Annotated in this window: 53 protein-coding genes (1 of these 53 running past the window's edge); 27 read left to right on the plus strand and 26 right to left on the minus strand. The window is 73.4% G+C overall.

What is annotated here, in order from left to right:
* The 4 genes from CUD01_RS05440 to CUD01_RS05455 all read right to left on the minus strand — a co-directional run.
* Positions 1–96 (minus strand): biotin/lipoyl-containing protein (locus tag CUD01_RS05440; protein ID WP_141319361.1); only part of this gene is annotated, 96 nt, incomplete at its 3' end.
* A gap of 27 nt (positions 97–123) precedes the next feature.
* Positions 124–1,509: a dihydrolipoyl dehydrogenase gene (gene lpdA, locus CUD01_RS05445; RefSeq protein ID WP_141319363.1), complete on the minus strand. Its 1,386-nt coding sequence runs from the start codon at positions 1,507–1,509 to the stop codon at positions 124–126.
* A 171-nt stretch (positions 1,510–1,680) separates the two neighbouring features.
* The gene (locus CUD01_RS05450) at positions 1,681–2,049 is read right to left on the minus strand and encodes an oxidoreductase (RefSeq protein ID WP_094180251.1); all 369 of its coding nucleotides are present in this window, start codon (positions 2,047–2,049) and stop codon (positions 1,681–1,683) included.
* 40 nt (positions 2,050–2,089) lie between these two features.
* Complete coding sequence (locus tag CUD01_RS05455) at positions 2,090–3,562, minus strand: leucyl aminopeptidase (protein ID WP_141319365.1); 1,473 nt, start codon at positions 3,560–3,562, stop codon at positions 2,090–2,092.
* Between the two features lie 95 nt (positions 3,563–3,657).
* Here CUD01_RS05455 and CUD01_RS05460 point away from each other — a divergent pair, with 95 nt between their 5' ends.
* From CUD01_RS05460 to CUD01_RS05475, 4 genes are read left to right on the plus strand one after another with little or no spacing between them, the layout of a single operon-like run.
* Positions 3,658–4,017 carry a hypothetical protein gene (locus CUD01_RS05460; protein WP_141319367.1) on the plus strand — a complete coding sequence of 120 codons (360 nt, stop codon included), beginning with the start codon at positions 3,658–3,660 and terminating at the stop codon, positions 4,015–4,017.
* Positions 4,014–4,490 carry a hypothetical protein gene (locus tag CUD01_RS05465; protein ID WP_141319369.1) on the plus strand — a complete coding sequence of 159 codons (477 nt, stop codon included), beginning with the start codon at positions 4,014–4,016 and terminating at the stop codon, positions 4,488–4,490. Before CUD01_RS05460 ends, CUD01_RS05465 begins: the two co-directional genes overlap by 4 nt.
* A 4-nt stretch (positions 4,491–4,494) precedes the next feature.
* The gene (locus CUD01_RS05470; RefSeq protein ID WP_141319371.1) at positions 4,495–5,541 is read left to right on the plus strand and encodes a quinone-dependent dihydroorotate dehydrogenase; all 1,047 of its coding nucleotides are present in this window, start codon (positions 4,495–4,497) and stop codon (positions 5,539–5,541) included.
* Positions 5,538–5,750: a hypothetical protein gene (locus tag CUD01_RS05475; protein WP_244937672.1), complete on the plus strand. Its 213-nt coding sequence runs from the start codon at positions 5,538–5,540 to the stop codon at positions 5,748–5,750. The genes CUD01_RS05470 and CUD01_RS05475 overlap by 4 nt, the downstream gene beginning before the upstream one ends.
* 24 nt (positions 5,751–5,774) lie before the next feature.
* Here the strand turns inward: CUD01_RS05475 and yczR are convergent, their stop codons facing one another.
* The gene (yczR, locus tag CUD01_RS05480) at positions 5,775–7,238 is read right to left on the minus strand and encodes a MocR-like transcription factor YczR (protein WP_141319373.1); all 1,464 of its coding nucleotides are present in this window, start codon (positions 7,236–7,238) and stop codon (positions 5,775–5,777) included.
* A gap of 246 nt (positions 7,239–7,484) precedes the next feature.
* Here yczR and yczE point away from each other — a divergent pair, with 246 nt between their 5' ends.
* Positions 7,485–8,165 (plus strand): membrane protein YczE, encoded by a 681-nt coding sequence (yczE, locus tag CUD01_RS05485; protein WP_244937673.1) that lies wholly within the window; start codon positions 7,485–7,487, stop codon positions 8,163–8,165.
* 2 nt (positions 8,166–8,167) lie between these two features.
* Here yczE and CUD01_RS05490 read toward each other — a convergent pair whose 3' ends face one another.
* Both CUD01_RS05490 and CUD01_RS05495 read right to left on the minus strand, forming a co-directional pair.
* On the minus strand, positions 8,168–9,178 hold the full coding sequence (locus CUD01_RS05490) for an aldo/keto reductase family protein (RefSeq protein ID WP_141319375.1): 1,011 nt from the start codon (positions 9,176–9,178) through the stop codon (positions 8,168–8,170).
* A 76-nt stretch (positions 9,179–9,254) separates the two neighbouring features.
* Positions 9,255–9,821, minus strand: coding sequence for a DUF3043 domain-containing protein (locus CUD01_RS05495; protein WP_232514681.1), 567 nt, complete (start codon positions 9,819–9,821; stop codon positions 9,255–9,257).
* A gap of 56 nt (positions 9,822–9,877) precedes the next feature.
* Here CUD01_RS05495 and CUD01_RS05500 point away from each other — a divergent pair, with 56 nt between their 5' ends.
* A complete protein-coding gene (locus CUD01_RS05500; RefSeq protein WP_141319377.1) occupies positions 9,878–11,272 on the plus strand; it encodes a dipeptidase in 1,395 nt (464 codons plus the stop codon).
* A 193-nt stretch (positions 11,273–11,465) separates the two neighbouring features.
* On the opposite strand, the gene CUD01_RS05505 is transcribed toward CUD01_RS05500, so the two are convergent.
* Genes CUD01_RS05505 through nadA form a run of 3 tightly spaced genes read right to left on the minus strand, consistent with a single transcriptional unit; the run spans position 11,466 to position 13,910 of the window.
* Positions 11,466–12,008: an acyl-CoA thioesterase gene (locus CUD01_RS05505; protein ID WP_141319379.1), complete on the minus strand. Its 543-nt coding sequence runs from the start codon at positions 12,006–12,008 to the stop codon at positions 11,466–11,468.
* 43 nt (positions 12,009–12,051) lie between these two features.
* A complete protein-coding gene (locus CUD01_RS05510; RefSeq protein WP_141319381.1) occupies positions 12,052–12,651 on the minus strand; it encodes a DJ-1/PfpI family protein in 600 nt (199 codons plus the stop codon).
* A 38-nt stretch (positions 12,652–12,689) separates the two neighbouring features.
* A complete protein-coding gene (nadA, locus tag CUD01_RS05515; RefSeq protein WP_094180232.1) occupies positions 12,690–13,910 on the minus strand; it encodes a quinolinate synthase NadA in 1,221 nt (406 codons plus the stop codon).
* 93 nt (positions 13,911–14,003) lie between these two features.
* Here nadA and CUD01_RS05520 point away from each other — a divergent pair, with 93 nt between their 5' ends.
* Together CUD01_RS05520 and erpA are read left to right on the plus strand one after the other, a co-directional pair.
* The gene (locus CUD01_RS05520) at positions 14,004–15,200 is read left to right on the plus strand and encodes a glycerate kinase family protein (RefSeq protein ID WP_166771996.1); all 1,197 of its coding nucleotides are present in this window, start codon (positions 14,004–14,006) and stop codon (positions 15,198–15,200) included.
* A gap of 156 nt (positions 15,201–15,356) precedes the next feature.
* The gene (gene erpA, locus CUD01_RS05525) at positions 15,357–15,707 is read left to right on the plus strand and encodes an iron-sulfur cluster insertion protein ErpA (RefSeq protein WP_094182205.1); all 351 of its coding nucleotides are present in this window, start codon (positions 15,357–15,359) and stop codon (positions 15,705–15,707) included.
* A 99-nt stretch (positions 15,708–15,806) separates the two neighbouring features.
* On the opposite strand, the gene CUD01_RS05530 is transcribed toward erpA, so the two are convergent.
* Positions 15,807–16,976, minus strand: a complete 1,170-nt coding sequence (locus CUD01_RS05530) for a cysteine desulfurase family protein (protein ID WP_244937674.1) — start codon at positions 16,974–16,976, stop codon at positions 15,807–15,809.
* A 250-nt stretch (positions 16,977–17,226) separates the two neighbouring features.
* Between CUD01_RS05530 and ctaC the strand changes: the two genes are divergently transcribed.
* Genes ctaC through CUD01_RS05545 form a run of 3 tightly spaced genes read left to right on the plus strand, consistent with a single transcriptional unit; the run spans position 17,227 to position 20,311 of the window.
* Positions 17,227–18,105 (plus strand): aa3-type cytochrome oxidase subunit II, encoded by an 879-nt coding sequence (gene ctaC / locus CUD01_RS05535; RefSeq protein WP_094180229.1) that lies wholly within the window; start codon positions 17,227–17,229, stop codon positions 18,103–18,105.
* Positions 18,105–19,916 carry an aa3-type cytochrome oxidase subunit I gene (ctaD, locus tag CUD01_RS05540; protein WP_094180228.1) on the plus strand — a complete coding sequence of 604 codons (1,812 nt, stop codon included), beginning with the start codon at positions 18,105–18,107 and terminating at the stop codon, positions 19,914–19,916. The genes ctaC and ctaD overlap by 1 nt, the downstream gene beginning before the upstream one ends.
* Positions 19,913–20,311 carry a cytochrome c oxidase subunit 4 gene (locus CUD01_RS05545; protein WP_094180227.1) on the plus strand — a complete coding sequence of 133 codons (399 nt, stop codon included), beginning with the start codon at positions 19,913–19,915 and terminating at the stop codon, positions 20,309–20,311. The genes ctaD and CUD01_RS05545 overlap by 4 nt, the downstream gene beginning before the upstream one ends.
* Positions 20,312–20,725: 414 nt before the next feature.
* On the opposite strand, the gene CUD01_RS05550 is transcribed toward CUD01_RS05545, so the two are convergent.
* From CUD01_RS05550 to ctaE, 5 genes are all read right to left on the minus strand, one after another.
* The gene (locus CUD01_RS05550) at positions 20,726–21,355 is read right to left on the minus strand and encodes a superoxide dismutase (RefSeq protein WP_141319383.1); all 630 of its coding nucleotides are present in this window, start codon (positions 21,353–21,355) and stop codon (positions 20,726–20,728) included.
* Positions 21,356–21,465: 110 nt separating this feature from the next.
* The gene (gene qcrB, locus CUD01_RS05555; protein WP_094180225.1) at positions 21,466–23,187 is read right to left on the minus strand and encodes a cytochrome bc1 complex cytochrome b subunit; all 1,722 of its coding nucleotides are present in this window, start codon (positions 23,185–23,187) and stop codon (positions 21,466–21,468) included.
* Positions 23,184–24,227 carry a cytochrome bc1 complex Rieske iron-sulfur subunit gene (qcrA, locus tag CUD01_RS05560; RefSeq protein WP_141319385.1) on the minus strand — a complete coding sequence of 348 codons (1,044 nt, stop codon included), beginning with the start codon at positions 24,225–24,227 and terminating at the stop codon, positions 23,184–23,186. Before qcrA ends, qcrB begins: the two co-directional genes overlap by 4 nt.
* Positions 24,224–25,009, minus strand: a complete 786-nt coding sequence (qcrC, locus tag CUD01_RS05565; protein ID WP_094180223.1) for a cytochrome bc1 complex diheme cytochrome c subunit — start codon at positions 25,007–25,009, stop codon at positions 24,224–24,226. Before qcrC ends, qcrA begins: the two co-directional genes overlap by 4 nt.
* A gap of 46 nt (positions 25,010–25,055) precedes the next feature.
* Positions 25,056–25,703: an aa3-type cytochrome oxidase subunit III gene (gene ctaE / locus CUD01_RS05570; RefSeq protein WP_094180222.1), complete on the minus strand. Its 648-nt coding sequence runs from the start codon at positions 25,701–25,703 to the stop codon at positions 25,056–25,058.
* Between the two features lie 275 nt (positions 25,704–25,978).
* On the opposite strand from ctaE, the gene CUD01_RS05575 reads away from it, so the two are divergent.
* Positions 25,979–26,404 carry a response regulator transcription factor gene (locus CUD01_RS05575; protein ID WP_141319387.1) on the plus strand — a complete coding sequence of 142 codons (426 nt, stop codon included), beginning with the start codon at positions 25,979–25,981 and terminating at the stop codon, positions 26,402–26,404.
* Positions 26,401–27,444 (plus strand): anthranilate phosphoribosyltransferase, encoded by a 1,044-nt coding sequence (trpD, locus tag CUD01_RS05580; protein ID WP_141319389.1) that lies wholly within the window; start codon positions 26,401–26,403, stop codon positions 27,442–27,444. The genes CUD01_RS05575 and trpD overlap by 4 nt, the downstream gene beginning before the upstream one ends.
* 37 nt (positions 27,445–27,481) lie before the next feature.
* Here the strand turns inward: trpD and CUD01_RS05585 are convergent, their stop codons facing one another.
* The gene (locus CUD01_RS05585) at positions 27,482–27,763 is read right to left on the minus strand and encodes an Lrp/AsnC family transcriptional regulator (protein WP_094180219.1); all 282 of its coding nucleotides are present in this window, start codon (positions 27,761–27,763) and stop codon (positions 27,482–27,484) included.
* Positions 27,764–27,786: 23 nt separating this feature from the next.
* A complete protein-coding gene (locus CUD01_RS05590; protein ID WP_141319391.1) occupies positions 27,787–29,697 on the minus strand; it encodes a DEDD exonuclease domain-containing protein in 1,911 nt (636 codons plus the stop codon).
* Positions 29,698–29,827: 130 nt separating this feature from the next.
* On the opposite strand from CUD01_RS05590, the gene CUD01_RS05595 reads away from it, so the two are divergent.
* A complete protein-coding gene (locus CUD01_RS05595) occupies positions 29,828–31,195 on the plus strand; it encodes an NYN domain-containing protein (protein ID WP_141319393.1) in 1,368 nt (455 codons plus the stop codon).
* A 70-nt stretch (positions 31,196–31,265) separates the two neighbouring features.
* Positions 31,266–31,499 (plus strand): hypothetical protein, encoded by a 234-nt coding sequence (locus tag CUD01_RS05600; RefSeq protein ID WP_094180216.1) that lies wholly within the window; start codon positions 31,266–31,268, stop codon positions 31,497–31,499.
* A 130-nt stretch (positions 31,500–31,629) separates the two neighbouring features.
* Here CUD01_RS05600 and CUD01_RS05605 read toward each other — a convergent pair whose 3' ends face one another.
* Entirely contained in the window at positions 31,630–33,453 is a 1,824-nt protein-coding gene (locus CUD01_RS05605; RefSeq protein WP_141319395.1) for an AMP-dependent synthetase/ligase, read from the minus strand.
* A gap of 258 nt (positions 33,454–33,711) precedes the next feature.
* Between CUD01_RS05605 and CUD01_RS05610 the strand changes: the two genes are divergently transcribed.
* Positions 33,712–34,656: an ROK family glucokinase gene (locus CUD01_RS05610; RefSeq protein WP_094180214.1), complete on the plus strand. Its 945-nt coding sequence runs from the start codon at positions 33,712–33,714 to the stop codon at positions 34,654–34,656.
* Positions 34,657–34,672: 16 nt separating this feature from the next.
* Here CUD01_RS05610 and CUD01_RS05615 read toward each other — a convergent pair whose 3' ends face one another.
* Positions 34,673–35,305 carry a hypothetical protein gene (locus CUD01_RS05615; RefSeq protein WP_141319397.1) on the minus strand — a complete coding sequence of 211 codons (633 nt, stop codon included), beginning with the start codon at positions 35,303–35,305 and terminating at the stop codon, positions 34,673–34,675.
* Positions 35,306–35,420: 115 nt separating this feature from the next.
* On the opposite strand from CUD01_RS05615, the gene CUD01_RS05620 reads away from it, so the two are divergent.
* The 3 genes from CUD01_RS05620 (at position 35,421) to CUD01_RS05630 (ending at position 38,957) form a co-directional block, all read left to right on the plus strand.
* A complete protein-coding gene (locus CUD01_RS05620; protein ID WP_141319432.1) occupies positions 35,421–36,206 on the plus strand; it encodes a lysophospholipid acyltransferase family protein in 786 nt (261 codons plus the stop codon).
* Between the two features lie 181 nt (positions 36,207–36,387).
* Entirely contained in the window at positions 36,388–37,608 is a 1,221-nt protein-coding gene (locus CUD01_RS05625; RefSeq protein ID WP_141319399.1) for a pyrophosphate--fructose-6-phosphate 1-phosphotransferase, read from the plus strand.
* A complete protein-coding gene (locus CUD01_RS05630; RefSeq protein WP_094180210.1) occupies positions 37,605–38,957 on the plus strand; it encodes a class II 3-deoxy-7-phosphoheptulonate synthase in 1,353 nt (450 codons plus the stop codon). The genes CUD01_RS05625 and CUD01_RS05630 overlap by 4 nt, the downstream gene beginning before the upstream one ends.
* Before the next feature lie 85 nt (positions 38,958–39,042).
* Here the strand turns inward: CUD01_RS05630 and pknB are convergent, their stop codons facing one another.
* Positions 39,043–41,052: a Stk1 family PASTA domain-containing Ser/Thr kinase gene (gene pknB / locus CUD01_RS05635; protein WP_094180209.1), complete on the minus strand. Its 2,010-nt coding sequence runs from the start codon at positions 41,050–41,052 to the stop codon at positions 39,043–39,045.
* 124 nt (positions 41,053–41,176) lie between these two features.
* Positions 41,177–42,376 carry a LysM peptidoglycan-binding domain-containing protein gene (locus CUD01_RS05640; protein ID WP_094180208.1) on the minus strand — a complete coding sequence of 400 codons (1,200 nt, stop codon included), beginning with the start codon at positions 42,374–42,376 and terminating at the stop codon, positions 41,177–41,179.
* Between the two features lie 167 nt (positions 42,377–42,543).
* Between CUD01_RS05640 and CUD01_RS05645 the strand changes: the two genes are divergently transcribed.
* Positions 42,544–42,948, plus strand: a complete 405-nt coding sequence (locus CUD01_RS05645; RefSeq protein ID WP_232514677.1) for an Rv2175c family DNA-binding protein — start codon at positions 42,544–42,546, stop codon at positions 42,946–42,948.
* 65 nt (positions 42,949–43,013) lie between these two features.
* Here CUD01_RS05645 and CUD01_RS05650 read toward each other — a convergent pair whose 3' ends face one another.
* Positions 43,014–44,165: a polyprenyl synthetase family protein gene (locus CUD01_RS05650; protein WP_244937675.1), complete on the minus strand. Its 1,152-nt coding sequence runs from the start codon at positions 44,163–44,165 to the stop codon at positions 43,014–43,016.
* Positions 44,166–44,174: 9 nt separating this feature from the next.
* Positions 44,175–44,696, minus strand: coding sequence for a hypothetical protein (locus CUD01_RS05655; RefSeq protein ID WP_141319401.1), 522 nt, complete (start codon positions 44,694–44,696; stop codon positions 44,175–44,177).
* A gap of 109 nt (positions 44,697–44,805) precedes the next feature.
* Between CUD01_RS05655 and CUD01_RS05660 the strand changes: the two genes are divergently transcribed.
* From CUD01_RS05660 to CUD01_RS16985, 3 genes are all read left to right on the plus strand, one after another.
* Complete coding sequence (locus CUD01_RS05660) at positions 44,806–46,059, plus strand: DUF4192 domain-containing protein (RefSeq protein WP_166771997.1); 1,254 nt, start codon at positions 44,806–44,808, stop codon at positions 46,057–46,059.
* A 122-nt stretch (positions 46,060–46,181) separates the two neighbouring features.
* Positions 46,182–46,574, plus strand: coding sequence for a universal stress protein (locus CUD01_RS05665; RefSeq protein ID WP_141319403.1), 393 nt, complete (start codon positions 46,182–46,184; stop codon positions 46,572–46,574).
* Positions 46,575–46,945: 371 nt separating this feature from the next.
* The gene (locus tag CUD01_RS16985) at positions 46,946–48,541 is read left to right on the plus strand and encodes an RNA polymerase sigma factor (RefSeq protein WP_094180205.1); all 1,596 of its coding nucleotides are present in this window, start codon (positions 46,946–46,948) and stop codon (positions 48,539–48,541) included.
* A gap of 299 nt (positions 48,542–48,840) precedes the next feature.
* Here the strand turns inward: CUD01_RS16985 and CUD01_RS05675 are convergent, their stop codons facing one another.
* Positions 48,841–49,089 (minus strand): DUF7455 domain-containing protein, encoded by a 249-nt coding sequence (locus tag CUD01_RS05675; protein ID WP_094182202.1) that lies wholly within the window; start codon positions 49,087–49,089, stop codon positions 48,841–48,843.
* A 195-nt stretch (positions 49,090–49,284) separates the two neighbouring features.
* Here CUD01_RS05675 and CUD01_RS05680 point away from each other — a divergent pair, with 195 nt between their 5' ends.
* The 3 genes from CUD01_RS05680 (at position 49,285) to CUD01_RS05690 (ending at position 53,378) form a co-directional block, all read left to right on the plus strand.
* Positions 49,285–51,414: a DNA gyrase/topoisomerase IV subunit B gene (locus tag CUD01_RS05680; RefSeq protein WP_141319405.1), complete on the plus strand. Its 2,130-nt coding sequence runs from the start codon at positions 49,285–49,287 to the stop codon at positions 51,412–51,414.
* A 52-nt stretch (positions 51,415–51,466) separates the two neighbouring features.
* Positions 51,467–52,504, plus strand: a complete 1,038-nt coding sequence (locus tag CUD01_RS05685; RefSeq protein ID WP_141319407.1) for a GNAT family N-acetyltransferase — start codon at positions 51,467–51,469, stop codon at positions 52,502–52,504.
* Positions 52,505–52,619: 115 nt separating this feature from the next.
* The gene (locus tag CUD01_RS05690; RefSeq protein ID WP_094180203.1) at positions 52,620–53,378 is read left to right on the plus strand and encodes a lysoplasmalogenase family protein; all 759 of its coding nucleotides are present in this window, start codon (positions 52,620–52,622) and stop codon (positions 53,376–53,378) included.
* Positions 53,379–53,406: 28 nt separating this feature from the next.
* Here CUD01_RS05690 and CUD01_RS05695 read toward each other — a convergent pair whose 3' ends face one another.
* Positions 53,407–55,893 carry a DNA gyrase/topoisomerase IV subunit A gene (locus CUD01_RS05695; RefSeq protein WP_094180202.1) on the minus strand — a complete coding sequence of 829 codons (2,487 nt, stop codon included), beginning with the start codon at positions 55,891–55,893 and terminating at the stop codon, positions 53,407–53,409.
* Between the two features lie 119 nt (positions 55,894–56,012).
* Here CUD01_RS05695 and CUD01_RS05700 point away from each other — a divergent pair, with 119 nt between their 5' ends.
* A protein-coding gene (locus tag CUD01_RS05700) for a GNAT family N-acetyltransferase (RefSeq protein ID WP_141319409.1) crosses the window boundary here: on the plus strand, positions 56,013–56,735 show its 5' portion. Its footprint extends 2,055 nt past the window's final position; only the first 723 of its 2,778 coding nucleotides appear in the window; it begins with the start codon at positions 56,013–56,015; the stop codon falls past the right edge of the window.

Genomic DNA, 56,735 nt, shown 5'->3' on the forward strand with positions numbered 1-56,735 from the left:
GACCTCGACGGTGTCGCCGACGTTCTTCAGCCAGCGGGTGACGGTGCCCTCGGTGACGGACTCACCGAGCGCGGGAAGCTGCACGTTCTGGGACATGACCGCGTCGTCTCCTTCGATTCCAGGTCAGTTGTGGGCGTGCAGCGGCTTGCCGGCGAGTGCCAGGTGGGCCTCGCCGAGCGCCTCGTTCTGCGTCGGGTGGGCGTGGACCAGGGCGGCGACGTCCTCGGGGTACGCCTCCCAGTTCACGATGAGCTGCCCCTCGCCGATGAGCTCGCCGACGCGCGCGCCGATCATGTGCACGCCGACGACGGGGCCGTCCTTCTGGCGCACGAGCTTCACGAAGCCCTGCGTGCCGAGGATCTTGCTCTTGCCGTTGCCGGCGAGGTTGTACTCGAGCGTCTCGACACCGTCCGCGCCGTAGAGCTCCTTGGCGCGCGCCTCGGTCACGCCGACCGAGGCGACCTCGGGCTCGGAGTACGTGACGCGCGGGATGCCCGACTCGACGATCGGCGCGGGGTTGAGGCCACAGATCTGCTCGGCGACGAAGATGCCCTGCGCGAAGCCGCGGTGCGCGAGCTGCAGGCCCGGGACGATGTCGCCGACGGCCCAGATGTTCGCGACGCCCGTGTGCAGCTTCTCGTCGGTGATGACGAAGCCACGGTCGAGCGTGATGCCCTGCTCCTCGAAGCCGAGGCCCGAGGTGCTCGGTCCGCGGCCGACCGCGACGAGCAGCACGTCGGCGTCGAACGTCTTGCCGTCCTCGAGCGAGACGTGCACGCCGTCGTCGTCCTGCGTGACGCCCGAGAACCGGACGCCCAGGTTGAAGGCGATGCCGCGCTTGCGGAACGCGCGCTCGAACGCCTTGGACAGCGCCTCGTCCTCGTTGGGGACCAGGTGGGGGAGAGCCTCGATGATGGTGACGTCCGCGCCGAACGACTTCCAGACGGACGCGAACTCCGAGCCGATCACGCCGCCCCCGAGGATGATCGCCGACCTCGGGATCCAGTCGAGCGTGAGGGCCTGGTCGGAGGTCATGACGCGACCGCCGATCTCGAGGCCCGGCAGCGAGCGCGCGTACGAGCCGGTGCCGAGCACGATGTGCTCGCCCGTGAGCGTCTGGTCCCCGACCTGGACGGTGTTCGGGCCGGTCAGCTTGCCGTAGCCCTCGACGACCGTGATCTTGCGCGACTTGATGAGGCCCTGCAGGCCCTTGTACAGGCCGCCGATCACCGAGTCCTTGTACTGGTTGACGCCCGCCATGTCGACGTGGTCGAGCGTGGTGTGCACGCCGTAGTGCGCACCCTCTCGCGCGTTGTCGGCCAGCTCGGCGGCGTGCAGCAGCGCCTTGGTCGGGATGCAGCCCTTGTGCAGGCAGGTGCCGCCGACCTTGTCGGCCTCGACGAGGGCGACGTTCTTGCCGAGCTGGGCCGCGCGCAGGGCGGCCGCGTAGCCACCGCTTCCCGCTCCCAGGACGACGATGTCGAAGGCGGTGCCGGTGGTCTCGGCCACGTGCAGACTCCTCAGCTCAAGGACGACAGGTTCGCAGGCCGCGCACGCGGGGGTGTGGGTCTGCCGAGTCGCCGACCATCTTGTCATCACGGCTGCGACGGATCGACCGTAGCCCCTCGGCGACCGGTGTGACGCTCGGAACAGTCATCCCAGGTCTGCTCTCCGAGGCAGTCAGGACGACGCCGCGCGGCGCCGCTCGATGCGCTGGCGCGCGTTCCAGTCGCGCACGCGCTGCGGGTACCCCGTGCGCTGCACGTCGTACACCGGGATACCGAGCGTGGACGCGAGCTGCGCGGCGGCACGCGCGTCGGGGACCCGGCGCCGCGTCCACTCGCCGTCCGTCGCCACGAGCATCACGGTCGTGGGGGTCACGTTGGTCTGCGGCTCGACGTACGCCTCGACACCCACGCGCGTGCTGACGAAGTCCTGCAGGTGGGCGAGCGTCGCCTCCCGCGCCTCCTTGGGGGAGGGTTCGCGGGACTCGTCGGACGTGCCGGAACGGTCGGGACGTCGCGAGGAGAGTCGGCGGAACAGGCCCATGGCGAGAGGGTAACCGTCGGGGCTGTGCCTGCGCGGGCCGTCAGGCGTACGACTCGACGAGCGCGAGCAGCGTGCGCACGCCGACGCCGGTGCCGCCGACCGGCGTGTAGTCGTGCGCGCTCTTCTCGTTGAACGCGGGGCCGGCGATGTCGAGGTGCGCCCACGGCGAGTCGCCGACGAACTCGCGCAGGAACACACCGGCGGACAGCATCCCGCCCCAGCGCTCACCGATGTTCGCGATGTCCGCGATCTTCGACTTCAGGCCCGCGCGCAGCTCGTCGGGCAGCGGCATGGGCCAGAACAGCTCGCCGGACTCGCCCGCGGCGGCGACCACGCGGTCGCGTGCCTCGTCGGTGCCCATGACCGCGGACACGCGGTGGCCGAGCGCGACGACCTGCGCACCCGTGAGGGTGGCGATGTCGAGCACGACGTCGGGCTTCTCCTCTAGCGCCGCGACGAGGCCGTCCGCCATGACGAGGCGGCCCTCGGCGTCGGTGTTGAGCACCTCGACCGTCGTGCCGCCGCGGATCGTGATCACGTCGGACGGGCGCTGCGCGGTGCCCGACGGCATGTTCTCGGCGAGGCACAGCCAGCCGGTCACGGCCACCGGCAGGCCGAGCCGGGCGGCGGCGACGACCGTGTGCAGCACGGCGGCGGCGCCGGCCATGTCGGACTTCATCGCCTCCATGCCCGCGGCGGGCTTGATCGAGATGCCGCCCGAGTCGAACGTGATCCCCTTGCCGACGAGCGCGACGGTCGCGCGCGGCTTGGCCGGCGAGTACGCGACCCGCACGAGGCGCGGGGGCCGGGCCGAGCCCTGGCCGACGCCGACGAGCCCGCCGTAGCCGCCCGCGGCGAGCGCCTTCTCGTCGAGCACGGTGACCTTGACGCCCTTCACGCCCTTGACCGCGGCCTTCGCCTCGTCGGCGAACACGGCGGGGTAGAGGTCGTTGGGCGCGGTGTTGACCAGGTCCCGCGTCGCGTGCACGGCGGCCGCGACGACCTCGGCGCGCGCGACGGCCTCGCCCGCGGCCTTGTCCCGGGTGCGGTCCGTGACGAGCTCGACGCGTGCGACGGGCGCGTCGTGCAGCGAGTGGTAGCGGCTGAACGCGTACGCGCCGAGCAGCGCGCCCTCGGCGACCGCGCCCACGGACGAGGCGTCGGGCGTCGGCAGCGCGACCGCGACGGACTCGAGCCCGGCGACCTCGCGCGTCGCGGCACCCGCGGCGCGGCGCAGCGCCTCGCGCCCGGCCGCCGAGCCGTCGAGCTCGGCGTCACCGACGCCGGTCAGGACCAGCGTCGACGCCTTGAGCCCCGTCCCGGGCAGGCGGCGGACCTCGTCGACGGCGCCCGTGATGCCCAGGCGCGCGGCGTCGCGTGCCAGGAGCTGCACGAGCTCCTTGGGCAGCCACGCGGCGTCGACCGCGTCCACCGCGTTCCCGCGGGGGCGGACGGCCACGACGACGGCGTCGACGGCGAGCTGGGCGGGGTTCTTCGAGGTCAGTGAGATCACGCGACGATCGTAACCGCGTGTCCGCGCCGTGCCTCGGGACGTGCGGGGTGGCGCGGGGCCGGTGCGTGCGCGGTGCGGGGGTAGGTTGTGCAGCCGTGAACCTCGTGATCGCCGTCGTCGTCGGCCTGCTCTGCGCGGCCCTGGCCGGCTGGGCCCTGTGGTTCGTCGTGCGGGACCGCGCGGTCGTCCTGCGCCAGCTGTGGGGTGCCGCGGTGGTCGAGGGCGCGCTCGTCGTGCAGGCCGTGGTCCTGGCGGTCGTGCAGGTCACGGGCGAGCACGCGGTGGACGGCGTGCTCGTGTGGGGCTACGTGGTGACCCAGCTGATCGTCCTGCCGCTCGCCGCCGCCTGGGCGTTCGCGGAGCGCACGCGCTGGAGCTCGGTCGTGCTGCTGGTCGCCGCGCTCACCGTCGCCTTCCTGGAGCTCCGGCTCCTGCAGATCTGGGGGACCCTGTGACCGGACCGTCGCACGCACCGACGCCCGGGCCGGCGCCGGCCCACCGCCCCACGGGCTCGGGTGCGGGCCGGCTCCTCGTCGCGGTGTACGGCGTGCTGGCCCTCGCGGCGACCGCGCGCGGCCTGTACCAGGTGACGACCAAGCTCGACGAGGCGCCGCTCGCGTACGTGCTCTCGCTCCTGGCGGGGATCGTGTACGTCGTGGCGACGATCGCGCTCGCCCGTGACCTGCGGCGACTCGCGTGGGTCACGGTGGGCTTCGAGCTCGTCGGGGTGCTCACGGTCGGCGTGCTGTCGCTCGTCGACGTGGGCGACTTCCCGGACGAGACGGTGTGGTCGCAGTTCGGTGCGGGCTACGGGTACGTCCCGCTGGTGCTGCCGTTCCTGGGGCTGTGGTGGCTGTGGCGGACGGGGCGGCCGGTGCCGCCCGGCCTGGACGTACCCGACGACGACGCCGCGCCGACCGTAGGGTGAGCGCGTGTACCGCCTCCTGTTCGACCTGGTCTTCCGGCGTATGGACCCCGAGCGCGCGCACGAGGTCGCGTTCGGCCTGATCTCGTTCGTGGGGCGGGCGCCCGTGCTGCGCGCGCTCGTCGCCCCGCTGTTCGCGGTCCCGCGCAGCGGCGCGGTCCGGGTGTGGGGGCGCGAGCTGCCCGGCCGGTTCGGCCTCGCGGCGGGGTTCGACAAGAACGCCCGTGCGGTCGAGGGGCTGGCGATGCTCGGCTTCGCGTTCGTGGAGGTCGGCACGGTCACGGCCCAGGGGCAGCCCGGCAACGAGGCGCCCCGGCTGTGGCGGGTGCTGGACCGCCGCGCGCTGCGCAACCGGATGGGCTTCAACAACGAGGGGTCGCAGGTGGTGGCGCGCCGCCTCGCGCGGCTGCGCAGCACGCCGCACGGCCGCTCGCTCGTCGTCGGCGTCAACATCGGCAAGACGAAGGTGACGCCCGCCGAGCAGGCGGCCGCCGACTACGCGACGAGCGCGTCCCGGCTGGCGCCGTACGCCGACTACCTGGTCGTCAACGTCTCGTCGCCCAACACCCCCGGCCTGCGTGACCTGCAGTCCGTCGAGGCGCTCCGCCCGATCCTCGAGGCGGTGCGTGTGGCGGCCGACGAGGCGACCGCGGCGGCCGCCGTCAACCCCGTGCCGCTGCTGGTCAAGATCGCCCCCGACCTGTCGGACGCGGACGTGGACGCGGTCGCCGACCTGGCCGTCGAGCTCGGGCTCGACGGCGTGGTGGCGGTCAACACGACGATCGGCCACGACCTGGGTCCCGGTGGGCTGTCCGGCCCGCCGCTGCTCGCGCGGGGGCTCGACGTGGTCGCCCGGCTGCGCACCCGGCTCGGTGAGGACGCCGTGATCATCGGGGTGGGTGGCATCACGACGCCCGCGGACGCGCGCGAGTACCTCGCGGTCGGCGCGACCCTCGTGCAGGGCTACACGGCGTTCATCTACGAGGGCCCCGCGTGGGCGGCGCGGGTGGGCCGCGCACTGGCGGCCGACGCCCGGCAGGAGGAGGCGGCGTGAGCACGCTGCGCCCCCAGTGGGAGTGGCAGCTCTCCGGCCCGTCGGGCACGCTGGACCGGCCCGTCAGCCCGGTGTTCGGCAACCGTTACGACGCCGAGCAGTGGCTCGGGGAGCACTGGCGCACCCTCGCCGGGCAGGGCGTCACGGTGGCGTCGCTGCGTCAGGAGGACCGCCCGGTCGGTCCGCCGATCCCGTTGCCCCGGTCCTGACCCTCCTCGCCCGGGCGGCGAGGCCTAGATCACGACGAGCGACGGCTCGGCCTGCGCGGGCGCTCGCTCGACGACACCCAGCTCGGCCCAGGCCCGCGCCAGGCCGTCCACCGCGCGCTCGAGCCGCTCGGGCGGCTCCGTGAACGGCACGCGCAGGTAGCGCTCGAGCCCGGGCTCGACACCGAACACCGGGCCGGCCGCGACCCGCACGCCGTGGCGCGGCGCCAGCGCGGCGAGCGCCGACGAGACGGGCGCGCCCAGGTCCACCCACAGGGCGAGGCCGCCGGGCGGGAGGTTCGGCCGCCAGCCGGGCAGACGCTGGGCGAGCAGACCGCGCAGCAGGTCGCGGCGCTCACGCAGCATCGCGCGACGCTGCGCCAGGACCGTGTCGCGCTCGGCGAGCAGGCGGGCGACGACGAGCTGGTCCAGCACCGACGAGCCGATGTCGACGTGCGCACGCTGCGCCGTGAGCCGGCCGACGAGGTCACGGTGCCCGCGCACCCAGCCGATGCGCAGCCCGCCCCAGTACGTCTTGGACGCCGAGCCGAGGCACGCGACCTGGGCGGCGGTGCCGTCGCCCGCGAACGACGCCGGCTCCGGCCCGTCCAGGGTGAGGTCGGTGAGCGCCTCGTCGCCGACGACGAGCGTGCGCGTGCGCACGGCGAGGTCCCGCACGCGGACGCGCTCGTCCGCCGAGAGCGACGTGCCCGTCGGGTTGCGGTGGTCGGGGATGAGGTAGGCGAGCCGAGGTGACGCCTGACGCACGGTCGACGCGAGGAGGTCGAGGTCGAGGCCGTCCGGACCGGACGGGACGGCGACGGGCCGCGCGGACGCGGCCCGCACGGCGTCGAGCGCGTGCGGGTACGTGGGGTGCTCGAGGAGCACGCGGTCGCCCGGCCCGGCGTGCGCGGCGACGAGCAGGTGGATCGCTTCCTGACCACCCGTCGTGACCAGCACCTGATCGGGGGTCGTCGGTGTGCCGCGCTCGGTGTACCGCGCCGCGATCGCGGCCCGCAGCTCGGGCAGCCCGGCGGGGGAGTAGCCGGTGGTCGGGAGGTAGCGGGGGAGCAGGTCGAGGGCGTCGCGCACCGCGTCGTGCAGGCCCTCGGGCGCCTGCGGGGCGGCGGTCGTGAGGTCGACGAGGTCGTCGGGGCGCAGGCTCGTCGGCCGGGTGGGTGCCGGGCCCGGCTGCGGCAGGCGCGCGGGGAGCGTGGTGACCGTCCCGGAGCCGCGGCGCGAGACGAGGTAGCCCTCGTCGCGCAGCGCGTCGTAGGCGGCGGTGGTGGTGGTGCGCGACACCCGCAGCGCCTCGGCCAGCTCGCGCTCACCGGGCAGCCGGGTGCGCAGCGGCAAGGCCCCGGACAGGACGGCCTGACGCAGAGCGTCGGCGAGGGCCACGTACGCCGGGCCCGGTCTGGTCCACGTGCCGAGGAGCGTGGCGACCCCGTGCCCGGAGATGCGCCGGTCGCTGGAGAGCTCGTCTGCCATGTAGCCACTCTTGCAGAAGTGGCTATGGAATCAATAGCCATGCCCCGCCAGATTGGTGCCCATGGAGATGGTGGTCGTCGTGACAGGGGTCCTCGTCGCGCTCGTGGCAGCGTTGGGGCGGGTCGTCCGTGCGGACGGTTCGCGGGGTGGCAGGGCCGGTGCCGCAGCGGCGCCGCGGGACTGGGCGGAGGGAACCACCCTCGAGCTCCCGCGCAGCACGTCGGTCCCGTCGGCGAGGATGGGTCGGTGATCCCCACCCCCGCCGGTCGGCGCCTCGTGCGCCTCGCGCTCGGCCTCGTGCTGTACGCGCTGTCCATCGCGATGCTCGTCGACGCCGGGCTGGGCAACATGCCGTGGGACGTGCTCAGCCAGGGCGTCTCGGGCCGTACGGGGGCGAGCTTCGGCACGGTCACGATCGCGATCAGCGCGCTCGTGCTCGCGTGCTGGATCCCGCTGCGGCAGCGCCCCGGGTTCGGGACGGTCGCCAACGTGCTCGTCATCGGCGTGCTCGTCGACCCGTTCCTCGCACTGCTCGGCGGTGTCGGTGACCTCGCCCCGGGCTGGCGCGTGCTCGTCGCCGCCGCGGGCATCGCCCTCAACGGCCTCGCCACCGCGCTCTACGTCGGCGCCGGGCTCGGCCCCGGCCCCCGCGACGGGCTCATGACCGGCCTCGTCGCGCGCACCGGCTGGTCGGTCGCCGTCGTGCGGACCTCCATCGAGGTCGTGGTGGTGGCGACGGGGATGCTGCTCGGCGGGCGGTTCGGCGTCGCCACCATCGCGTACGCGCTGCTCGTCGGACCGCTCGTGCACGTCCTGCTCCCGCGCCTGCGGGTGGACGCCGCGCCGTCGACGCGTCACGACGCGGTCGGGCCGGCCGTCGACCACGACGACCGGCCCGACCGAGCAGGCGTTCCCGAGAGGCGCTGAGGTCAGCGCGACGAGGGCGAGGTCCGGGCGGTCTCGCCCGGGTCCCGCACCACGCTGTCGCCCAGCACCTCGTCGATGCGGGCGAGCAGCTCGTCGGGGATCGTGACGCCCGACGCCTTGACGTTCTCCGCGACCTGCTCGGGACGCGACGCCCCGATGATGGCCGCGGCCACGTTGTCGTTCTGCAGCACCCACGCGACCGCGAGCTGCGCCATCGACAGGCCCAGCTCGTCCGCGACCGGACGCAGCTGCTGCACGCGCTCGAGCGTCGCCGTGTCCTCGAGGAAGCGGCTGATCATCTGCGCGCCGCCCTTGGCGTCGGTGCCGCGCGACCCCGCAGGGGCGGGCTGGCCGGGCAGGTACTTGCCCGTCAGCACGCCCTGCGCGACCGGCGACCACACGATCTGCGAGAGGCCTTCCTCACGCGACGCGGGGACGACCTCCTCCTCGATGACGCGCCACAGCATCGAGTACTGCGGCTGGCTCGAGACGAAGGGGATGCGCAGCTCACGCGCGAGGGCGGCGCCCTCGCGGATCTGGTCCGCCGTCCACTCGCTGACGCCGATGTAGAGCGCCTTGCCCTGCCGCACGACGTCCGCGAACGCGACCATCGTCTCCTCGAGCGGCGTCGAGTGGTCGTAGCGGTGCGCCTGGTAGACGTCGACGTAGTCCGTCTGCAGACGCTGCAGCGAACCGTCGATCGACTCGAGGATGTGCTTGCGCGACAGTCCCGAGTCGTTGGCGCCCTTCGGACCCACCGGCCAGTAGACCTTCGTGAGGATCTCGAGCGACTGGCGGCGCTCGCCCTTCAGCGCCTCGCCGAGGACGGTCTCCGCCGCGGTGTTCGCGTACACGTCGGCCGTGTCGAACGTCGTGATGCCCGCGTCGAGCGCGGCACGCACGCACGCCTTCGCGGTGTCGTTCTCGACCTGCGAGCCGTGCGTCAGCCAGTTGCCGTAGATGATCTCGGTGACCTTGAGGCCCGAGCGGCCCAGGAATCGGTAGTTGACCATGGGGCCAGCCTAGGCCGTCGCTCGAACCGATTCGACCCGAGGGTGACCACACGCACCCGACCGTCCCCGGCGTGCGTCACTCGGGGTAGGCGCGGCGCTTCACCTGAGGCTTGGGCAGACGCGAGCGGCGCAGCTGGAAGGCCCGCATCACCGCGTACATGAGCGTCCCGCGCGGGACCTCGCCGAACTTGGCGACCAGGCGCCGCTTGAGGCGGAACCACAGCACGACCGCGTCGAGGATCGCCGCGATGACGTACGCGTACAGCAGGAACAGCGCGATGACCGACACGTACGCGTTGATCTGCGCGAACGAGAGCTGCACGACGAGGCAGACGGCGGCGATGGGCAGGAACATCTCGCCGAGGTTGATGCGCGCGTCCACGTAGTCGCGCACGTAGCGCCGCACGGGCCCACGGTCACGCGGGGGCATGGCCTTCTCGTCGCCCGCCTGCAGCGCCTTGTACTCGCGGTCGCGCTGCTCACGCTGCGCGGCCCTCGCGGCCTTCGCGGCGCTCTGCCGGTCCGCGGGCACGAGCGGGCGCCGGTTGGCGGCCTCCGCCTCCTTGCGGCGCGGCGTCGGGCGGCCCTTGCCCTCCTCGATGACGCCGACCGGCCGGTCGTCGCTCGGGTCGGGGGTCGTCACGGGGGGCTTCTGGCGTCCGAACACCACTCCAGGGTAGTCGAGTAGCGTGACTGGCCGTGACGACCGACCACGCCCTGTCCGCCCTGCCCACCCCCGAGCGCGTCGCCGAGCTCCGGGCCCGCACCGCCGCCGCGTTCCCCGCGCTGCGCGCCGAGCTCGAGGCGCTCGTGCGCATCCCGAGCGTCTCGAACGCGGAGTTCGACCAGGGGCACGTCGCGACGAGCGCCGCGCACGTCGCCGAGCTCCTGCGCGGGGCCGGTCTGCCCGACGTGCGCGTGGTGCACGCCGCAGGTGCCGATGGTCGTCGCAGCCGTCCCGCCGTCCTCGCCACGCGCCCCGCGGCTCCCGGTGCGCCCACCGTGCTGCTGTACGCGCACCACGACGTGCAGCCCCCGGGCGACGAGGCCGAGTGGGAGACCGCGCCGTTCGAGCCGGTCGAGCGCGACGGGCGCCTGTACGGGCGCGGCGCGGCCGACGACAAGGCCGGCATCGTGGCGCACGTCGGTGCGCTGCGCGTGCTCGGCGACGAGCTCGGCGTGGGCCTCGTCGTCTTCGTCGAGGGGGAAGAGGAGATCGGCTCGCCCACGTTCGCCGACTTCCTGCGCGCGCACCACGACGAGCTCGCGGTCGCCGACGTCATGGTCGTCGCGGACTCGTCCAACTGGGCCGTCGGGACGCCCGGCCTGACGACGTCGCTGAGGGGACTCGTGGACCTCGAGGTCGAGGTCCAGGCCGTCGACCATGCGATCCACTCCGGCATGTACGGCGGCCCGGTGCTCGACGCGCCCACGCTGCTCGCGCGGCTCGTCGCCACGCTGCACGACGAGAACGGCGACGTCGCGGTCGCCGGGCTGCACCGCGCCGCCGACCCGAGCGTCGACTACGACGAGGCCGCGCTGCGTGCCGACGCGGGCGTGCTGGACGGCGTCCGACTCGCCGGTACCGGCCCCCTCACCGCGCGGCTGTGGACCCGCCCGGCGATCAGCGTGATCGGGTTCGACGCGCCGCGTGTCGCGAGCGCGTCCAACACCATCGCGCCGCGCGCCACCGCCAAGCTCTCGGTGCGCATCGCGCCCGGGAGCGACCCCGCGCAGGCGATGGCCGCGATGCGCGCGCACCTCGAGGCGCACGCGCCGTTCGGCGCGCGCGTGACCGTGCGCGAGGGCGAGCAGGGCAGGCCGTTCCAGGCTCCGGCCGACTCGCCTGCGATGCAGGCCGCCCGCTGGGCGTTCGCGCAGGCGTGGGGGACCGACCCCGTCGACATCGGCATCGGCGGCTCGATCCCGTTCATCGCGGACCTGCTCGAGCTGCGGCCGGACGCGGCGATCCTCGTGACCGGCGTCGAGGACCCCGACTCGCGCGCGCACGGCGCCAACGAGTCCGTACATCTGGGCGAGCTCGAGAACGTCGTCCTGGCCGAAGCGCTCCTCCTGGACCGCCTCGCCCGTTGACACGGGGACGCGCGGCGTTCGCCGGGGATCGGACGATCTCCGGTGATGCTGCCCGTGGTCGGCGCGCCGACGAGCAACGCCCACGAACGATCTCCGGGTGCGCTTCCCCGTGAGCCCGAGCGTCGGGGCGATCGACCATCGGTACGGCAACTAGCTCCGAGCGCTTCGGTGACCGAGCCCGGTCCGCGAGCGCTCAGCGGGCGGCGACGTCCACCGCGCGGGCCCAGGCCGCGACGTCGTCGGGGACGGGCGGGCTCGGGACGGGGGAGCCGGCGAGGAGCTCGACCACGTCGGGCGCTGCGACGCGGGTGCCGTCGCGGCCCAGGAACCGCCCTGCGACCACGCCCCGCGCCACGTGCTCGGGCAGGCCGTCGCGGCCCCGTCGGGAGAACGCCTGCTCGAGGTAGACCACGCGCGCGTCCCAGCCGAGCACGGTCGTCGTGATCTCGAACCGCTGGCGGAACGTGAGCGAGCGGCGGTACTTGATCGTCTGCGCGGCGACGACGGGGTACCAGCCGCGCTCGTTGAGCGCGTCGAACGAGCCGAGGTCGGCCAGGTAGTTCGACCGGGCCACGTCCATGCACTGCAGGTAGATGCCGTTGTTGACGTGGCGGTACAGGTCGAGGTCGGACAGGTGCACGCGCATGCGGGTGACGGAGGGGCTGAACAGGTCCTGACCGGGGACCGGGCGGCGCGGACGGTAGGTGGCGGCCGCGAGCTGGAGGGTGCGGATCACGTCGCGATGTTACTCACCGGTACGCGCCGGGTCCCGTGTCGGGTCAGACCGGCGGGTGCGGGTCGTACTGGATGCCACGGCGCACGGCCCGCGCCGCCTCGACCGAGTCGAGCCGCGCCACGAGGTGCAGCGCCATGTCGATGCCCGCGGACACGCCCGCCGAGGTGACGACGTCGCCGTCGTCGACGAACCGGGCCGCCCGGTCCACCTGCACACTCGGGTCGATCTCGGCCAAGAGGTCGAGCGACGCCCAGTGCGTGGTCGCAGGCCGACCGGCGAGCAGCCCCGCCGCGGCGAGCACGAGCGCCCCCGTGCACACGCTCGCGACGAGCGGCGTGCGGGCACGCATCTGCCGGACCCACGCGAGGTGCTCCTCGTCGCGCATCAGCACCCGGGTGCCCTGCCCGCCCGGGTACACCAGGACGTGCAGGTTCTGGGCGCCCTCCGCGTCGGTGTCCGGCACGAGGCCCAGGCCCTTGGCGCAGCGCACCGCCAGCCCGTCCGACGAGAACGTCAGGACCTCGGTGTCCGAGCGCCCGTGGTGCGCCCACGACGCGAGCACGTCGTAGGGCCCGACGACGTCGAGCTCCTCGCAGCCGTCGAACACGAACAGGCCGATGCGGATGGGCTTCTCGGTGGACACGACTTCTCCTGGATGCCGGGCCGGGGTCGAGGGCGGCGTCAGTAACCGGGCAGCGCGAGCATCTGGTCGAGCGCGACCCGCGCCCAGTGCGCGTCGTCGGGGTCGACGACGATCCGGTTGACGACGCGTCCGGCGGCGAGCGACTCGAGCGTCCACACCAGGTGCGGCAGGTCGATGCGGTTCATCGTCGAGCAGAAGCACACCGTCGAGTCGAGGTAGTGCACCGTCTTGTCGGGGTGCGCCGCCGCGAGGCGACGCACGAGGTTCAGCTCGGTGCCGATCGCCCACGACGATCCCGCGGGGGCCGCGTCGAGCGCCTTGATGATGTACTCCGTCGAGCCCACCATGTCCGCCGCGGTGACGACCTCGTGCTTGCACTCGGGGTGCACCAGCACCGTGACGCCCGGGTCGGCCGCGCGCACGTCCGCGACGTTGCGCTCCGAGAACCGCCCGTGCACCGAGCAGTGCCCGCGCCACAGGATCATCCGCGCGTCGCGCAGCTGCTGCGTCGTCAGCCCGCCGCCGGGACGCCGCGGGTCGAACACCACGCAGTCGTCGAGCGACAGGCCGAGCTGCTGCACCGCCGTGTTGCGGCCCAGGTGCTGGTCGGGCATGAACAGCACCTTGCCGGTGCCGTCGACGCCGCCGACCTTCTCGAACGCCCAGCGCAGCGCGACGTGCGCGTTCGACGATGTGCAGACCGTGCCGCCGTGGCGGCCCGTGAAGGCCTTGATCGCCGCGGTGGAGTTCATGTAGGTCACCGGGACGGTGTCGTCCGCGACGCCCGCGTCGACGAGCACGTCCCACGCGTCCTCGACCTGGTCGATCGCGGCCATGTCGGCCATCGAGCAGCCCGCCGCCAGGTCCGGCAGGACGACCTGCTGGGCGTCCGAGGTGAGGATGTCGGCCGACTCGGCCATGAAGTGCACGCCGCAGAACACGACGAACTCCGCCTCGGGACGCGCCGCCGCCTCGCGTGCGAGCTTGAACGAGTCGCCCGTGACGTCGGCGAACGCGATCACCTCGTCGCGCTGGTAGTGGTGCCCGAGGACGAACGCCCGGTCGCCGAGCGCCGCGCGCGCCGCGCGCGCCCGTTCGACGAGGTCGGGGTCGCTGGGCGCCGGCAGGGCTCCCGCGCACTCGACCCCGCGCTCGGACGTGAGGTCCACGCCGCGGCCCAGCAGCAGGAGGGCCGAGGGGGCCGGCTCGACGAACGCGCCGGTGGCCGGCTCGGACGTGCCAGTGGTCGTCAGGCTCACGGGGCGATCCTCGCACAACGCACCCGCGCGCCCGCGAGGACTGCGCGTGCTCGCGGGCGTGGGCGACGTCACACTCCGCCCGCACGTGCGACGATGCGCGGCGTGCGAGTGCTGGTGGCCCCCGACTGCTTCGGCTCGAGCCTGACGTCCGCGCAGGCCACGACGACCGTCGTCGACGCGTGGCGCGCGGCCGCGCCGCACGACGAGGTGACCGGCTGCCCCCTGTCGGACGGCGGGCCGGGGTTCGTCGAGACGCTGCGCGCGACTCTCGGCGGCGAGCTCGTCGCGGTGACCGTGGCCGGACCGCTCGCAGACCCCGCGCCCGCCGCGGTGCTGGTCGTCGACGACGAGCGCGGCCGCACCGCGTACGTGGAGTCCGCGCACGCCGTGGGCCTCGCGCTCGTGCCCGCCGACCGCCGCGACCCCACGCGCACCACCACGCGCGGCCTCGGTGAGCTGCTCGCCGCCGCGCGAACCACCGGGGCCCGCCGCGTCGTCGTCGGCCTCGGCGGGTCCGCGACCAACGACGCCGGCGCGGGCCTGCTCGTCGGTCTCGGCCACCCGGACCCCCGCGACGTCCTCGGCCACGGCGGCGGTGCGCTCACGGACGTCCGTCCCGACGACCTGCACGGGCTGCGTGCGCTGCGCGACTCCTGGCGCGACGTCGACCTGCTCGTCGCGACCGACGTCGACGTCCCGCTGCTCGGCCTGCAGGGCGCGAGCGCAGGCTTCGCCCCGCAGAAGGGCGCGACCCCCGAGCAGGCGCAGGACCTCGAGCGCGCGCTCGCCACGTTCTCGCGCGCCGCCGTCGACGCGCTCGGCGCGGACCTGCGGCCCGACCTGCTCGCGGGACCCGCGGGCCCGGCCGCCGCGGCGAAGCGGCTCACGCACGCGCCCGGCGCCGGCGCGGCGGGGGGCCTGGGCTTCGGGCTCGCGCTGGTCGGCGGGCGGGTGGTGCCCGGTGCCGCGCTCGTCGCGGACGTCGTCGGCCTCGACGCGCGCATCGCCGCGAGCGACCTCGTCGTGACGGGGGAGGGACGCTTCGACTGGCAGTCGCTGCACGGCAAGGTCGCCGCGCTCGTCGCGGAGCGCGCCCTGCCGCACGCCGTCCCGACGATCGTCGTCGCCGGTCAGGTCGAGGTCGGGCGCCGCGAGTGGGCCGCCGCCGGGCTCGCCGGTGCGTACGCGGTCGCCGACCGGGACGACCTCGTCGCGCCCGCGCTCGCCGACCCCGCGGGCACGCTCGCGGCGCGGGTCGCGCGTGTCGCACGCACGTGGTCGCCCGCCTGAGCCTCGCCACGCTGTGGCGTGCCTCTCGGTCCCGCGGCTCACCGGGCGTGCGGGCGTACGCTTGTCGCCAGGATCCGCACCCGCCCACCGGGAACATCTGCCGCGCCGGCGGGGTTGGGTCCTGCGAAGAACGTTCGTCTTCCGTCAGGAGTGCTCATGAGCGAGACCACCGAGGTCGCCACGCACGGCGTGAACCTCACCGACGTCGCGGCGGACAAGGTTCGCAGCCTGCTCGAGCAGGAGGGTCGTGACGACCTGCGCCTGCGCGTGGCCGTGCAGCCCGGCGGCTGCTCCGGCCTCATCTACCAGCTGTACTTCGACGAGCGCCTGCTCGACGGTGACGCGGTGCGCGACTACGACGGCGTCGAGGTCGTCGTGGACCGCATGTCGGTGCCGTACCTCGAGGGCGCGACGATCGACTTCGCGGACACCATCGAGAAGCAGGGCTTCACGATCGACAACCCGAACGCGGGCAGCGCCTGCGCGTGCGGCGGCTCCTTCAGCTGACGCCTCGGACCTGGTCCGACGACGGCCCGTTCCTCGCCCCGGCGAGCGAGCGGGCCTTCGTCGTCCCTGCGGTCCTCGTCGTCCTTGCGGGTGCTCCCGTCAGACCACGCCGAGGCTCGCGCGCAGCTCCGCGACGACGCCCGGCAGCACGGCCAGGAAGTCGGTGACGTCCTGCGCCGTGGTGGCGTGGTGCAGCGCCACGCGCACGTTGCCCTGGGTGAGCGCGCCCATGGCGGCGAGCACGTGCGACGGCTCCAGGGTGCTCGACGAGCACGCCGAGCCCGAGCCGACCGCGAAGCCGTGGCGGTCCAGCTCGGAGACGATCGCCTCACCGTCCACGTACAGGCACGAGAACGTCAGCACGTGGGGGAGCCGGTGCACCGGGTCGCCGACGACGTCGACATCGGGGACGCGCGCCGCGACCGTCGCGCGGATCGTGTCGACGAGCGGGCGCAGCCGCTGGTCCTCCTCGCGCGCGGCCGCGACCGCGTCCTGCAGCGCGACCGCCGCGGCGAGCGCCGCGGGGACCGACACACCGCCCGGGAACCATCGGTCCTCGTCCTGCGGCCAGTCCGGTGCACGCCGCACGCCCGTGCGCGTGACCAGCACGCCGAGACCACCCGGGCCGCCCCAGTCACCCGGGTCCGCTGCGAGCACGTCCCACGACGATCCCGTGGGCACGTGTCCCACGCTCGCGCCGGCGTCGACGAGCAGCGGCACACCCGCCGAGCGCGCGGCGGCGTGCACCGCGTCGAGGGGCTGGAGCGTGCCGACCTCCCCGTTCGCGTGCTGCAGCGCGGCGAGCGCGACGCCCGGCGCGCGCAGTGCGGCCGCGAGAGCGTCGGGGTCGACCGCGCCCGACCGGTCGACCGGTACGGTGACGTGCTCGCCGGCCGAGCGTTGCGTGACGAAGTCCGCCGCGTGCAGGACGGCCGCGCGCTCCACGGCGCTCGTGACCACGTCCGCGCCGACGCGGCGCCGCCCGCGCGCGACCATGAGCACCGCAGCGTGCAGCGCGGCGGTGTGCGACCCGGCGAGGTCGACGTCCTGCGTCCGCGCGCCGAGCGCACCCGCGATCGCCTCCCGCGCGCCGTCGAGCAGCGCGCGGGCCCGGCGGCCCTCGGCGTGCAGGCGGCGCGGGTCGGCCCAGCCCTGGTCCAGCGCCTCGACGAACGCGGCGCGCGCACTCGGACGCAGGGGAGCGCGCCCGCCGGCGTCGAGCACCACGCGCCGCGGGGCAGCGGGGCCAGCGCTGAGGTCGTCGTCCACGGCGCCACGCTAGCGGGAGGCGGCGTGGACACCCGTGCACACGTGCACGGGTGGTCGGCCGCAGGGGGTGGCACGGCGGGCGGCACGGTCGAGCGAGTGTGACGGTGCTGACACGGCGTCGTCATCGCGCGCCGCGAGCGACCAGCAGGGCGGTTCGCGCGCTAGGCTGCACGAGTCGAGGACGAAGGTCCCAGGTGCGTGACGCCCTCGCGGGCGCCGCGGATCGGGGACGCGAGCGAGAGGTCCCCCGTTGCACCCGGAAACCCCCCGCCGGACGCGGCGCCCGGCCCTGAAGTGGGCAGGCATCGCGGCCGTCGCAGCTGTCGCACTGAGCGGATGCTCCGAGCAGGTCGAGCGCGGCTGGCTGCCCGGCAGCTCTGACGCCGAGGTCACGAACCAGACGGGCCGCATCACCGACCTGTGGGTCGGCTCGTGGATCGCGGCGCTCGTCGTCGGCCTCATCACGTGGGGCCTGATGCTCTGGTGCGTCGCCGTGTACCGCAAGCGCAAGTCGGACGACGTGCTGCCCGTCCAGCTCCGCTACCACGTGCCGCTCGAGATCATGTACGTGATCCTCCCGATCGTCATGGTCGGCGTGCTGTTCTTCTTCACGAACCGCGACATGACCGAGATCACCGACACGTCCGGCGAGGCCGACGTGCACGTGCAGGCCATCGGCAAGCAGTGGAGCTGGGACTTCAACTACCTCGACGACGACGTGTACGACACGGGCCAGCACGCCCAGAACGTCGGCACGACCGAGGGCGTCCTCGACGACCAGATCACGCTCTACCTGCCCGTCGGCGAGTCCGTCGAGTTCACGCTGGACTCGCGCGACGTCATCCACTCGTTCTGGGTCCCCGCGTTCCTCTACAAGCTGGACATGATCCCGGGCAAGACCAACCACTTCCAGGTCACGCCTCAGCAGGAGGGGCTCTACCGCGGCAAGTGCGCCGAGCTCTGCGGCGAGGAGCACTCCTCGATGCTCTTCAACGTCAAGGTCGTCTCGCGCGAGGAGTACGACGCGCACATCGACGAGCTCCGTGCCAAGGGGCAGACCGGTGCGCTCGGGCTCGAGTACAGCCGCAAGCAGGACCTGAACAGCGCGACGCAGGAGGACGAGAACTGATGGCCGCGGTCGTGGAGAACATCCCGGGCCTGGCGCCGTCGCGCCAGGGTCTCGGTCGCACCGTGGTCAAGTGGGTCACCTCCACCGACCACAAGACGATCGGGTACATGTACCTGATCACGAGCTTCGTGTGGTTCATCGTCGGAGGCCTGCTGGCGCTGCTGATCCGCGCCGAGCTCTTCACGCCGGGAATGGACCTGTTCCAGTCCAAGGAGCAGTACAACCAGGCGTTCACGATGCACGGCACGATCATGCTGCTGCTGTTCGCGACGCCCCTGTTCGCGGGCTTCGCGAACGTCATCATGCCGCTGCAGATCGGCGCGCCCGACGTGGCGTTCCCGCGCCTGAACATGTTCGCGTTCTGGCTGTTCTTCTTCGGCGGGCTCATCGCCGCCGCCGGCTTCCTCACGCCGCAGGGCGCCGCCTCGTTCGGCTGGTTCGCCTACGCGCCGCTGTCCAACACCGTGTACTCGCCGGGGCTCGGCGGTGACCTGTGGGTGTTCGGCCTCGCGCTCGGTGGCTTCGGCACCATCCTCGGTGCGGTCAACTTCATCACCACGATCGTCACGATGCGCGCGCCCGGCATGACGATGTTCCGGATGCCGATCTTCACGTGGAACACCCTCGTGACGTCGCTGCTCGTGCTCATGGCGTTCCCGCCGCTGGCCGCCGCGCTGTTCGCGCTGGGCGCCGACCGCCGCCTCGGCGCGCAGGTCTTCAACCCGGACAACGGCGGCGCGCTGCTCTGGCAGCACCTGTTCTGGTTCTTCGGGCACCCCGAGGTCTACATCATCGCCCTGCCGTTCTTCGGCATCGTCACCGAGATCCTGCCGGTGTTCAGCCGCAAGCCGATCTTCGGCTACAAGGGCCTCGTCTACGCGACCATCGCGATCGCCGCGCTGTCCGTCACCGTGTGGGCCCACCACATGTACGTGACCGGGTCGGTCCTGCTGCCGTTCTTCGCGTTCATGACGATGCTGATCGCGGTGCCGACCGGCGTGAAGTTCTTCAACTGGATCGGCACGATGTGGCGCGGGAAGCTCACGTTCGAGACCCCGATGCTCTGGACCATCGGCTTCCTCGTGACGTTCCTGTTCGGCGGTCTGACGGGCATCATCCTGTCCAGCCCGGCGCTCGACTTCCACCTGTCCGACACGTACTTCGTGGTCGCGCACTTCCACTACGTGGTGTTCGGGACCGTCGTGTTCGCGATGTTCGCGGGCTTCTACTTCTGGTGGCCCAAGTTCACCGGGAAGATGCTCGACGAGCGCCTGGGCAAGATCCACTTCTGGACGCTGTTCATCGGCTTCCACACGACGTTCCTGGTGCAGCACTGGCTCGGCGTCGTCGGCATGCCGCGTCGTTACGCGGACTACGCCGAGGCGGACGGGTTCACGTGGATGAACCAGCTGTCGACCGTCGGCGCGGTGATCCTCGGCGCCTCGATGCTGCCGTTCTTCTGGAACGTCTACACCACCGCGCGCAACGCGCCGAAGGTGACCGTCGACGACCCGTGGGGCTTCGGCGCCTCGCTCGAGTGGGCCACGTCCTGCCCGCCGCCGCGGCACAACTTCACCTCGCTGCCGCGCATCCGCTCGGAGCGCCCCGCGTTCGACCTGCACCACCCCGAGGTCGCCGCGATGGACTTCGTCGAGCCCGACCCGGGTCCGCTCGACTGGGAGGCCCAGCGCACCGGTGAGACCAGCACGGCCGCCGAGCGTGTCGCCAACGGCACCGGTGAGCCCGAGCAGTCCACGACCGAGATCGTCGACGAGCCGCGCACCAACCCGAACGAGGAGGGGACGAAGTGAAGCTCGAGGCCAAGCTCTTCGGCTACGGGATCGCGTTCTTCGTCCCGGTCGGGCTCGTCTACGCGCTGTGGAGCGACGGTGAGCCGGTCGGTACCGTCGCCATCCCGCTCGTCGGTGGCCTCGTGGGCATGATCGGCGCGTACTTCGCGCTCCTCGCCCGCCGCATCGACCCGCGCCCCGAGGACGACGAGCACGGCGAGATCGAGCAGGGCGCCGGCGACCAGGGCGTCTATGCGCCGTGGTCGTGGTGGCCGCTCGCGATCGGCGCGGCGTCGGCGATCGTGTTCCTCGGCCTCGCGGTCGGCTGGTGGCTCGTCTTCATCGGGGTCGCGGTCGGCGTGGTCGGGCTCGTCGGCTGGGTGTTCGAGTTCTCCCGCGGACAGCACGCGCACTGACCTCCAGCCACGTGCACTGACAGCACACCACAACGCACGAGGCCCGACCGGCACAGCCGGCCGGGCCTCGTCGTCTCTCCGTCGAGCCCTGCGATTCCGCGGTGCCACGGCGCGGAGTGCTGCCGACCCCGTGGTTGCTCCGGCTCAGCGGTCCGCAACCCGGAGGATCCGCGGGGTCGTCGCGCGGCGTGCTGCCGAGCCCGTGGTTACTCCGGCTCTGCGGTCCGTAACCCCGAGGATCCGCGGGGTCGTGATGCGGCGTGTGCCGACCCCGTGGTTGCTCCGGCTTACCGGCCGCTTGCCCGGAGGAATCGCGGGGTCGTTGCGTCTGCGCGCCGCTGCGGACGCGGCCAGGGGTGTGCGGGTATGCCGAAGGCCGCCACGCAGGGCGTGACGGCCTTCGGCGGGAGGGTGTCAGACGGCCGGGACGATGAGGCCCGAGGTCTGCGAGCGGGCGCGCTCGAAGCGCGACGCGGCGTCCGCCCAGTTGACGATGTTCCACCACGCCTTGACGTAGTCCGCCTTGACGTTGACGTAGTCCAGGTAGAACGCGTGCTCCCACATGTCGAGCACCACGATCGGGACGAGGCCGAGCGGGAAGTTGCTCTGCTGGTCGTAGAGCTGGAAGATCGCGAGCTTCTGCCCGATCGAGTCCCAACCGAGGATCGACCAGCCGGAGCCCTGGATGCCCACGGCGTTGGCCGCGAAGTGCTTCTGGAAGGCGTCGAAGGACCCGAAGAACTCGTCGATGGCTGCCGCGAGCTCGCCCGTCGGCTTGTCGCCGCCCTCGGGGGAGAGGTTCTGCCAGAAGACCGAGTGGTTCACGTGCCCACCGAGGTTGAACGCGAGGTTCTTCTCGTGGAGGTTGACCGCACCGAGGTCACCGGACTCGCGAGCCTCGGCCAGCTTCTCGAGCGCCGTGTTGGCACCGGTGACGTAGGCGGCGTGGTGCTTGTCGTGGTGCAGCTCCATGATCCGGCCGGAGATGTGCGGCTCGAGCGCCGCGTAGTCGTACGGCAGGTCCGGAAGCGTGTAGTCAGCCATGCGTGAGTACCTCTCCTGCGTCGCGCGGGGGCGAGTGGCTCCCGCTGGGTACGAGTAGGGCGGCCCGCCGGAGTGGCGAGCCGCCCGACCCGGTCAACTCTGGTCCGGGATCAGTGATTCCGCTCGTCGGCGGCCGTCTCGGATGCTGGAGCCCCGGCGCCGACCTGCGCGGGCACCCCGTGCGGGGTCTCGACGGCGTGGTCGTCGTGGTGGCCGTGCGCGGCGTGGGCCGCGGCGAGCTCGGCAGGTGTGACGGGCTCGACCCGGTCCTCGTAGAACAGCTGCGAGAGCCGCTGCCGCAGACGGTCCGCCTTGTAGCCCTTGCGACGCACGCCGCGCGAGTCCTCGGCCGGCTCGATCTCGAGCGGGCGGATGGCCTCGTGCTGCACCCGCAGCCAGCGCTCGTGCGCGTCGAGAGGCTTGTGAACCTCGATGTACTCACCCGACGCGTAGCGGACGATGCGACCGGTCTCGTGACCGTGGAGCACGAGCTCACGGTCCTTGCGCTGCAGGCCGAGGCAGATCCGCTTGGTGATCAGGAACGCGAGCCACGGGCCGACGAAGATCAGCACCCGGAACGCCCACGTGATGTCGTTGATCGACATGTGGAAGTGGGTCGCGATGAGGTCGTTCGAGCCCGCCAGCACGAGGATGCCGAACGCGACGAGGAGCGAGACACCGAACGCCGTACGGAACGGGCGGTTGCGCGGGCGGTCCAGCACGTGGTGCTCGCTCTTGTCGCCGGTCGCGAACGCCTCGATGAACGGGTACGCGCCCAGGAGCGTGAACAGGATGCCCGGCACGATCATCGCCGGGATGATCACGTTCAGGCTCAGCGTGTAGCTGCCGAGCATGATCTCGGTGCCGCCCGGCATCAGTCGCAGGGACCCTTCGAGGAACAGCATGTACCAGTCGGGCTGGGCGCCCGCGGACACGGGGGACGGGTCGTACGGCCCGTAGTTCCACACGGGGTTGATCGACATCGTGCCCGCCATGAGGGCGATCACGCCGAACACCACGAAGAAGTTGAAGAGCAGCTTGCCGGCGTACGCCGGGAGTGCCGGGTAGCCCACCACGTTGGTGTTGCTGCGGCCCGAGCCCGGGTACTGGGTGTGCTTGTGCATCACCATGAGGAACAGGTGCAGGCCGATGAGGGCGAGGATCAGGCCCGGCACCAGCAGGATGTGCACGGTGAACAGGCGGGGGATCAGGTCGGTCCCCGGGAACTCGCCGCCGAAGATGAAGTACGACAGGTAGGACCCGATGATCGGGATCGCCTTGACGACGCCGTCGGTGATGCGCAGGCCGTTGCCGGACAGGACGTCGTCCGGGAGCGAGTAGCCCGAGAACCCGGCCGCGAGGCCCAGGATCAGCAGCACGAAGCCGACGACCCAGTTGATCTCACGCGGCTTGCGGAACGCGCCCGTGAAGAAGACACGGAACATGTGGACGACGATCGACGCCATGAAGATCAGCGCCGCCCAGTGGTGGATCTGCCGCATGAGCAGACCGCCACGGACCTCGAACGACAGGCGCAGCGTCGAGGAGAACGCCTCGGACATCTCCACGCCGTTCATCGAGGGCCACGGGCCCTCGTAGTGCGTCTCGGCCATGCTCGGCACGAAGAACAGCGTCAGGAACACGCCCGAGATGAGCAGCGTGACGAAGCTGTAGAGCGCGATCTCGCCGAGGAAGAAGGACCAGTGGTCCGGGAACACCTTGCGCGCGAAGAACTTGACCGCGTTGCCGACGCCGGTGCGCTGGTCGAGGTAGTCCGCCGTCGCGCCCGCGGCCTTCGCGCCGCGGGACGGGGCCGTCTTGAGGTCGCTCACTTGGTCGCACGCTCCCAGAAGCTCGGGCCGATGGGCTCGGCGAAGTCGCCCTGCGCGACGAGGTAGCCCTCGTCGTCCACGGTGATCGGCAGCTGCGGCAGGGGACGCTTCGCGGGGCCGAAGACGACCTTGCAGCTGTCCGCCACGTCGAACGTCGACTGGTGGCACGGGCACAGCAGGTGGTGGGTCTGCTGCTCGTACAGCGCCACGGGGCACCCGACGTGCGTGCAGATCTTCGAGTAGGCGACGATGCCGTCGTGCGACCAGGTCTCGCCCTCGGGCGACTGGTCGGACTTGAGGTCGCGCGGGTCGAGCCGCACGAGCAGGACGACGGCCTTGGCCTTCTCGTCGAGCTTGCCCTCGTGCAGGTCCTCGAGGCTCTCGGGGATGACGTGCCAGACGTCGCCGATCGTCACGTCCGACGCCTTGATCGGGCGGCCGGTCGGGTCGGTCGCGAGGCGCGTGCCCTTCTTCCAGATCGTGTGCTTGAACTTGCGCACGTTCCAGTCCTCGCCGACGTTGCCGATCAGCGGGACGAGGAGGGACAGCGGGAACAGGGCGAGCGCGGTGACGCCTGCGCCGATGATCGCGCCGCGACGCGTCAGGCCGGAGTCCTCGCCGCCGTCCTTGAGCATCTGGACGGCGATCTCGCGGGTCTCGTCGGACGAGCGGATCTCGTGCCGCTCCTCGACGTACTCGCGGTTGCTCATGAGGAGCTTGATGTAGTAGTTGCCACCGATGCCGATGCCGAGGAGGCACACGGCGAGGCCGACGCCCAGCACGAGGTTCGACAGCCGCATCGAGCCCACGGTGTCGCCCGGGGGGAGCGCGAAGTACGCCCAGACCACGGCGATCGTGCCGAGGATCGACAGCGTGAGCAGCAGGAGGACCTGACGCTCGACGCGCTTGGTGACCCGGGGGTCCACGTCCGCCTGACGCGGCTTGTGCTCGTGCAGCCCGGGGTTCTCGAACCGCGCGGGCGGCTGAGCCTGACCGCCGGAGACGCTGAGCTCCTGGTGGGAGTCGTGGGGGGTGCTCACGAGGACTTCGCTCCGATCCAGACAGAGAGGCCCAGCAGCAGGCCGAGGCCGACGACCCAGGCCCACAGGCCCTCGCTCACGGGGCCGAGCGAGCCGAGGTCGAGACCGCCCGGGGAGCCGTTGCCCTGCTCGTCGATGAACGCGATGATGTCGCGCTTCTCCTCGGGCGTGAGGTTGGCGTCGTTGAACACCGGCATCGACTGCGGACCCGTGAGCATCGCCTCGTACAGGTGCGTCGGCGTCGTGCCCCACAGGTTCGGGGCGAACTTGCCCTGCGAGAGCGCGCCGCCCGCGCCGATGGCGTTGTGGCACATCGCGCAGTTGGTGCGGAAGAGCGCCATGCCGGACGCCGAGTCGCCGAGCGCGGGGTCGACCATCTCGGACGTCGGGATGGACGGGCCCGCGCCGAGCGACGCGACGTAGGCCGCGAGCTGCGCGATCTGCTCGTCCGTGAACTGCACGGGCTTCGCCTGGGCCTGCGGGCCGCTCATCTGCATCGGCATGCGACCGGTGCCGACCTGGAAGTCGACGGCGGCGGCGCCCACGCCGATCAGCGACGGTGCGCTGTCGGTGCCGGCCGCGGACGGTCCGTGGCAGGTGGAGCAGTTGGCCTGGAACAGCTTCTCGCCGGCGGCGATGTCGTCAGCGGTCGCGGTCTTCGTGGCGGCCTGGGCCGACGAAGGGGCGACCACGGCGTACACCGCACCGACCAGCAGCAGCGCCAGCAGGAGCAGCAAGGCCGGTGCGCGCCGGTCGTGCCTGCGGGCTGCGAGTGCCTTCACGGATCGATCCTCGTCTCGCAAGTAAGGGGGCAGGGGCGGTGCTGCGTCAGCGCAGCAGGTAGATGACCGCGAACAGCGCGATCCAGACGACGTCGACGAAGTGCCAGTAGTACGAGGTCACGATCGCCGTCGTCGCCTCGTGGTGCCCGAACCGCTTGGCCGAGAACGAGCGGCCGAGCAGGAACAGGAAGGCGATGAGGCCGCCCACGACGTGCAGGCCGTGGAAGCCGGTCGTCAGGTAGAACACGGAGCCGTAGGCGCTGGACGAGATCGTCAGGCCCTCGTGCACCAGCTCGGCGTACTCGAAGACCTGGCCGCCGATGAAGAAGGCGCCCATGAGGTACGTGAGCGTCATCCACTCGTTCATGCCCCAGCGGTTGACCTGCAGGAGCGAGCCGCTCCGCACGGGCTGGAAGCGCTCGGCGGCCCACACGCCCATCTGGCACGTCACCGACGACAGCACCAGGACGGTCGTGTTGATCGCCGCGAAGGTGAGGTTGAGCTTGGCGGTCTGCTCCGCGAACTCCTCGGGCACGGCAGCGCGCACGGTGAAGTACATGGCGAAGAGTCCGGCGAAGAACATGAGCTCGCTGGCGAGCCACACGATCGTGCCGACCGAGACGGGGTTCGGTCGGTTGACGCTCACGTGGGGGGCAGAGCGAGGGGCAGCCGTTGCGGTCGACACGCTGGCCATTATGGCCGATGCGGCGTCCGCATGGGTCATTGGGCCCAGGCGCGGCGGGCGGTAAATGTCACATCGTCATGAACTCCCGGCGTGTCGGGCCGTGCGTCCGTCCGGTGGAGCCGCTGCGCGCGTCCCGTGCGGACCCGGTGAACAGGCGGCGACGGGGTCTCGCGAGGACCTGCGGGCCGGTCCGGGCGCCCGCCGCCCCGCCGGGGTCGTCGTGTCCCGCGTCACGCCGTGCCAAGATGCGTTCGACGCACGTCGACGACGAGTGAGGAAGCACCATGAGCACCGCCCAGGACCAGGCCGCCGCGACCCCCGGACCGCGGATCGTCCTCTACAGCGACGACGTGGACGTGCGCGCCCAGGTGCGGCTCGCGCTCGGTCCGCGCCTGCAGCACGGGGCCCCTGCTATCGACTGGGTCGAGACCGCGACCCCCGCGGCGGTCGTCGCCGCGACCGAGGCCGGCGGCGTCGACCTGCTCGTGCTCGACGGCGAGGCCGACAAGCTCGGCGGCATGGGTCTGGGTCGCCAGCTGAAGGAGGAGGTCTACCGCTGCCCTCCGGTGCTGGTGCTGACCGGCCGCCCGCAGGACGCGTGGCTCGCGTCGTGGTCGAACGCCGACGCGACCGTCAGCCGGCCCCTCGACCCGCTGGAGCTGCACCGCACGGTCGTCGAGCTGCTCGCCGCGCAGGCCGTCGCCGGATGAGCCCCGCCGCCACGTGGCCGGACCTCCTGACGGGTCTCGTCGCCGGTCAGGACCTCACCGCGCAGCAGGCGTCATGGGCGATGGACGAGATCATGCGCGGCGAGGCGTCGCCGGTGCAGATCGCGGGGTTCCTCGTGGGCCTGCGGGCCAAGGGTGAGACCGTCGACGAGCTCACCGGGCTCGCCGAGACCATGCTCGCGCACGCCCACCGCATCGAGGTGCCCGGCCGGACGGTCGACATCGTCGGCACGGGCGGCGACCGCGCGCACACCGTCAACATCTCGACGATGGCGTCCCTCGCCATCGCGGGCACGGGGCTGCGCGTCGTCAAGCACGGCAACCGGGCCGCGTCGTCCTCGTCGGGCTCCGCGGACGTCCTCGAGCAGCTCGGGATCCGCCTGGACCACACGCCCGAGCGCGTCGCGCAGATCGCGGCCGAGGCGGGCATCACGTTCTGCTTCGCGCAGGTGTTCCACCCGTCCTTCCGGCACACCGCCGTGGCGCGCGCCGGTCTGGGCATCGCCACGGCTTTCAACTTCCTCGGTCCGCTGACGAACCCGGCGCAGCCACCGGCGGCCGCGATCGGCGTCGGGGACGGGCGGATGGGGCCGCTCATCGCGGGCGTGCTCGCGCGCCGCGGCGTCAGCGCGCTCGTGTTCCGCGGCGAGGACGGCCTCGACGAGATCGCCCCGACGGCCCCGACCCGCATCTGGCACGTGTCCGACGGTGAGGTTGTCGAGCACGTCGTCGACTGGGCTGACCTCGGGGTCGCGCGCGTCGAGCTGGCGGAGCTGCGCGGCGCCGACGCGGGCTACAACGCCGGCGTCGCCCGGGCACTGCTCGACGGCGCGCCGGGACCGGTGCGCGAGACCGTGCTGCTCAACGCGGCGGCCGCGCTCGTCGCGGACGGCACGCTGCCCGGGACGGGCGAGGGCACGCTCCTCGAGCGTCTGGCCGCGGGCGTGGAGCACGCACGCGCGTCCGTCGACTCGGGGGCCGCGCGCGAGTCGCTGGAGCGCTGGCGGCGCGCGAGCGCCTGATCTCGCGGCAGACGCGGCCGGGGAGCGCCGGGCGACGTCAGTCCTCGAGCCCCAGCGCGAACGCCTGGTCGAGGTCGTGCTGGCTGTAGGTGCGGAACGCGATGTAGGTCTGCGTGCGCAGCACACCCTCGACCTTGCTCACCCTGTCGGCGATGACGTCGGCGAGGTCGTCGTGCTCGCGCACGCGGACGAGGGCGATGAGGTCCACCTCGCCGGTCACCGAGTAGACCTCGCTGACGCCGCGGATGTCGGCGATCTGCGAGGCGACCTCGGGGATCCGGGCGGCGTCGGTCTCGATGAGGACGATGGCGGTCAGCATGGCGCCATCATGCCGCGCACCGGTCAGGCCGTGCGCGGCATCACGCCCGGCGCGTCGGCCACCGCGCGTGCGAGGTCCACGGGCGTCGTGCCGTCGGCGGAGGGCCGCAGAGCGACCTCGGCGCTCGCCACGTCGTGGCCCGCGACCGCGGCGGCGTGCGCGGCGATCGCGGCCGCCGGCTCGACGTCACCGAGCGCTGTGCGCACCGGGAGCGCCCAGACGCCCACGACGTCGACGATGCGGACGCCCGGACGCTCGAGCCAGTCGAGCACGAGGTCTGCCTCCTCGGGGTGCGCGGCTGCCGCCGGGGGCACAGGTACCGGGACGTGCTCGGCGGTGGCGCGCAGCGTCGCGATGGTGGGCCGCGGGTCCGTGGCGCGGTCGACGCGGGCCGTCGCGGCGAGCCGGCCGTGGCGGACCAGGACGATCTCCCAGCCCCCGTCGTCGCTGCGGCGCGCCGCGACCACCTCGGCACACCGCGCGACGGGGCCGACCCGCTGCGCGCGAGCGGCACCGCGCAGGAACGCGCCCAGCCGGTCGCGCACGGTGGCGGCCTCCTCGTAGCGCTGCTGCGCGACGAGCGCGTCGATCCGCTCGGCGTGCGCCCCGACGACGGGCGCGGGGTCGCCCAGCATGGCGGAGCGCACCCGGTCGGTGACCGCCGCGTACCCGGTGGCGTCCTGCCCGCCGACGCAGGGCGCACCGCACCGGCCCATGTCGGCGAGCGCGCACGCGGACGCGCCGGGGGTGGCGACGAGCGGCAGGCGGCGCGTGCACTGCCGCACCGGGAAGGACTCGTGCAGCGCCTCGAGCGCGAGCTGCGCGGACGACTGCGAGCCGAACGGGCCGATGTAGGCGGCGCCCGGCTCGTCGCGCACCTCGCGCACCACGGACAGGCGGGGGTACGGCTCGCTCGTCAGCCGGACCCACGGCATCCGCTCGGGGAACCGCGAGCGACGGTTGTAGCGCGGCGAGTGCTCGGCGATGAGCCGGAGCTCGCGCACGCGCGCCTCCAGCGGCGTCGCGCAGACCACGGGGTCGACGCGCTCGGCGATGCGCACCATCTCCTGGATGCGACCACGCTTCTCCGACGACGTGAAGTACGAGCGCACGCGCGTGCGCAACGACGTCGTCGAGGTCCCGACGTACAGGACCTCCTCGTTCGGGCCGCGGAACAGGTAGACACCGGGCGCGTCGGGCAGCCCGTCGGCGAGCGTGCGCTTGCGCCGGACCTCCTGGGGGACCGGGTCGGTCGCGGTCGCGAGATCCTCGAGGTGCGTGACGCCCAGCGGGCCGAGGCGTCCGAGCAGCGCGTGGAGCACGTCGACCGTCGCGCGCGCGTCCTCGAGCGCGCGGTGGTTCGGCGTCACCCGCGCGCCGAACAGTGCGGCGAGCGTCCCGAGCTTGTGGTTGGGGGCCTCGTCGCGGGTCACGACGCGGCGCGCGAGGCGCACCGTGTCGACGACCCGGTAGCCGGGCCACGGATGCCCCGTGCGCGCGGCCGCGGCCCGCAGGAACCCGACGTCGAACGGCGCGTTGTGCGCGACGAGGACGCTGCCGCGGGCGAACTCCAGGAACGAGGGCAGGACCTCCTCGACGGGCGGGGCTCCGACGAGCATCGACGACGTGATGCCGGTGAGGACCTGGATGAACGGGGGCACGGGGCCGCCGGGGTCCACCAGGGTCTGGAACTCGCCGAGCACCTCGCCGCCGCGCACCTTGACCGCACCGATCTCCGTGATGCCGCACTCCGCGGGCGTGCCGCCCGTCGTCTCGAGGTCGACGACCACGAACGTCACCTCGGAGAGCGGCGTGCCGATCTCGTCGAGCGCGAGCTGCACGGGCGCCGGCCCGCCCGCGCCCGGCGTCGCACCGGGTCCCGGCACCGGGTCCCCGACCCAGACGGGTCGCAGGCGGTGCAGGCTCGAGCGCATGTCCCGGACCGTACCCCCGCGCTCCGACACGCCCCGCCGGGCGTGCGTCGCGTGTCGCGTCCCGGTCGGCTCCCCCCGACGCGCCCGCGGACTGCGCGCGTGCCCCCGCGGAGCGGCCTAGGGTGACGCCATGGTGGTCGACGCGCAGGTCCCGGCGTCGCTGCGGGCCGAGCTCGTCGCGGTCGCCGCCCGCACGCTCGCGGGGTACGACCCGACCGCGGTCCCGGCGTCGCTGCGGCGCGTCGCGGCGTTCGCCCCGGCGAAGCGCGCGTCCGCGGGTGCCGTCCCGTTGTGGTCCGCGCTGGACGACGAGCACTTCCGCTCGCGCGCCGCGCGCACGTGGGCGGGTGAGCACCCGGACCTCGCGGCCGCGCTGGGCGCGCCCGCGAGACCCCACGAGCCGGACGACGAGCCCGGCGACCAGCCGGAACACGAGCCCGACGACGAGCCCGGCGACCAGCCGGAGCACGAGCCCGACCGTGAGCAGGACCGTGAGCCGCAGGGGCCGCCCGTCGCGGCCCCTGCGCCGTCCCTCGCTGCCGCGGCCGGGGCGTGGCTGCTGGGCGCCGACTGGCGCGCGCTGCTGCCGTCCACCGCGACCGCACCGCACCGCACCGGCCCCGCCACGCCGCCCGACGCGGCCGCGCGCGCCCGGGACGAGCTCGAACGCGTGCGTGCCGAGCGCGACGCCGCACTCGAGGAGCTGGCCACGCTGCGCAAGCAGGCGCGCAGGCTCCGCTCGGACGCCGACCGCGCGCGTGCGGAGGGACGTCGCGCGCTCGAGCAGGCCGCCGAGGAGCTCGCGCAGGCCCGTGCCGCGCGTGACGAGGCGGCGACCGCGCTCGAGGTGGCGGGTGACGAGCGACGAGCGGCCGACGCGGAGCGGACCGCGGCGCGCGCCGAGCTGCGGGTGGCCCGCAAGCTCGCCGACGCGCGCGTGCGGCTGCTGCTGGACACGATCGTCGACGCGGCGAGCGGGTTGCGCACCGAGCTGGCGCTCCCACCGGCGAGCGAGCTGCCCGCGGACCTCGTCGCACCGGCGCAGGAGGCTGCCCCCGCGCGGCTGGGGTCGCGCGGGCGGCACGTCGACGACCCCGGGCTGCTCGACGAGCTGCTGCGGCAGCCGCGCGCGCACCTCGTCGTGGATGGTTACAACGTCACGAAGACGGGGTACGCCGAGCTCACGCTGGAGCGGCAGCGACGCATGCTCGTCGACGGCCTCGCGGGCCTCGCGACGCGCACCGGGGCGGAGGTCACGTGCTGCTTCGACGGTCGCCCGACGCCGCTCGCACCGGGCACGCTCGCCCACGGCGTGCGGGTGCGGTTCTCGGTGGGGGAGATCGCCGACGACCTCATCCGTCGGCTGGTGCAGGCCGAGCCGACCGGACGTGTGGTGGTCGTCGTCACGAGCGACCAGGAGGTGGCGCGCGACGTCGAGGCGCGGGGTGCGTACGTGGTGCCGTCGGCCACGCTCGTCGCACGGCTGCGGCACGCCTGAGCGACCGGCGCCACGCGCGGGCGCCAGGCGTGTCCCGGGCGTGTCGGAGGTCGGCCCTAGCGTCCGGCTCATGATCATCGACTGCGAGGGGTGCACCGCCCGCCCGGCCGCCTGCGCCGACTGCGTCGTCACGTTCGTCCTCGAGGTGCCCCGCCGGCGCGGCGCCGAGCGCACCGGCGGTGGGGACGCGGCCGCGCGGGTCGGCCCGCCGGCGTTCGAGCTCGACGAGGCGGAGCGGGCGGCCCTGGGCACGTTGTCCGACCTGCGGCTGGTGCCGCCGCTGCGCATGGCCGAGGGCGGCTGACGCGCGAGGCAGGACGACGGGTGCGACGACGAGGGTTGCGACGACGACGGTCGCGACGACGACGGGCGGGCGGGAGATCCGTGGGACCTCGCCGCCCGCCCGTCGTCAGTGCACCCGACGCGCGGCGCGGTCAGCCGACGTCGTGCCCGCCGGTCGTCGGGTCGTACAGCGCCTCGACGTCCGCCGCGAAGTCCTTGAGGACGACCGCGCGCTTCACGCTGAGCTTCGGCGTGAGGTACCCGTTCGCGATGGTGAGGTCGGTGTCGAGGATGCGGTAGCGGCGGATCGACTCGGCACGCGAGACGGCCTTGTTCGCGCGTGCGACGGCCTTGTCGATCGAGGCGAGGACGTCGGGGTCCTGCGCGGCCTCCTCGAGCGTGAGGGCGGGCTTGCCGTGCGCGGTCAGCCAGCCGGGGACGCCCTCGGGGTCGAGCGTGACGAGCGCCCCGATGTAGGCGCGCTGGTCGCCCACGACGACGACCTGGCTGATCAGCGGGTGCCCACGCAGCCGGTCCTCGAGCACCGCGGGCGCGACGTTCTTGCCGCCGGCGGTCACGATGATCTCCTTCTTGCGGCCCGTGATGGCCAGGAAGCCCTCGTCGTCGAGCGAGCCGAGGCCGCCGGTGCGGAACCAGCCGTCCGAGAGGGACTCCGTGGTCGCCGCCTCGTTGGCGTGGTAGGCGCGGAACACCTGGATGCCCTTGACCTCGACCTCGCCGTCGTCGGCGATGCGCACGGACGTGCCGGGCAGCGGCACGCCGACGGTCCCGATCTTCGTCCGGGAGGGCAGGTTGACCGTGGCGGGCGCGGTCGTCTCGGTGAGGCCGTAGCCCTCGAGGACGTTGAGCCCCACGCCCCGGTAGAAGTGCCCGAGCCGCTCGCCGAGCGGGGCGCCCCCCGAGATCGCCCACCGTGCCTGCCCGCCGAGCAGCGCCCGGATCTTGTGCAGGACGAGCACGTCGGCGACCTTGTGCTGCAGGCGCAGCCACGGGCTGGGGCCCTTGGGGTCGTCGAGCGCACGCGAGTAGACGATCGAGGTCTTGGCGGCGCGCTGGAAGATCGCGGCCTTGCCGCCCGCGGCGGCCTTCTGCTCGGCGCCGTTGTAGACCTTCTCGAACACGCGGGGGACCGCGAGCACGAACGTCGGCCGGAAGCTGCCGAGGTCCTCGAGCAGCGTGCGCGTGTCGGACGAGTGGCCGAGCACCGCGCCCGCGGGGATGCACAGCACGTGGATGAACCGCGCGAACACGTGCGCCATGGGGAGGAACAGCAGCGTGCGCGCGCCCGGGTCGGAGACGACCTCTTTGAGCCCCTCGACCGCGTTGACGGTGAGCTCGTAGAAGTTGCCGTGCGTCAGCTCGACGCCCTTGGGGCGACCGGTCGTGCCCGAGGTGTAGATCACGGTCGCGACGCTCGACAGCTCGGCGGACGACCGGCGGCGCGCGACCTCGTCGTCGGCGACCTGGGCACCCGCGGCGACCAGCGTCTCGATCGCGCCCGCGTCGATCGTCAGCACCTCGCGGAGCCCGGGCGCCTCGGCGCGGACCTCGTCGACCGTCGCCGCGTTCGCCTCGTTCTCGACGACGAGCACGCTGACGTCGGCGTCCGTGAGGATCCAGGACACCTGCTCGGCCGACGACGTCTCGTAGATCGGCACCGGGATGGCGCCGGCCGCCCAGATCGCCCAGTCGAGCAGCGTCCACTCGTAGCGGGTGCGCGACATGATGCCGACGCGGTCGCCCGGTTCGACGCCCTTGGCGACCAGGCCCTTCGCGACGGCCACGATCTCGGCGTCGAGCTCGCGTGCGGTGATCGGGATCCAGGGGCCGCTCTGCTCCGTCTTGTGCTCGACGACGACGCCGTCCGGGTCCGCGGCGAGGCGCTCGGCGAACAGGTCGTTGAGGTTGCGGTCAGGCGCGATCTCGACGAGCAGAGGTGTGCTGAACTCGACCATTCTGGCTCCATTGGCAGTGGCGACGGGTCCGACGAGGATACGGGACGTCCGTCCAGGTGGTCGGCCTCCGGCGCGCGTTAGCCTCACGAGGTCGCCCGGACGGACTCACGCACGACCCCCCGCGGGTTGGCGCTAGCGTGGGGGCGCCGGGGATGCGCCGTCAACGCGTCCGCCGAGGCCTCGCAGCACGCGGCCGCACACCACCGACCACGGCTCCTGCCGTGGCCGCAGCACACACTCATCGGGAGCACGAGACGCATGCACGCCATCGGGGTGGACATCGGCGGGACGAAGATCGCCGTCGGTGTGGTCGACGACGAGGGTCGGATCCTGGCGCAGACGCGACGTGACACCGAGCCCGACGACGTCGCGAGCATCGACGCGGCGATCGCGGACGCGTACGCCGAGCTCGCGGTCGAGCACAAGGTCGGCGCGATCGGTCTCGCCGCTGCGGGCTTCGTCGCGGCGGACCGCTCGGGTGTGCTGTTCGCGCCGAACATCGCGTGGCGTGACTACCCGCTGCGGGACCGGATCGCCGCGCTCGTCGAGGACAAGGTCGAGATCGTCGTCGAGAACGACGCGAACGCCGCGGGCTGGGCCGAGTTCCGGTTCGGCGCGGCGCGCGACGTGGACGACATGCTGACCCTGACGATCGGCACGGGCCTCGGCGGTGCGGTGGTCTCCAACGGCGCGCTGGTGCGTGGCTTCGCGGGTGTCGCGGCCGAGGTCGGCCACATGCGGGTCGTGCCCGGCGGCCACTACTGCGGCTGCGGGCACGAGGGCTGCTGGGAGCAGTACGCGTCCGGCAGCGCGCTGGTGCGCGACGCGCAGGCGGCCGCGGTCGCCCACCCGGACCGCGCGACCCGCATCCTGGAGCTCGCCGGCGGTTCGGCCGAGAAGATCGTCGGCCCGCACGTGACGCAGGCGGCGCAGGAGGGCGACGAGCTCGCGGTGCACCTGCTCGCGGAGCTCGGCCGGTGGGTGGGGGAGGGCGCGGCGTCCGTCGCGGCGCTGCTCGACCCCGCGATGATCGTGATCGGCGGCGGCGTGGCCGCGGCCGGGGACCTCGTCCTCGAGCCGGCACGCAAGGGGTTCGCGGACCAGCTCTCGGCGCGCGGGCACCGTCCGGAGGCGACCATCGTCGTCGCGTCCATGGGCAACGACGCGGGCATCGTCGGCGCGGCCGACCTCGCCCGCCTCTGACGCCGGTCCGGGGCGGCTAGACGACCGCCCCGTCGTCGTCCTGGCGCTCGCGGCGCTGCGGCATCCGCCACACCAGCACCGCGACGCCCAGGACGAACACGATGCACGCCGCCTGGGCGAGCGCGGCGGGGGCGTCGCGCCACGCGATGAGGATGACGAGCAGGAGCAGGGGCATGCCGGCCGCCGCGAACCAGGCCATCGTGAGGAGCGGGTCCCCGCCGAGCACGGGGCCCGGGTCGGGCGGGACGAAGCCGTCCTGCGAGTCGAGGTCGTCCTCGGCCTCGTCGTACTGCGAGGTGCCGTCCCAGTCGCGTCCGCTGGCGGAGGCGAGCGGGTCGCGCGGCGTGTCTGGGCCCGCAGCGGGGCGGACGACACGCGCGGCGTCGAACGGCGAGTCGACGCCCGGTGCCACCGGGAAGTCGAGGCCGCCCCGGGCCGCGCTCTCCGCCGCGGTCTCGACGTCGCCGAGCTGCGCGACGATGCTCGCCCAGTCGTCGTCGGCGACGGGGGCGTCCGGGTCCGGCCCCGCGGTGCGGCCCGTCGCGTCGTCGTCGGAGGGGTGCGCGGGCGTCCCGTCGGGACGCGCGTCCGCATGTTCGTCGGGTCGCTCGTCGGGTCGCTCGTCGGGTCGGTCGGAGCGAGCAGCCATGAGAGCACTCTAGAGTCGGTCCAGCGGTCCTGGCGGTCCGCACGGGCGGCCGAGGGTCGTCCGGCGGCGGGTGCCGCCGACGGTGCAGGAAGGTGAACCCTTGTTCTACTGGTTGATGAAGCGGGTCTTCGTGGGTCCGTTGCTGCACCTGGTGTACCGGCCGTGGATCCGGGGCGAGCAGAACATCCCCAGCCAGGGCGCGGCGATCCTGGCGAGCAACCACCTCGCGGTGATCGACTCGTTCTTCCTCCCGCTGATGCTGGACCGCGAGCTCGTGTTCATCGGCAAGCAGGAGTACTTCTCGGGCCGCGGCGTCAAAGGCCGGCTGACCGCGGGCTTCATGCGCGGCGTCGGGACGATCCCCGTGGACCGCGGTGGCGGCAAGGCCTCGGAGGCCGCCCTGCGCACCGGCCTGCGCCGCCTCGAGGAGGGCGACCTGTTCGGGATCTACCCGGAGGGCACACGCAGCCCCGACGGCCGGCTGTACCGCGGCAAGACGGGCGTCGCGCGCCTCGCGCTCGAGTCGGGGGCGCCGGTCATCCCCGTCGCCATGATCGGCACGAACGTCGCGCAGCCGCTCGGGCGCACGATCCCCAAGATCATGCGCATCGGCATGGTCGTGGGCGAGCCGCTCGACTTCTCGCGCTACAAGGGCATGGAGAACGACCGCTTCATCCTGCGGTCGGTCACCGACGAGATCATGTACGCGATCATGAGCCTGTCCGGGCAGGAGTACGTCGACGTGTACGCGGCCACGCAGAAGGCGCGCATCGCGGCCGGCGTGGCCGACGCGCAGCCCGCGGACACCGAGCCGCGCACCGCGGCCCCGGGCGGTCGCCCCGCGCCCGACGTCCAGGTTCCGGTCCCCCCGAAGGACGAGGGCGAGCCGTCAGTAGGATGAGCCGGACGTCCGTCGTGCACGGTCGTCGTCGAGCCGCGGGACGTGCCCGCGAGCCCGGCCCCGAGTACAGCCGATAGTCCCGCCGTCCCCCGTAGAAGGTCCCGGTCGCGCCGTGCGGCCGCGGCCTAGGGTCGCGGCGTTCCCGCAGGGTCGTCCTGCAGCTCAACGGAAGGTGCCTGTCATGTCGGTCCGTCGCGTCGCCCTCCTCACCGCGGGTGGCTTCGCCCCGTGCCTCTCGTCCGCCGTCGGTGGGCTCATCGAGCGCTACACCGAGATCGCGCCCGACGTCGAGATCATCGCGTACGAGCACGGGTACTACGGGCTGCTGCGGGGCGACAAGATCGTCGTCGACGCCGAGACCCGCAAGAACGCCGGCATCCTGCACCGCTTCGGTGGCTCGCCGATCGGCAACTCGCGCGTCAAGCTGACGAACGCGAAGGACTGCGTCAAGCGCGGCCTCGTCGCCGAGGGCCAGGACCCGCTGCAGGTCGCGGCCGAGCAGCTCAAGGCGGACGGCGTCGACGTGCTCCACACGATCGGTGGCGACGACACCAACACGACCGCGGCGGACCTCGCCGCCTACCTCGCGGACAACGGCTACGGCCTGACCGTCGTGGGCCTGCCCAAGACGATCGACAACGACGTGGTGCCGATCCGTCAGTCGCTGGGCGCCTGGACCGCCGCCGAGGAGGCCGCGGGCTTCGCGGCGAACATCATCGGCGAGCACCGCAGCGGCCCCCGCATGCTCATCGTGCACGAGGTCATGGGCCGGCACTGCGGCTGGCTGACCGCGGCCGCCGCGGTCGAGTACCGCAAGTGGCTCGACCAGCAGCAGTGGGTCCCCGGCATCGGCCTGACGCGTGAGCGCTGGGACGTCCACGCCGTCTTCGTGCCCGAGCTCGCGATCGACATCGACGCCGAGGCGGAGCGCCTCAAGGCCGTCATGGACACGCAGGGCAACGTCAACATCTTCCTGTCGGAGGGTGCGGGCATGCACGAGATCGTCGAGCAGCTCACGGCCGCGGGCACGCCCCCGGAGCGGGACCCGTTCGGCCACGTCAAGCTCGACACGATCAACCCGGGCCAGTGGTTCGCGAAGCAGTTCGCGGAGAAGCTCGGCGCCGAGAAGGTCATGGTCCAGAAGTCGGGCTACTACTCGCGCGCCGCTGCGGCGAACGCCGAGGACCTGCGCCTCATCAAGTCGATGACGGACCTCGCGGTCGAGTGCGCCCTGCGCGGCGAGGCCGGTGTGATCGGGCACGACGAGGAGCGCGGCGACGTGCTGCGCGCGATCGAGTTCCCGCGCATCGCGGGCGGCAAGGCGTTCGACGTGTCGCAGCCCTGGTTCGGTGAGCTGCTGGCGGACATCGGCCAGCCCCTGGTCCCGGCGAGTCACGAGTGAGCGTCACCCCCGACCCCACGGTCGTCGAGGGGCTCGACGCGTGGCGCTCACTGCCCGTCGTGCAGCAACCGGTCTGGCCCGACGCGGACGCGCTGACGCGCGCGACCGACAAGCTCGCGTCGCTCCCGCCGCTCGTGTTCGCGGGCGAGGCCGACGCGCTGCGCGCCCAGCTCGCGGCCGCGGGCCGGGGTGAGGCGTTCGTCCTCGTCGGGGGCGACTGCGCCGAGACGTTCGCCGAGGCGACCGCCGACAACATCCGCAACAAGATCAAGACGATCCTGCAGATGGCGGTCGTGCTGACGTACGGCGCGAGCATGCCGGTCGTGAAGATCGGGCGCATGGCGGGCCAGTACGCCAAGCCGCGCTCGTCGGACACGGAGACACGCGACGGGGTGACGCTGCCGGCGTTCCGCGGCGACATCGTCAACGGGTTCGACTTCACGCCCGAGGCGCGCACGCCGGACCCGCAGCGGTTGCTCGAGGCGTACCACACGTCCGCCGCGACGCTGAACCTCATCCGTGCGTTCACGACGGGCGGCTTCGCGTCGCTCCTGCGGGTGCACGAGTGGAACCGCGGCTTCACCAAGACCCCCGCATACGCGCGGTACGAGGTGCTGGCCGCGGAGATCGACCGCGCCATCCGGTTCATGGCGGCGTGCGGCGCCGACTTCGACCAGCTGCGCACGGTCGACTTCTACTCCAGCCACGAGGGGCTGCTGCTCGACTACGAGCGGCCGCTCACGCGGATCGACTCGCGCACGGGCCTGCCATACGACTGCTCGGCCCACTTCGTGTGGATCGGCGAGCGCACGCGTCAGCTCGACGGGGCGCACGTCGACTTCTTCTCGCGCCTGCAGAACCCGATCGGTGTGAAGCTCGGCCCGACCGCCTCGGCGGACGACGCGCTCGCTCTGCTCGACAAGCTCAACCCGACCGGTGAGGCCGGCCGGATCACGTTCGTGACCCGTATGGGTGCGGGTAAGGTCCGTGACCTGCTGCCGGGCCTCGTCGAGAAGGTCGCGGCCGACGGGCGCCCGGTCACCTGGGTGTGCGACCCGATGCACGGCAACGGGATCACGTCCGCGACCGGGTACAAGACGCGCCGGTTCACGGACGTCATGGACGAGGTCGCGGGGTTCTTCGAGGTGCACCGCGCGCTCGGCACCGTGCCCGGCGGCCTGCTCATCGAGCTCACCGGTGACGACGTGACCGAGGTGCTCGGCGGTTCGGTCGAGATCGACGACGAGCGGCTCGCGGAGCGGTACGAGACCCTCGTGGACCCGCGTCTGAACCACCAGCAGTCGCTGGAGCTGGCGTTCCAGGTGGGCGAGCTGCTGCGCTCGGCCTGACACGTGCGCTGACCACGTGCGCTGAGCTGCGCGCGTGCGACGGAGGGTCGGGTCCGCTCTCGGGCGGTCCGACCCTCCGTCGTCGTCAGGTGATCGTGAGGACGACGACCGTGCCCTTGGGGTGCATCGACCCGCCCCCGGGCTCCTGACCGACCACGAACCCGAGGCCGAAGTACGTCGCGGCGTGCCTGACCTCGACCTCGAAGCCGGCGGCCTTGAGCGTGTCCGTCGCCGACCCGATGCCGTTGCGCATGACGTCCGGCACCTTGAACAGCTCGGGTCCCTTCGACACGACGAGCGTCACGGTGTCGCCCCGGTGCCCCCGGGTGCCGCCCTCGGGCGACTGCCGGATCACGACGCCGGCCTTGACGTCGGAGCTGAACTCCTCGGTCGTGCGGACCTTGAGGCCGTCGCCCTTGAGCTGCTTCGCGGCCGCGTCGGCGGCGGCGCCGACCTGGGAGGTGACGGTCACGGGCGCAGGACCCTTGGAGGTGGTCAGCGTCACGACGGTGTGCCGGATCGTGCGCTCACCGGCCTTCGCCGGGGTGCCGTCGGGGAGCTCGGCCGCGACGACGACGCCCAGCCCCGCCTTGTCGTCGTAGACCGGGTCGGCGTACTCGACCTCGAGGTCCGCCGCCACGAGCGCGGCCTCGGCGTCCGCCTGGAGCGTGCCGACGACCCCGTCCGGGACGTCCACGTAGTCGGGTCCCTTGGAGAGGGTGACCTCGACCGTCCCGTCCTTGCGGACCTTGTCGCCCGGCGCGGGATCGCTCGTGACGACGAGGCCCTTGGCGACGTCGCTCGAGAACTCGGAGGTGGTCGTGGACTCGAGCCCGACGGCGGTGAGCGCGGCACGCGCGGCCTCGGCGCTCGATCCCGCGATCTCGGGCACGGTCGTGTAGGCGCCGGGCCCGGCCACCACGTACCACCAGCCCGCGCCCCCGAGCCCGAGCGCCACGAGCAGGGCGAGCACCGCGGCGAGCAGCCGGCGACGCGGTCGACGAGCGGGAGCGGGCGCGGCGGCGGCCGGCGCGATCGCGCGAGGTCCGGAGCCGCCGGTGCCCAGCCCGATCGGGAGCGCGACCGTCGAGCCGCGCGGCAGGTCCTCGATGCGGACGGTCGAGCCGTCGTCGCCGGGGACCGCGTCCGCGCCGTCGGGCAGGGGCGTCTCGTCGGGGTCCGTCGCGGCGGGGAGCACGATCGACGGGGCGACGTCCGCGCGGCGCGAGAGCGTGGCGTCGTCGAGCTCACCGCGGGCGCGGCGCAGGAGGCCGACCGCGGCGGCCGCGTCGACCGGCCGGTCGTCGGGATCGCGTGCGGCGAGCGCGCGGACCAGGTCGTCGACCTCGACGGGGAGCCACTCGAGGTCGTCGGACGGTGCGGGCACGTCGCTGTTGACGTGCTGGTAGGCGACCTGGATGGGCGTCTCGCCGACGAAGGGCTGGCGGCCCGTGAGCATCTCGAACAGCAGGATCCCGCAGGCGTAGACGTCGGTGCGGGCGTCGCTCGCGCCGCGCACGACGAGCTCGGGCGCGAGGTACGCGACCGTGCCCAGGACCGTTCCCGTGGTGGTCGAGGTGACCTCGGTGACGGCGCGTGCCAGCCCGAAGTCGGCGAGCTTGATGCGACCGTCCGTGGCCAGCAGCACGTTCTCGGGCTTGATGTCCCGGTGGACGAGGTCGCCCCGGTGCGCCGCGGCGAGCGCGTCCAGCACCGACTCGGTGATGCGCAGCGCCTCGGAGACGGTGAGCGCACCCTGCTCCGCGAGGCGTCGGCGCAGGTTGGACCCGTCGACGTACTCCATCGTGAGGTAGCTGGTCTCGCCGTCGACGCCCTGGTCGTACACCGCGACGAGGCCGGGGTGGGTGAGGCGTGCGGCGGCTCGCGCCTCGCGCCGGAACCGCGCGACGAAGTCCGCCCCGGAGCCGCCCTCCGCGAGGTGGGGGTGCATGACCTTGAGCGCCACGTCACGGTCGAGCCGTCGGTCCACCGCGAGGTAGACGGTCGCCATGCCGCCGCGCGCGATCCGGGAGACGACCTCGTACCGGCCGTCGACCAGACGGCCGACGAGCGGATCGGTGACGGCGGTTCCCACGCGGCGAGTCTACGTTCGGCGGGCGCTCGGCCCGGGTATTGGGGCGAGCGTCACGCGCGCGTCGCCCGGCCCGGAGCCCGGCGTCACCGCGTCCCTCACGGGTCCCCGACCGGTGCGTCGCCGGTCAGCGGAAGCGGGTCATGAGGGTCTGGACGTTCGCGGCGTAGCGACGCGTGTCCGAGAACATGCCGTACTTCCGCACCGAGGCCGCGCCCTGGTAGTAGCCGGCGATCGCGCTGGGCAGGTCCGGCGACATGCGCACGAGCGCACGCAGGATGACGACACCCGCGGTGACGTTGTCGTCGGGGTCCAGCAGGTCGAGCTGACGCCCGACGATGCTCGACGCCCAGTCGCCCGAGCTCGGGATCACCTGCATGGTGCCGATCGCGTTGGCAGGGGAGACGGCCGTGTGGTTGAACCCGGACTCCTGGAACGCGATGGCCTGCGCGAGCGCCGGGTCGAGGCCGTAGGCCCGTGCGGTCGCGGCGACCTTCGCCTGCATCTGCGCCGTCGAGGGGACGCCGGCGGCGAGCAGCGCGCGCTTGTTGGCGTTGGCGGCGTCGACGACGTCACGCGCGTAGGTGCGGCCCTCGAACGTCGAGCCGACGAGCGGGCGTCCCGTCGAGGGGGCAGGCGTCGACGAGGCGGCGCCGCCGAGGCGCAGCGTCTGCCCGACCCGGATCATGGCGTTCGCGCCGAGGCCGTTGGCGGAGACGATGGCGGAGACGCTCGTGCCGAACCGCGCCGCCACGCCGGAGACGGTGTCGCCGGCGCGGACGGTGTAGGTCCGCCCCGGGGCGGTCGTGCGTGCCTGCGGCGCGGTGCTGCCGCTGCCGGGGATCGTCAGGGTCTGGCCCTCGATGATGAGGCCGTCGGCGCGCAGGCGGTTGGCCGCGATGATCGCCCGGACGCTCGTGCCGGTCCGCGCGGCGATGCCCGACACGGTCTCACCCGCGCGCACGACGTGCCGCGCCACGGGCGCCTGCGCCGGGGTGCTCGTCGGGCGCGCGGCCGAGCGGGACGACGTGGTCGGGATCGTCAACACCTGCCCGGCGCGGATGCGCGAGGGGTCGGCGAGGGCGTTGGCGCGCGTGATCGCGGCGATGCTCGCGCCGGTGCGGGTGGCGATGTGGCTCACGGTGTCGCCGTCGCGCACGGTGTAGGAGTCGTCCGCGTGCGCGGCTCCGGAGGTGGAGACCGAGATCGCGACGAGCGCGAGCGTGGCACCCGTCCCGCTCGCGGCCCGGCGTGCGGTCCGCCGACGACCGTCGCGCTCGGCGCGGGCGGTCTGCGAACGGCGTGCGGCTGCGGTGCTCGAGGCCATGACGCCCCCCTGAACGGTGTGACACGAGTCAAGACGCGTGACTGGTGTGGCTGATGTGACAGAAGTGAAACTAGCCGACACGCCCGGAGGAGGAAACCCCGAGCCCCGCGCGCCACCCGGACGGCGGGTGCGCGGCGACGGCCCGGACGCTGCGTAGTCTGGGCACCGTGAGCGAGACCCTGGACCCGCACGCGGCTGCTGCCGACGCCCTCGTCGACTCCTGGTTGACCCTGCCCGACGTCGCCGAGCGCGTCGGCCTCGACGTCGGCAAGGTCCGGCGCCTGCTGCAGGAGCGCAAGCTCGTCGGCATGCGCCGGGGCGAGCCCCGCGTCCTGTCGGTGCCGGAGCGTTTCCTGGTGCCCGGTCACCAGGGCGCCGGCGCGACCGGCGAGTGGGCCGCGCTGCCGTGGCTCCAGGGCACGCTGACGGTGCTCGCCGACGCGGGCTTCTCCGACGAGGAGGCGATCGTCTGGCTCTTCACGCCGGACGACTCCCTGCCCGGCGCGCCGATCGACGCGCTGCGGGCAGGCCAGAAGACCGAGGTCCGACGCCGCGCCCAGGCCGAGCTCTAGCTCCCGCCCGCCGGCGCGTCCACCGCGACCGGGGCCTCCGCGACGCGGTGACCGTCAGGTAACGGTCAGGCGCGCCGGTCGACCGCCGCGTGCGCGAGCCGCGTCAGCACGTCCGCGGCGGGCGCGGGCCAGGGCTGCTCGGCGAGCAGCGAGAGGGCCTCGTGCGCCAGGTCGTCGATCAGTCGCTCGACCTCGTCCACGGCACCCGTCGCGCGGATCGCCCGCGCCACGCGCGCGACCTGCGCGTCGTCGAGCGTGCGGTCGCCGAGGCTCGCGCCGAGCAGGTCACCCGTCGCGGCGTCGCCACGCTCGCGTGCTCGCCGCGCCGCACGCGCGACGAGAACCGTGCGCTTGCCCTCGCGCACGTCGTCACCCGCCGGCTTCCCCGTCGTCGCGGGGTCGCCGAACACGCCCAGCACGTCGTCCCGGAGCTGGAACGCCTCGCCCAGCGGGAGCCCGACGGCCCGCACCGTCGCGAGCGCGTCGTCGTCCGCGTCCGCCAGGGCAGCCCCCAGCGAGAGCGGGTGCTCGACGCTGTACCGCGCCGACTTGGCCCGGATGACCTCGCGAGCCCGTCGCTCGTCGGCGGCCGGGTCTCGACCCCACGGCTGGGACTGCGCGAGCACGTCGAGGTACTGGCCCACCGTGACCTCGGTGCGCATGAGGTCGAACACGGCCCGGGCCCGCTGCTGGCGCGCGAGGGGCAGCGGCTCGAGCGCGCGCGCGAACTCCTGCTCGCTCGCGACGAGCGCGAGGTCGCCCAGGAGGATCGCCGCGGAGGTGCCGAACCGGACGGCGTCGCCGTGCAGGCCCTGCTCGACGTGGAGGTCCGCGAACGCGCGGTGCGCGGCGGGCAGGCCGCGGCGCGTGTCGGAGTCGTCCATGACGTCGTCGTGGAACAGCGCCGCCGCCTGGAACAGCTCCAGGGCCGCGCCCACGCGCAGGACCGCCGCGGCGTCCGGTCCGTCCGGCTCGCCGCCGTGCGCGCGCCAGGACCACCAGCAGAACGCCGCGCGCAGGCGCTTGCCGCCCGACAGCATCCTCTCGACCGCGTCGGCGAGGAGGTCGGCCTCCGGGCTGATCGCCGCGAGCGTGCCGCGCAGCTGCGTGACGTGCTCCGCCAGCAGCGCGTCGACCCCGCCGCGGACGTCCTCGAGGTCGACGAGCGTGCGCACGTCGGACGTGGACTCGGACGAGGGGTCGGTGTGGCGGGTCACCACGGCAGCCTAGGGGACCACCACGCGGCCGCCGAGCGTGAGCGTGCGGACACCGTCACGGTCGAGGACCGCGACGGTGAGGACCTCGCCGGACCTGCGCGCGAACGTCGACTCCGCCGCGACCCCCGCCGGCGGCGTCGCGACCGGTGCCTCCGTGAAGCCGGCGTCCGTGAGCGCGCGCCGCAGGTCCGTCATGAGCGTGGTGGCCTCGACCGCCGTGCGCAGGTTGAGGCTGAGGGTCGTGGTCCCGCCGTCGGCGTCGACCTCGGCGGACGACACGAGGATCTGCGCGTCGGCAGGCAGCGGCACCAGGTCCGCAGGGAAGCCGTCGGCGAGCTCGCCGACGGCCGCGTGCTCGTCGTCCGGCGTGTCGAACGTCGCCTCGGCGGTGACAGCGGGCTCGGCGAGCAGGGAGTGCTCGTCCGCCTCCTGCGACGGGTCCAGCCGCGCGGGCTGCGAGCTCGTGCAGCCGCTGACGGCGAGCAGCGCGGCGACCGCCAGGGCGGCGACGCGTGATGTGGTCCGGAGCACCGCGACAGCGTAGCCGCGACCCGACCCCAGGCCGCCGGGCCGCCCGCACGTTCCACAGGCCGGGGGAGCGGCGCCCCGCGTGCCCCCCCGCGTGCGGTGTGCTGCGGCCATGACGGCGACCACGACGCTGCGGGTGAACGAGCCCCGCGAGATCCTCTCCCTGCTCCCGTACCGGCTCGGCTTCCGGCCGCGCGACAGCGCGGTCGCGGTCAGCCTGCGCGCACCGCGCGGACGCGTCGGCGTGGTGATGCGTGTCGACCTGCCCGCGCTCGCCGACCCGGACGTGGGGGCGCAGGTCGCGCGGGCGACGGTGGCCGTCATGGGCCGCGACCGAGCGCAGGGCACGATCCTCGTCGTCTACACCGACGCCGACCCGCGGCTGGCCGACGACGACGAGGCGCGCGCGCTGGCGCGTGCGGTCATGCACTACCGCGAGGCGGCGGACGCCCCGCTCGGCGAGGTCGCCGTGTGGGTGGTGACGTCGACCGGCTACCTGTCCTACGACTGCGCGCGCTCGTGCTGCCCGCCGGGTGGCCGCCCGCTGCGCGAGCTCGAGTCGACGCAGGTCTCGGCGCGCATGGTGCTCGAGGGTGCCACCGTCGCGAGCTCGCGCGACGACCTCGTGCGCATCCCGCTGGCGGATCCGCAGCGTCGGCGCGTCGTCGCCCGCGCCCGCCAACGGTGGGAGCGACGCGCCGCGCAGGCGCAGACCGACGGGCCGGCCGCGTGCGAGCACTGGCGGCTCGGGGCGGTGGCCGCGTGGCGGTCGGCGGTCGACCTCGTCGCGGGACGCGCGCCGGCGGGGACGCCCGCGCCGTGGGGTCGGCTGGAGGCCGGGCTCCAGGACCGCCGGGTGCGGGACGCGGTGCTCGCCTCGTTCGTGCCCGGTGTCGGCGACCTGCCGGAGCGCAGCGTGCGGGGCGAGCGGCCCAGCGTCTCGGTGGACGCGGCGATGCAGCAGGTGACCGCGCGGATCGTGCGCTCGGACGCGGCGCTGCCCCCGCCCGAGACGCTCGTCCGGCTGCACGAGGAGACGCTCGAGGCGCTCGTCGCGCACGGGCGACGTGACGCGCAGGCCCCCGCGCTGTCCCTGCTCGCGCTCCTCGCGTGGTGGCGCGGTGACGGGGCGCGCGCGCAGATCCTGCTCGACCGTGCCCTGCGCGACGACCCGGGCTACCGGCTCGCGGCGCTGCTGGCATCCGCGCTCTCGGCGGGGCTCGGCCCGGGCTGGACGCGTGACGACGTGCCGGAGGACGCGGGCACGCCCGACGACGTGCCGGGTCCCGACGCCGGCGTCGACGGTGGGATCGACGACGGCCGCGCGGACCACGCGCCCGACCCTCGGGACGTCCCGCCGAGGTAGCGGCGCGCGGGTGCGGCACGCCGGTGCGAGGTGCGACGCGCCACGCCACGCGCGTCGCCGCAGGTGGAGCCACGGGCCGCGCGGCGGTACGGTCCTCGCACGGGCGTCGAAAGGAGCTCAGCATGGGCATCGTGGTCGGCTACCTGGCGACGCCGGAGGGTCGCGCCGCCCTGGACGCGGCGGTCCAGGAGGCGAACATCCGTGGTCGTAGCGTGGTGGTCGTCGTGAGCTCGCGTGCCGACGAGCCCGCGGAGCAGCGCGCGCTGGTCGAGTCGGAGCTCGCGAGCGTCGCGGCGAACCTCACGTCACAGGGTGTGCCGCACGAGGTGCGGCTGCTCGACGGCGGGGACGTCGCGGACGACCTCATCGCGACGGCGGAGGAGACCGGGGCGGAGCTGGTGGTGCTCGGCCTGCGGCAGCGCAGCCCCGTGGGCAAGCTGATCCTCGGGGCCAACGCCCAGCGCGTGCTGTTCGACGCCCCCTGCCCCGTCCTGACGGTCAAGCCCAAGCACTGACGCGTCAGGGGCTTCGGGTCCCAGACGTCGCGGGGGCCTCGGTCCGTCGCGCTCGGTGCGCCCGTTCGGGTGATCGGCGGCACGTCTTCCCGGGCCGGGAATCCTCCGGGCCGTCCGTGCGTTGGGTGGGGGTGGAGGTCCCGGCGTCGCCACCGACCGGCCGCGTGAGAGGACTCCACCTGCGTGCCGCGCGCGCCGACGACGGTCCGACCGCTCGTCCCCCCGCGGCGCCAACGAGGCTCCCGCCGAGAACTCCACCCGGTCGTCGCGCACACGTGTGCGCAGGACGACTCTGCGGTGGCGTCGGCTCGGTACAATATCCGTCTACCACCCGGCCTCGTCGCCGGTGTCGTGCTGCCGAAAGGTCGTTCGTGTCGTCCCAGACCCCGCATCCCGCACTCCCTCGTGAGTTCGAGCACCCTGCGCTGCAGGACCTCGTGGTCAGGGGCCGTACCCACGGCTCCGTCGGAGCCGCCGAGGTCCGCTCGGCGTGCGAGCAGGCCGGCGTCGAGGACGCCAAGCGGCTCAAGGCCGTCGTCCGGGGCCTGGCCACGGCGGGCGTCACGGTGAGTGACGCGGCCGCTCCGCGGGTCGCCGCTGCGACCAGCGCCAAGACCCGCACCACCGCGAAGGCGGCGGTCGCCGCCGCGCCCGCGACGAAGTCGGCATCGAAGGCCGTCAAGGCGGTCGCGACCGCCGACGACGACGAGCCGGCTGCGAAGCCAGCCGCGAAGCCGGCGGGCAAGGCGGCCGCCAAGCCTGCGGCGAAGGGCGGCGCGAAGACGACCGCCAAGGGCGCGAAGTCCGCGGCCAAGGGCACCGACGACGACGCGCCGGCCGAGGACGACGAGGACGTCGAGATCGAGGAGATCGACGAGGCGGAGCTCGAGGTCGAGGCCGACGCCGAGCCGGACGCCGAGGCGACCGACGAGGACGCCGAGGAGGAGAAGCCCGCCGCACCGGCGGCCAAGGCCACCGAGGAGTCCGAGGACTCGGGCTTCGTCTACTCCGACGCGGACGACGACGACGCACCCGCGCAGCAGGTCGTCACCGCGGGTGCCACGGCCGACCCGGTCAAGGACTACCTCAAGCAGATCGGCAAGGTCGCGCTGCTGAACGCCGAGCAGGAGGTCGAGCTCGCCAAGCGCATCGAGGCCGGCCTGTTCGCGGAGGAGCGCCTCGGCTCGGGCGTGTCGATGGAGCCCAAGCTGCGGCGCGAGCTCGAGTGGATCGCGGGCGACGGTCGCCGCGCCAAGAACCACCTGCTCGAGGCGAACCTGCGCCTCGTCGTCTCGCTCGCCAAGCGGTACACGGGCCGCGGCATGCTCTTCCTGGACCTGATCCAGGAGGGCAACCTCGGTCTGATCCGTGCGGTCGAGAAGTTCGACTACACCAAGGGCTACAAGTTCTCGACCTACGCGACGTGGTGGATCCGCCAGGCGATCACGCGTGCGATGGCCGACCAGGCGCGCACCATCCGCATCCCCGTGCACATGGTCGAGGTCATCAACAAGCTCGCCCGCGTGCAGCGCCAGATGCTCCAGGACCTGGGCCGCGAGCCCACGCCGGAGGAGCTGGCCAAGGAGCTGGACATGACGCCCGAGAAGGTCGTCGAGGTCCAGAAGTACGGCCGCGAGCCGATCTCGCTGCACACGCCTCTCGGCGAGGACGGCGACAGCGAGTTCGGTGACCTCATCGAGGACTCCGAGGCCGTCGTGCCCGCGGACGCCGTGAGCTTCACGCTCCTGCAGGAGCAGCTGCACCAGGTCCTCGACACGCTCAGCGAGCGCGAGGCGGGCGTCGTGTCGATGCGCTTCGGCCTGACCGACGGCCAGCCCAAGACGCTCGACGAGATCGGCAAGGTCTACGGCGTGACGCGTGAGCGGATCCGTCAGATCGAGTCCAAGACGATGTCCAAGCTGCGCCACCCGTCGCGCTCGCAGGTCCTGCGCGACTACCTGGACTGACGCGTCGGCCCGTCGGCCCTCAGGGCCGTCGCACCGCACGCACGCCGAACGAGCCCCCGCACCAGTCCGGTGCGGGGGCTCGTGCCGTCACGGGTCGTGCCGTCACGGGTCATTCCCTCACAGGTCGTGCCGGGCTGCGAGACGCTCATGTGCCGACCGGGGCGCGCGACGGGCGGGCGGCCGGACACGGGCGTGCGACACGAGGGGTGGACGACGACGAGGCCCGGACCTTCGCGGTCCGGGCCTCGTCGTCGAGACAGTCGTCGAGAGCGCTCGTCGAGCGGGTCGACGAGAACGCGTCAGCGCACTGCGCCGGCGCCGTGCTCCTCGAGAAGTCGGTCGGTCTCGTCGTGCACCTCGGTCGCCAGCTCGGCGAACTTCGGGGCGTGCTCGCGCGCGTGGTGCGCGCAGAACAGCAGCTCGCCCACGGGGAGCACGACGCGGACATAGGCCTGTGCACCGCACCGGTCGCAGCGGTCGGCGGCGGTGAGCTGGGGGGTCGTCGTCGCTGTCACATCCCCATACAACCATCCGGGCGCTGGATCCATCCCCTCGAGGGCGGGTGGTTCGCTCACCGCGTACCCAAACGTCACACGATCGTGACGGACGCGACACGCAAGGGACCTTCGGCGCACGCCGCGCAGGTCGCCGGGCTGCGGGTGCGGACGTCCCGCGTGTCGCGGTACGTCGTGCCCGGCATGGCGAGCGGGGGAGCGTGGGTGGGCGCGACTACCATCGCACGCGTGACGACGACCTCCTCCCGCTCGGACTACACCGCTCGGCACCTGTCGGTGCTGGAAGGTCTCGAGGCCGTCCGCAAGCGCCCGGGCATGTACATCGGCACGACGGACAGCCGCGGGCTCATGCACTGCCTCTGGGAGATCATCGACAACGCGGTCGACGAGGCGCTCGCCGGCCACGGCGACCGCATCGACATCGTGCTGCACGCGGACTCGTCGGTCGAGGTCCGGGACAACGCACGTGGCATCCCCGTCGACGTCGAGCCCAAGACGGGGCTCACGGGCGTCGAGGTCGTGTTCACCAAGCTGCACGCGGGCGGCAAGTTCGGCGGCGGCTCGTACGGCGCGTCGGGCGGTCTGCACGGCGTGGGCGCCTCGGTCGTCAACGCGTTGTCGTCGCGTCTCGACGTGGAGGTCGACCGCGAGGGCCGGACGCACCGCATGACGTTCCACCGCGGCGAGCCGGGCGTCTACGACGACTCGGCGGGCCGGACACCCGAGTCGCCGTTCGAGCCGTTCGTCTCGGGCTCGGAGCTCGCGGTCGTCGGCAAGGTCGCGAAGGCGCGCACCGGGACGCGCGTGCGGTACTGGGCCGACCGGCAGATCTTCCCGAAGTCCGCGGTGTTCGCGTACGACGAGCTCGTGACGCGCGCCCGGCAGACGAGCTTCCTGGTCCCGGGCCTGACGATCGTCGTGCGCGACGAGCGCGGGCTCGCCGGCACGCCGGGCGAGCACGGGCCGCACGAGGAGACGTTCTGCCACACGGGTGGCGTCGTCGACTTCGTCGACCACCTCGCGCCCGACGCACCGGTGACCGACACGTGGCACCTCACGGGCTCGGGCACGTTCACCGAGACGGTCCCGGTGCTCGACGAGAAGGGCCACATGACGCCGCGCGAGGTGCAGCGCACGTGCGAGGTCGACGTCGCGCTGCGCTGGGGCACCGGCTACGACACGGAGCTGCGCACGTTCGTCAACATCATCTCGACGCCCAAGGGCGGCACGCACCAGGCCGGCTTCGAGGCGGGGCTGCTCAAGACGCTGCGCAAGCAGGTCGAGGCGAACGCGCGCAAGCTCAAGATCAGCGCGAAGGACGCGGCGACCGAGCGCATCGAGAAGGAGGACGTGCTCGCGGGGATGACCGCGGTGCTGACGGTCCGCCTCGCGGAGCCGCAGTTCGAGGGCCAGACCAAGGAGGTCCTGGGCACGGGACCGGTGCGCGGCATCGTGAGCAAGGTCGTCGAGAGCGAGATCACGGCGCTGTTCTCCTCGAGCAGGCGTGAGCACAAGGCGCACTCGGCGGCGCTGCTCGAGAAGGTCGTCGGCGAGATGCGCGCGCGCCTGTCCGCGCGCAAGCAGAAGGAGATCTCGCGGCGCAAGAACGCGCTGGAGTCGTCGTCGCTGCCGGCCAAGCTCGCGGACTGCCGCATCGACGACGTGGAGCGCAGCGAGCTGTTCATCGTCGAGGGAGACTCGGCGCTCGGCACCGCCAAGCTCGCGCGCTCGTCGGACTTCCAGGCGCTGCTGCCGATCCGCGGCAAGATCCTCAACGTCCAGAAGGCGTCCGTCACGGACATGCTGAAGAACGCGGAGTGCGCGGCGATCATCCAGGTGATCGGCGCGGGCTCGGGGCGCACGTTCGACCTGGAGGCGGCGCGCTACGGCAAGATCGTGCTGATGACGGACGCCGACGTCGACGGTGCGCACATCCGCACGCTGCTGCTGACGCTGTTCTTCCGGTACATGCGCCCGCTCGTGGAGAACGGTCGGGTGTACGCGGCGGTCCCGCCGCTGCACCGCATCGAGCTCACGGGCGTGCGCGGCGACGGCGACAAGTACATCTACACGTACTCGGAGGCCGAGCTCGCGGCGACGCTCAAGAAGCTCGACAAGGCCGGTAAGCGATACAAGGACGACATCCAGCGCTACAAGGGCCTCGGAGAGATGGACGCCGACCAACTGGCGGAGACGACGATGGACCCGCGCCACCGGACCCTGCGCCGGGTCACGGTCGAGGCCGCGCAGCGCGCCGAGGAGATCTTCGAGCTGCTGATGGGCTCGGACGTCGCGCCGCGCAAGGACTTCATCGTGGCGGGCGCGCACGCGCTCGACCGCGCGCGCATCGACGCCTGACCCACCCCAATTCCGGTTGCCCGTGAGCCGGTCGAGGCCCGAGCCTGGGCGCATGTCCTCCGACACCACCACGCTGCGCCCGATCGCGGAGCGCGCTCAGGCGCCCGCCGAGGTCCGGGTGCCGTCCACCGCGACCGGCCTCACCTGGCGTCCGCTCACGCCGTCCGACACGCCCGCGCTGACCCGGCTCGTCAACGACATCGAGGTCGCCGACGCGGAGCCGTTCCGCACGTCGGACGAGGAGATCGCCGAGCGCTTCGACGGCTCGGGCAAGGACATCGCACGGGACACGCTCGCGGGCGTCGACGAGGACGGTGAGCTGCGGGCGTGGGCGTTCGTCGTCCAGCCGCCCGGCGACGTGAGCGTGGTACGCACGTTCCTGGAGGGCGGCGTGCACCCGCGGTGGCGCGGCCGCGGCATCGGGCGCGAGGTGCTCGCGTGGGAGGTCGACCGGGCGCGCCAGCTCCTCGCCGCGACCGGGAAGGACGTGCCGGCGCGCATCGGTGCGTTCGCGTCCGAGCAGGCGGCCGCCACGGTGGGCCTTCTGCGGTCCGCGGGGCTGACGCCCGTGCGGGTGTACTTCGAGATGCGTCGGCCGCTCGACGTCGCCCTCCCGGACGCGCCCCTGCCGCCCGGCCTGCGCGTCGAGGCGTGGTCCGACGCGCGCGACGAGGACGCGCGGCTCGCGCACAACGACGCATTCGCGTCGCACTGGGGGAGCGAGCCCCGCACTCCCGAGTCGTGGCAGGAGGGCCGTGCACAGTTCGCGCCCGGGTGGAGCCTGCTCGCGGTGGACGATGCGACCGACGAGATCGCGGGCTACCTCGTGGCCGGGCGGTACGAGCAGGACTGGGAGGTCGCCGGCTACAGCTCCGGCTACGTCGAGCTGCTCGGCGTCCGGCCTGCGTGGCGAGGGCGGGGCATCGCCCCGGCGCTGCTGACCGCGTTCATGGCGCGGCTGCGGGAGGAGGGCATCCAGGTCGCCGAGCTCGGGGTCGACACCGAGAACCGGTCCGGGGCGCTCGGGCTGTACACGCGGCTGGGGTTCGAGGCGTTCCACAGCTCGACGCTGTACTCGATCGAGCTCTGAGCGTCGAAGCCCTGACCGGGCGTCCCGGCGCGTGCGTCGGCCCGGGTAGCATCCCGTCCGGCGGACGACGAGGTCCGCCGTCGTGCTGCCGGGACACCGGCGGGAAGGACGCCCGATGCTCTCGTCGGCCGTGCTGCGGTCGTGGTCCGTCGCCTACGTCGTGCTCGTCGCGACCCACCTCGGCGCGCTGCTCGCGGATGCCGACGCGCTCGCCGACCTCACGCAGTGTCTGGTGATGCCCGCGCTCGCGGGTGTGCTCGCGGCCGCGACCCGCTGGCCGCGCGGGCGCGTCGTGACGTGGGCCTTCGCGGCGCTCGCGGCGTCGTTCCTGGGGGACTCGCTGCCGCGGCTGCTCGACGGTGACGCCGCGTTCCTCGCGATGGTCGGGTGCTTCCTGCTCGCGCAGGTCGCCTACGTGGTCGCGTTCGCCCCGCGCGTGCGCCGCAGCGTGGTGCGCACGGCGCCCGGCCGGCTCGCGGCGTACGCGGGCGTGCTCGTCGTCCTGGTCGCGGTGTGCGCCCCGCACGCGGGCGCGCTGCTCGTGCCGGTGGCGGTGTACGGGGGCGTCCTGACCGCCATGGCGGTGCTCGCCACCGGGCTCGGGCGGCTCGGCGCGGTGGGCGGTGCGGTGTTCCTGGTGTCCGACGCGCTCATCGCGCTGGGGCGGTTCGTGCCCGGCTGGGACCTCGCGGGCCACGACGTCTGGGTCATGCTCACGTACACCGTGGGCCAGGCGCTGCTCGTCGTCGCGGTCGCGCGGGACAACCGCGAGCGTCGCCGCGTGCGTCCCGCCCCGGCCCGCGAGGTGCGCGCCGCGCGGCCGCCCGACAACGTCGTGGCGCTCGTCGCGGCGCGCCGGGGGCTTCAGGTCTGAGCGCGCGGTCGGACGCCGCCCCGACGCCTCACCCGATGGCGTGCACGGGCGCGTGCAGGGGGACGCCGGACATGTCGCGGCGGGGGTCCACCGCCGGCAGCTCGACAGGCTGCCCCGCCGAGCCGCACGCCCACGCGGGAGCGGGTCCGACCCACGCGAGGATCAGCGCGTCCTCGCCCTTGAGGAACCGGTGCGAGCGCACGCCGCCCGTCGCGCGGCCCTTGCCGGGGTAGACCTCGAACGGCGAGACCTTCGCGGATCCCGCCTGCGTGCCCGGCAGCGCCGACGACGACCCCGCGACGGTCACCACGACGGCCTCACCGGCGCGTGCGGCGGGCACGCTCGCGAACGCGACCACGCGCTGGCCCGCGGCGAGCTTGATGCCCGCCATGCCGCCTGCCGCGCGGCCCTGCGGCCGGACCTGCGAGGCGGTGAAGTGCAGCAGGGACGTGTCGGACGAGACGAGCACGAGCTCGTCGTCGTCCGTGACGTGCGCGGCGCCGACGACCTCGTCCCCGTCCTTGAGGGAGACGACCTCCCACGCGTCCTTGTTGCCCGGCACGTCCCCCTGCGCGACGCGCTTGACGACGCCCTGCGCGGTCGCGAGCGCGAGCGTCGGGGCGTCGTCGGCGAGCGACGCGAGCGCGACGACGCGCTCGCCCGCCTCGAGCGCGACGACCTCGCCGAGCGGGACACCGCCCCCGAGCGACGGCGCGCCGTTCGTCGGCGGCAGCGCGGGCAGGTCGAGCACCGAGAGCCGCACGACCCGGCCACGCGAGGTGACCGCGCCGATCTCGGCACGCGCGCTGGTCGCGACGACCGAGGCCAGCACGTCGTGCTTCGAACGCCGCGCGTCGGCGGCACGCTCGAGCGGTTCGTCGGTCGCGGTGCGCGCGAGCAGGCCGGTGCCGGACAGCAGCGCCCAGCACGGGGTGTCGGCGATCTCGAGCGACGGTGCGGCGGCGCGGGACGAGCCCTTCGCAGCGGGCGCACCGCTGAGCGCCGTGCCGCCCGCGGACTCGAGGAGGATCGTGCGGCGGGGCGTGCCGTAGGTCGCGGCGGCCTGCGCCATCTCGTCGGAGACGAGCTCGCGCAGCCGCGCGTCGTCCGCGAGGATCGCGCGCAGCTCGGCGATCTCGGACTCCAGCTGCTCCTTCTCGCGCTCGAGCTCGAGGCGCGAGAACTTCGTCAGCCGGCGCAGGCGCAGCTCGAGGATGTACTCCGCCTGCGGCTCCGACAGGTCGAACACGACACGCAGGCGCGAGCGGGCGGCCTCCGCGTCGTCCGACGACCGGATGACCTGGATGACCTCGTCGATGTCGAGGATCGCGACGAGCAGGCCCTCGACCAGGTGCAGGCGCTCGAGGCGCTTGTCGAGCCGGTGCTGCGAGCGGCGGCGCACGACGGACAGCCGGTGCGCCACCCAGACCTCGAGCAGCTCGCGCAGGCCGAGCGTGCGCGGCTGGCCGTCGACGAGCGCGACGTTGTTGATCGAGAACGAGTCCTCGAGCGGGGTCGCGCGGTAGAGCTGCTCGAGCACGGCGTCGGGGTCGAAGCCCGTCTTGACCTCGATCACCAGGCGCAGGCCGTGCGCGCGGTCGGTGAGGTCCACGACGTCCGAGATGCCGGAGAGCTTCTTCGCCTGGACGCCCTCCTTGATCTTCTCGATGACCTTCTCGGGACCGACCGTGTAGGGCAGCTCCGTCACGACGATGCCCTTGCGGCGTGGCGTGACGTTCTCGATCCGCGCGGTCGCCCGGGTGCGGAACGCGCCGCGGCCCGTGCGGTACGCGTCGCGCACGCCGTCGAGCCCGACGATCTTGCCGCCGGTCGGCAGGTCGGGACCCGGCACGAACCGCATGAGGTCCTCGAGCGTCGCGTCGGGGTGCATCACGAGGTGGCGGGCCGCGGCGACGACCTCGACGAGGTTGTGCGGGGCCATGTTCGTCGCCATGCCGACCGCGATGCCGGACGCGCCGTTGACCAGCAGGTTCGGCAGCGCGGCGGGCAGGACCTCGGGCTGCGTGAGCTTGTTGTCGTAGTTCGGGACGAAGTCGACGACGTCCTCGTCGAGGTCCGCGGTCATCGCCGTGGCGGCCGGCGCCATGCGCGCCTCGGTGTACCGCGGTGCGGCCGGGCCGTCGTCGAGCGAGCCGAAGTTCCCGTGCCCGTCCACGAGCGGCAGGCGCAGGCTGAACGGCTGCGCGAGGCGCACCATCGCGTCGTAGATCGCGGCGTCCCCGTGCGGGTGGAGCTTGCCCATGACCTCGCCGACGACGCGTGCCGACTTCACGTACGGCCGGTCGGGACGCAGGCCCATGTCGGCCATCTGGAACAGGATGCGCCGCTGCACGGGCTTGAGCCCGTCGCGGGCGTCGGGCAGCGCGCGCGAGTAGATGACCGAGTACGCGTACTCGAGGAACGAGCCCTCCATCTCGGTCGCGACGTCGATGTCGACGATCTTCTCGACGAGGTCCTCGGGCGGGAGGTTCGGGGTCGCGGGGCGACGCGCCATGGGTGGATGCGCTCCTCGGGTGCTGCGGCTGCGGCGTGGTCCGGCGTGGGGTCGACCCACATTGTCGCGTGCGGGACGAGGTGGACGTGCCAGGCGCGCGGGATCGCTAGCCTGACGGGATGGACGAGCAGGTGGCCCGCGACGAGGCGGAGGCACGGTACCCGGCCGCGTGGGAGGCCGACGTCGTCCTCCAGGACGGCGGGACCGCGCGCGTGCGCCCGATCCGCCCGTCCGACGCCGACGCGCTCCAGGCGTTCCACGTCGCGCAGTCCGAGCGCTCGACGTACCTGCGGTTCTTCGCGCACCTCGAGCGGTTGCCGGAGCGTGACCTGCGGCGGCTCGTGACGGTCGACCACGACGCGCGGGTCGCGCTCGTCGCGACCGTCGACGACGACGAGGCACCCGGGTACCGGATCATCGGCGTCGCGCGGTACGACCGGCTGGACGACGACGAGGCCGAGGTGGCGTTCAACGTGTCCGACGCGCACCAGGGCCGGGGCGTCGGGTCCGTGCTGCTCGAGCACCTCGCCGCGGCGGCGCGCGAGCGCGGTGTGCGGCGGTTCGTGGCGGAGGTGCTGCCGCAGAACGGTCGCATGCTCGCGGTGTTCCGCGACGCCGGGTACGAGGTCCGCCAGCACGCCGAGGACGGCGTGGTCGCGCTCGGGTTCGACATCGACCCCACGGACCGCTCGCTCGCGGTCATGGCGGACCGGGAGCACCGCTCCGAGGCGCGCTCGATGCGTGCGGTGCTGGGTGCGCGGTCGGTGCTCGTCGTCGGACCCGCCCTCCCGGGTACCGCGCACCCGCGCCGGCTGCACCTGGGCATCGCCCGCGCGCTCGTC

Source organism: Cellulomonas uda (genome assembly GCF_006538705.1).
GTDB lineage: Bacteria > Actinomycetota > Actinomycetes > Actinomycetales > Cellulomonadaceae > Cellulomonas > Cellulomonas uda.

Bases quoted from the DNA above. Each gene is read 5' to 3' on its own strand.
- CUD01_RS05520 (WP_166771996.1), top strand. From the start codon at position 14,004: ATGCGCGGCGTGCGAGTGCTGGTGGCCCCCGACTGCTTCGGCTCGAGC.
- CUD01_RS05490 (WP_141319375.1), bottom strand. From the start codon at position 9,178: ATGGTCAACTACCGATTCCTGGGCCGCTCGGGCCTCAAGGTCACCGAG.
- CUD01_RS05550 (WP_141319383.1), bottom strand. From the start codon at position 21,355: ATGGCTGACTACACGCTTCCGGACCTGCCGTACGACTACGCGGCGCTC.
- erpA (WP_094182205.1), top strand. From the start codon at position 15,357: ATGAGCGAGACCACCGAGGTCGCCACGCACGGCGTGAACCTCACCGAC.
- CUD01_RS05660 (WP_166771997.1), top strand. From the start codon at position 44,806: ATGACGGCGACCACGACGCTGCGGGTGAACGAGCCCCGCGAGATCCTC.
- CUD01_RS05665 (WP_141319403.1), top strand. From the start codon at position 46,182: ATGGGCATCGTGGTCGGCTACCTGGCGACGCCGGAGGGTCGCGCCGCC.
- CUD01_RS05690 (WP_094180203.1), top strand. From the start codon at position 52,620: ATGCTCTCGTCGGCCGTGCTGCGGTCGTGGTCCGTCGCCTACGTCGTG.
- CUD01_RS05695 (WP_094180202.1), bottom strand. From the start codon at position 55,893: ATGGCGCGTCGCCCCGCGACCCCGAACCTCCCGCCCGAGGACCTCGTC.
- ctaE (WP_094180222.1), bottom strand. From the start codon at position 25,703: ATGGCCAGCGTGTCGACCGCAACGGCTGCCCCTCGCTCTGCCCCCCAC.
- CUD01_RS05595 (WP_141319393.1), top strand. From the start codon at position 29,828: ATGGTGGTCGACGCGCAGGTCCCGGCGTCGCTGCGGGCCGAGCTCGTC.
- CUD01_RS05640 (WP_094180208.1), bottom strand. From the start codon at position 42,376: ATGGCCTCGAGCACCGCAGCCGCACGCCGTTCGCAGACCGCCCGCGCC.
- CUD01_RS05605 (WP_141319395.1), bottom strand. From the start codon at position 33,453: ATGGTCGAGTTCAGCACACCTCTGCTCGTCGAGATCGCGCCTGACCGC.
- CUD01_RS05575 (WP_141319387.1), top strand. From the start codon at position 25,979: ATGAGCACCGCCCAGGACCAGGCCGCCGCGACCCCCGGACCGCGGATC.
- CUD01_RS05600 (WP_094180216.1), top strand. From the start codon at position 31,266: ATGATCATCGACTGCGAGGGGTGCACCGCCCGCCCGGCCGCCTGCGCC.
- trpD (WP_141319389.1), top strand. From the start codon at position 26,401: ATGAGCCCCGCCGCCACGTGGCCGGACCTCCTGACGGGTCTCGTCGCC.
- CUD01_RS05625 (WP_141319399.1), top strand. From the start codon at position 36,388: ATGTCGGTCCGTCGCGTCGCCCTCCTCACCGCGGGTGGCTTCGCCCCG.
- CUD01_RS05615 (WP_141319397.1), bottom strand. From the start codon at position 35,305: ATGGCTGCTCGCTCCGACCGACCCGACGAGCGACCCGACGAGCGACCC.
- CUD01_RS05585 (WP_094180219.1), bottom strand. From the start codon at position 27,763: ATGCTGACCGCCATCGTCCTCATCGAGACCGACGCCGCCCGGATCCCC.
- CUD01_RS05450 (WP_094180251.1), bottom strand. From the start codon at position 2,049: ATGGGCCTGTTCCGCCGACTCTCCTCGCGACGTCCCGACCGTTCCGGC.
- CUD01_RS05685 (WP_141319407.1), top strand. From the start codon at position 51,467: ATGTCCTCCGACACCACCACGCTGCGCCCGATCGCGGAGCGCGCTCAG.
- CUD01_RS05590 (WP_141319391.1), bottom strand. From the start codon at position 29,697: ATGCGCTCGAGCCTGCACCGCCTGCGACCCGTCTGGGTCGGGGACCCG.
- CUD01_RS05610 (WP_094180214.1), top strand. From the start codon at position 33,712: ATGCACGCCATCGGGGTGGACATCGGCGGGACGAAGATCGCCGTCGGT.
- CUD01_RS05620 (WP_141319432.1), top strand. From the start codon at position 35,421: ATGAAGCGGGTCTTCGTGGGTCCGTTGCTGCACCTGGTGTACCGGCCG.
- CUD01_RS05675 (WP_094182202.1), bottom strand. From the start codon at position 49,089: ATGGATCCAGCGCCCGGATGGTTGTATGGGGATGTGACAGCGACGACG.
- ctaD (WP_094180228.1), top strand. From the start codon at position 18,105: ATGGCCGCGGTCGTGGAGAACATCCCGGGCCTGGCGCCGTCGCGCCAG.
- yczR (WP_141319373.1), bottom strand. From the start codon at position 7,238: ATGGCAGACGAGCTCTCCAGCGACCGGCGCATCTCCGGGCACGGGGTC.